The organism is Paenibacillus sp. LjRoot56 (genome assembly GCF_964253335.1).
Taxonomy (GTDB): domain Bacteria; phylum Bacillota; class Bacilli; order Paenibacillales; family NBRC-103111; genus Paenibacillus_E; species Paenibacillus_E allorhizoplanae.
In genome coordinates, this window is record NZ_CAXURV020000001.1 from 450514 (window position 1) to 508184 (window position 57671).

At 47.6% G+C, this 57671-nt stretch carries 45 protein-coding genes and 1 riboswitch (1 of these 46 running past the window's edge); of the genes, 31 read left to right on the plus strand and 14 right to left on the minus strand.

Features of this window, described 5'->3' with window-relative positions; genetic code table 11:
• The 20 genes from ACSQ8O_RS02080 to ACSQ8O_RS02175 all read left to right on the plus strand — a co-directional run.
• Positions 1 to 695, plus strand: the 3' portion of a protein-coding gene (locus ACSQ8O_RS02080; protein WP_436240270.1) for a GerAB/ArcD/ProY family transporter. It extends 406 nt beyond the left edge of the window; only the last 695 of its 1101 coding nucleotides appear in the window; its start codon lies beyond the left edge, outside the window; it ends in the stop codon at positions 693 to 695.
• Positions 679 to 1905 (plus strand): Ger(x)C family spore germination protein, encoded by a 1227-nt coding sequence (locus ACSQ8O_RS02085; RefSeq protein ID WP_436240271.1) that lies wholly within the window; start codon positions 679 to 681, stop codon positions 1903 to 1905. Before ACSQ8O_RS02080 ends, ACSQ8O_RS02085 begins: the two co-directional genes overlap by 17 nt.
• Before the next feature lie 211 nt (positions 1906 to 2116).
• The gene (locus ACSQ8O_RS02090; protein WP_235550613.1) at positions 2117 to 3049 is read left to right on the plus strand and encodes an ABC transporter permease; all 933 of its coding nucleotides are present in this window, start codon (positions 2117 to 2119) and stop codon (positions 3047 to 3049) included.
• Positions 3050 to 3067: 18 nt separating this feature from the next.
• Positions 3068 to 3949, plus strand: coding sequence for a carbohydrate ABC transporter permease (locus tag ACSQ8O_RS02095; protein WP_436240272.1), 882 nt, complete (start codon positions 3068 to 3070; stop codon positions 3947 to 3949).
• 167 nt (positions 3950 to 4116) lie between these two features.
• Positions 4117 to 5706 carry an extracellular solute-binding protein gene (locus ACSQ8O_RS02100; protein ID WP_436240274.1) on the plus strand — a complete coding sequence of 530 codons (1590 nt, stop codon included), beginning with the start codon at positions 4117 to 4119 and terminating at the stop codon, positions 5704 to 5706.
• Between the two features lie 88 nt (positions 5707 to 5794).
• On the plus strand, positions 5795 to 6832 hold the full coding sequence (locus ACSQ8O_RS02105; RefSeq protein ID WP_436240275.1) for a response regulator transcription factor: 1038 nt from the start codon (positions 5795 to 5797) through the stop codon (positions 6830 to 6832).
• On the plus strand, positions 6832 to 8685 hold the full coding sequence (locus ACSQ8O_RS02110) for a cache domain-containing sensor histidine kinase (protein ID WP_436240276.1): 1854 nt from the start codon (positions 6832 to 6834) through the stop codon (positions 8683 to 8685). The genes ACSQ8O_RS02105 and ACSQ8O_RS02110 overlap by 1 nt, the downstream gene beginning before the upstream one ends.
• A gap of 348 nt (positions 8686 to 9033) precedes the next feature.
• The gene (locus ACSQ8O_RS02115) at positions 9034 to 9801 is read left to right on the plus strand and encodes an SDR family NAD(P)-dependent oxidoreductase (RefSeq protein ID WP_436240277.1); all 768 of its coding nucleotides are present in this window, start codon (positions 9034 to 9036) and stop codon (positions 9799 to 9801) included.
• Positions 9798 to 11867, plus strand: coding sequence for a heparinase II/III domain-containing protein (locus ACSQ8O_RS02120; RefSeq protein WP_436240278.1), 2070 nt, complete (start codon positions 9798 to 9800; stop codon positions 11865 to 11867). The genes ACSQ8O_RS02115 and ACSQ8O_RS02120 overlap by 4 nt, the downstream gene beginning before the upstream one ends.
• A gap of 113 nt (positions 11868 to 11980) precedes the next feature.
• A complete protein-coding gene (locus ACSQ8O_RS02125) occupies positions 11981 to 14281 on the plus strand; it encodes a DUF4962 domain-containing protein (protein ID WP_436240279.1) in 2301 nt (766 codons plus the stop codon).
• A 232-nt stretch (positions 14282 to 14513) separates the two neighbouring features.
• Entirely contained in the window at positions 14514 to 15851 is a 1338-nt protein-coding gene (locus ACSQ8O_RS02130) for an extracellular solute-binding protein (RefSeq protein ID WP_436240280.1), read from the plus strand.
• 101 nt (positions 15852 to 15952) lie between these two features.
• Positions 15953 to 16843 carry a carbohydrate ABC transporter permease gene (locus ACSQ8O_RS02135; protein ID WP_436240281.1) on the plus strand — a complete coding sequence of 297 codons (891 nt, stop codon included), beginning with the start codon at positions 15953 to 15955 and terminating at the stop codon, positions 16841 to 16843.
• 16 nt (positions 16844 to 16859) lie between these two features.
• On the plus strand, positions 16860 to 17741 hold the full coding sequence (locus ACSQ8O_RS02140; protein WP_436240282.1) for a carbohydrate ABC transporter permease: 882 nt from the start codon (positions 16860 to 16862) through the stop codon (positions 17739 to 17741).
• A gap of 84 nt (positions 17742 to 17825) precedes the next feature.
• Entirely contained in the window at positions 17826 to 19664 is a 1839-nt protein-coding gene (locus ACSQ8O_RS02145; protein WP_436240283.1) for a sensor histidine kinase, read from the plus strand.
• Between the two features lie 9 nt (positions 19665 to 19673).
• Positions 19674 to 20870: a response regulator gene (locus tag ACSQ8O_RS02150; protein WP_236292575.1), complete on the plus strand. Its 1197-nt coding sequence runs from the start codon at positions 19674 to 19676 to the stop codon at positions 20868 to 20870.
• 158 nt (positions 20871 to 21028) lie between these two features.
• A complete protein-coding gene (locus tag ACSQ8O_RS02155) occupies positions 21029 to 21568 on the plus strand; it encodes a C40 family peptidase (RefSeq protein WP_436240284.1) in 540 nt (179 codons plus the stop codon).
• An 83-nt stretch (positions 21569 to 21651) separates the two neighbouring features.
• A complete protein-coding gene (locus ACSQ8O_RS02160; protein WP_436240285.1) occupies positions 21652 to 22050 on the plus strand; it encodes an HAD family hydrolase in 399 nt (132 codons plus the stop codon).
• 12 nt (positions 22051 to 22062) lie between these two features.
• Positions 22063 to 22281: a helix-turn-helix domain-containing protein gene (locus ACSQ8O_RS02165; RefSeq protein WP_236292573.1), complete on the plus strand. Its 219-nt coding sequence runs from the start codon at positions 22063 to 22065 to the stop codon at positions 22279 to 22281.
• Between the two features lie 169 nt (positions 22282 to 22450).
• Positions 22451 to 22651, plus strand: a complete 201-nt coding sequence (locus ACSQ8O_RS02170; RefSeq protein WP_028555213.1) for a cold-shock protein — start codon at positions 22451 to 22453, stop codon at positions 22649 to 22651.
• 185 nt (positions 22652 to 22836) lie between these two features.
• Positions 22837 to 25494, plus strand: coding sequence for an SLC13 family permease (locus ACSQ8O_RS02175; protein WP_436240286.1), 2658 nt, complete (start codon positions 22837 to 22839; stop codon positions 25492 to 25494).
• A 344-nt stretch (positions 25495 to 25838) separates the two neighbouring features.
• Here ACSQ8O_RS02175 and ACSQ8O_RS02180 read toward each other — a convergent pair whose 3' ends face one another.
• The 3 genes from ACSQ8O_RS02180 to ACSQ8O_RS02190 all read right to left on the minus strand — a co-directional run bounded on the left by ACSQ8O_RS02180 (position 25839) and on the right by ACSQ8O_RS02190 (position 31679).
• Positions 25839 to 27173, minus strand: coding sequence for a 5'-deoxyadenosine deaminase (locus ACSQ8O_RS02180; RefSeq protein ID WP_436240287.1), 1335 nt, complete (start codon positions 27171 to 27173; stop codon positions 25839 to 25841).
• A 74-nt stretch (positions 27174 to 27247) separates the two neighbouring features.
• Positions 27248 to 27347, minus strand: a riboswitch (purine riboswitch).
• A 126-nt stretch (positions 27348 to 27473) separates the two neighbouring features.
• Positions 27474 to 29546, minus strand: a complete 2073-nt coding sequence (locus ACSQ8O_RS02185) for a multicopper oxidase family protein (RefSeq protein ID WP_436240288.1) — start codon at positions 29544 to 29546, stop codon at positions 27474 to 27476.
• Positions 29547 to 29570: 24 nt separating this feature from the next.
• Positions 29571 to 31679: a multicopper oxidase family protein gene (locus tag ACSQ8O_RS02190; RefSeq protein ID WP_436240289.1), complete on the minus strand. Its 2109-nt coding sequence runs from the start codon at positions 31677 to 31679 to the stop codon at positions 29571 to 29573.
• 308 nt (positions 31680 to 31987) lie between these two features.
• Here ACSQ8O_RS02190 and ACSQ8O_RS02195 point away from each other — a divergent pair, with 308 nt between their 5' ends.
• The 4 genes from ACSQ8O_RS02195 to ACSQ8O_RS02210 all read left to right on the plus strand — a co-directional run bounded on the left by ACSQ8O_RS02195 (position 31988) and on the right by ACSQ8O_RS02210 (position 37095).
• Positions 31988 to 32188 carry a cold-shock protein gene (locus ACSQ8O_RS02195; RefSeq protein ID WP_056622333.1) on the plus strand — a complete coding sequence of 67 codons (201 nt, stop codon included), beginning with the start codon at positions 31988 to 31990 and terminating at the stop codon, positions 32186 to 32188.
• Positions 32189 to 32280: 92 nt separating this feature from the next.
• Positions 32281 to 32508, plus strand: a complete 228-nt coding sequence (locus tag ACSQ8O_RS02200) for a cold-shock protein (protein WP_056622331.1) — start codon at positions 32281 to 32283, stop codon at positions 32506 to 32508.
• Between the two features lie 127 nt (positions 32509 to 32635).
• Positions 32636 to 34066, plus strand: a complete 1431-nt coding sequence (locus ACSQ8O_RS02205) for a M23 family metallopeptidase (protein ID WP_436240290.1) — start codon at positions 32636 to 32638, stop codon at positions 34064 to 34066.
• Between the two features lie 698 nt (positions 34067 to 34764).
• On the plus strand, positions 34765 to 37095 hold the full coding sequence (locus tag ACSQ8O_RS02210; protein ID WP_436240291.1) for an ATP-dependent DNA helicase: 2331 nt from the start codon (positions 34765 to 34767) through the stop codon (positions 37093 to 37095).
• 69 nt (positions 37096 to 37164) lie between these two features.
• Here ACSQ8O_RS02210 and ACSQ8O_RS02215 read toward each other — a convergent pair whose 3' ends face one another.
• From ACSQ8O_RS02215 to ACSQ8O_RS02235, 5 genes are all read right to left on the minus strand, one after another.
• A complete protein-coding gene (locus ACSQ8O_RS02215; RefSeq protein ID WP_436240292.1) occupies positions 37165 to 38328 on the minus strand; it encodes an iron-containing alcohol dehydrogenase in 1164 nt (387 codons plus the stop codon).
• 207 nt (positions 38329 to 38535) lie between these two features.
• Positions 38536 to 40068, minus strand: a complete 1533-nt coding sequence (locus ACSQ8O_RS02220) for an extracellular solute-binding protein (RefSeq protein WP_436240293.1) — start codon at positions 40066 to 40068, stop codon at positions 38536 to 38538.
• Positions 40069 to 40138: 70 nt separating this feature from the next.
• Positions 40139 to 41017, minus strand: coding sequence for a carbohydrate ABC transporter permease (locus ACSQ8O_RS02225; protein WP_056622320.1), 879 nt, complete (start codon positions 41015 to 41017; stop codon positions 40139 to 40141).
• A 17-nt stretch (positions 41018 to 41034) separates the two neighbouring features.
• Positions 41035 to 41991, minus strand: coding sequence for an ABC transporter permease (locus ACSQ8O_RS02230; protein WP_436240294.1), 957 nt, complete (start codon positions 41989 to 41991; stop codon positions 41035 to 41037).
• Between the two features lie 245 nt (positions 41992 to 42236).
• Positions 42237 to 44462 carry a helix-turn-helix domain-containing protein gene (locus ACSQ8O_RS02235; RefSeq protein ID WP_436241925.1) on the minus strand — a complete coding sequence of 742 codons (2226 nt, stop codon included), beginning with the start codon at positions 44460 to 44462 and terminating at the stop codon, positions 42237 to 42239.
• A gap of 386 nt (positions 44463 to 44848) precedes the next feature.
• Between ACSQ8O_RS02235 and ACSQ8O_RS02240 the strand changes: the two genes are divergently transcribed.
• From ACSQ8O_RS02240 to ACSQ8O_RS02250, 3 genes are all read left to right on the plus strand, one after another.
• Positions 44849 to 45736 carry a GGDEF domain-containing protein gene (locus ACSQ8O_RS02240; protein ID WP_436240295.1) on the plus strand — a complete coding sequence of 296 codons (888 nt, stop codon included), beginning with the start codon at positions 44849 to 44851 and terminating at the stop codon, positions 45734 to 45736.
• A gap of 5 nt (positions 45737 to 45741) precedes the next feature.
• The gene (locus ACSQ8O_RS02245) at positions 45742 to 46137 is read left to right on the plus strand and encodes a VOC family protein (RefSeq protein WP_436240296.1); all 396 of its coding nucleotides are present in this window, start codon (positions 45742 to 45744) and stop codon (positions 46135 to 46137) included.
• Positions 46138 to 46572: 435 nt separating this feature from the next.
• Entirely contained in the window at positions 46573 to 48387 is a 1815-nt protein-coding gene (locus ACSQ8O_RS02250; RefSeq protein WP_436241926.1) for an ABC transporter ATP-binding protein, read from the plus strand.
• A gap of 60 nt (positions 48388 to 48447) precedes the next feature.
• Here the strand turns inward: ACSQ8O_RS02250 and ACSQ8O_RS02255 are convergent, their stop codons facing one another.
• On the minus strand, positions 48448 to 49059 hold the full coding sequence (locus ACSQ8O_RS02255; RefSeq protein ID WP_436240297.1) for an FMN-binding negative transcriptional regulator: 612 nt from the start codon (positions 49057 to 49059) through the stop codon (positions 48448 to 48450).
• A gap of 204 nt (positions 49060 to 49263) precedes the next feature.
• On the opposite strand from ACSQ8O_RS02255, the gene ACSQ8O_RS02260 reads away from it, so the two are divergent.
• Complete coding sequence (locus ACSQ8O_RS02260) at positions 49264 to 50241, plus strand: Gfo/Idh/MocA family protein (RefSeq protein ID WP_436240298.1); 978 nt, start codon at positions 49264 to 49266, stop codon at positions 50239 to 50241.
• Positions 50242 to 50307: 66 nt separating this feature from the next.
• Here ACSQ8O_RS02260 and ACSQ8O_RS02265 read toward each other — a convergent pair whose 3' ends face one another.
• A complete protein-coding gene (locus ACSQ8O_RS02265) occupies positions 50308 to 51795 on the minus strand; it encodes an MDR family MFS transporter (RefSeq protein ID WP_436240299.1) in 1488 nt (495 codons plus the stop codon).
• Positions 51796 to 51912: 117 nt separating this feature from the next.
• Here ACSQ8O_RS02265 and ACSQ8O_RS02270 point away from each other — a divergent pair, with 117 nt between their 5' ends.
• Entirely contained in the window at positions 51913 to 52452 is a 540-nt protein-coding gene (locus ACSQ8O_RS02270) for a PadR family transcriptional regulator (protein WP_056622311.1), read from the plus strand.
• A gap of 22 nt (positions 52453 to 52474) precedes the next feature.
• Here ACSQ8O_RS02270 and ACSQ8O_RS02275 read toward each other — a convergent pair whose 3' ends face one another.
• Positions 52475 to 52960, minus strand: a complete 486-nt coding sequence (locus tag ACSQ8O_RS02275; RefSeq protein ID WP_056622309.1) for a hypothetical protein — start codon at positions 52958 to 52960, stop codon at positions 52475 to 52477.
• 189 nt (positions 52961 to 53149) lie between these two features.
• On the opposite strand from ACSQ8O_RS02275, the gene ACSQ8O_RS02280 reads away from it, so the two are divergent.
• Positions 53150 to 53824 (plus strand): response regulator transcription factor, encoded by a 675-nt coding sequence (locus ACSQ8O_RS02280; RefSeq protein WP_436240300.1) that lies wholly within the window; start codon positions 53150 to 53152, stop codon positions 53822 to 53824.
• On the plus strand, positions 53821 to 54966 hold the full coding sequence (locus ACSQ8O_RS02285; RefSeq protein WP_436240301.1) for a HAMP domain-containing sensor histidine kinase: 1146 nt from the start codon (positions 53821 to 53823) through the stop codon (positions 54964 to 54966). Before ACSQ8O_RS02280 ends, ACSQ8O_RS02285 begins: the two co-directional genes overlap by 4 nt.
• A gap of 547 nt (positions 54967 to 55513) precedes the next feature.
• Here ACSQ8O_RS02285 and ACSQ8O_RS02290 read toward each other — a convergent pair.
• From ACSQ8O_RS02290 to ACSQ8O_RS02300, 3 genes are all read right to left on the minus strand, one after another.
• Positions 55514 to 55885 (minus strand): DUF2500 domain-containing protein, encoded by a 372-nt coding sequence (locus ACSQ8O_RS02290; RefSeq protein WP_436240302.1) that lies wholly within the window; start codon positions 55883 to 55885, stop codon positions 55514 to 55516.
• A 54-nt stretch (positions 55886 to 55939) separates the two neighbouring features.
• A complete protein-coding gene (locus ACSQ8O_RS02295; protein WP_436240303.1) occupies positions 55940 to 56383 on the minus strand; it encodes a GNAT family N-acetyltransferase in 444 nt (147 codons plus the stop codon).
• 177 nt (positions 56384 to 56560) lie between these two features.
• The gene (locus tag ACSQ8O_RS02300) at positions 56561 to 57637 is read right to left on the minus strand and encodes a M42 family metallopeptidase (protein WP_436240304.1); all 1077 of its coding nucleotides are present in this window, start codon (positions 57635 to 57637) and stop codon (positions 56561 to 56563) included.
• Positions 57638 to 57671 lie beyond the last annotated feature (34 nt).

Here is a 57671-nt window from a genome sequence, read left to right on the forward strand (position 1 = left end):
GAATGGCTTCCATTGCACGCTGGGGAGAAGTGGTTATGCCAGGTGTAGTTGTATTAATCATTATTATGTTTGGGTTATCTTTTCAAAAAGTGAGTATGGAACGCATACTGCCACTTTTGAATGCCTCCTTCATGGATGTGTTTAAGGGTTCTTTAGCCATTTGCAGTGTTTTCTCTGAAATTAGTGTGCTGCTATTTATTTATCCGCAAATCAAGAATAAAAACCATATGTTCAAGAAGCTGATCTGGTCCGTGATCATTGTTATGTTTATATTCGAAATTATCTTTATAGTGACCATAGGAACCTTTGGCAGTGCGTATACGCAGAGGCTTATGTTCCCGGTCGTCGAGTTAATCAAAGATATTGCGATCTTTGATTTTATTGAGCATTTGGAGAGTATCTTCTTGGCGCTATGGGTATTCATCAATGTGTCAAAGGGGGCATTATCGTTCTATGCCTGCTGTATCGGTACACGAGACTTGTTCGGAACGAAAGATTATAAGGAATTGATGCTGCCCATTTCTGTCATTATGTTTTATATCTCTCTACTACCCGACAATATTTACGTTTCAATTGTTAGTTTTGAAATCGCGAAAGGAGTTACCTTTTGTTGGTATGCCCTCATCCTTCTCGTGATTGTTTGGATAGCGGGTAAGTTGAAAGCAAGGAGAACCGCGAATGAACAGAATACTTAGAATGGTGCTATCGCTGGGTCTCCTGCTGAGCGTAACCACTGGCTGTTGGAATCGCCAAGAACCGGATAAAGTCGAATACGTCCTTGCCGCAGGCATTGATCTCAACGATAAAGGGCAAATCGTTCTTACCGTGCTTACACCTGTATTGGAGGCGCTAAAGCCTATGAGCGGTTTGAAAGGGGAGCAAAAGAAGACCTTGAGTGTCGTAGGAAATAGCACATTCGAGGCTGTACGATCTTATATAAAAATAACCGGCAAAAAGCTGTACTGGTCCCATTTGCAAATACTGCTCATTGGGGAATCCGCTGCAAAAACAGATGCGCGTTATTACTTTGACTTCTTCTCGTCGGATCCGGAGCTTCGGGGTACGGCTTATATTGCCACGGTAAAAGGACGAGCACTGGATATGCTGGAGTCAAGTCCAGACATTACCGCTTTATCATCGAATTATTTGAAAGAAATCATCAAAAACTCGGATTTGGAAGGGAAGGCATCTCAGGTGTATCTATCTGAGTTTGCGCGAAAACTTGCACAACCAACAGGCGCTCAGCCATTTAGTCCAATTCTACGTTTAATTAATCAAAACGAGTACGTTAAAACGATTGTTGGCGTGAAGCCTTATGAAGAGGGAGACACCCGTCAATCTATGTTATTTTATGCCTCTGGAACAGGCGTTTTTTCAGACGGAAAAATGGTAGGGACACTAAATGGGACGGAGACAAGGGGCTTTTTGTGGGTCATGGGGAAAATAAAATCGGCACTTGTCGTCGTGCCCTGCCCGGAGGAAACCGATTGTAACTTATCATTGGAATTATCAGGTGAAAAGGTTAGTAAACGAAGAGTGGACTATCAGGACGGTAAAGCCAAGATTAAACTTTCTATTGCTGTGGAGTTCAATATCGGAGATAAAGCGAGCACCAAGTTCAAAACAGATCCCCAAACGATCGCCTATGTCCAAGATCAATTTTCCAAAACGATACAAAACGAAGTGAAAATGGCTTTTCGGAAAGTAGCTGTTGACTACCATTCGGACATATTCGCTTTCGGCAACAGCCTTGAAGATCGAGATCCTAAACTATGGAAGCAAATTAAAGATCGATGGGAGAATGAGATATTACCAGAGGCCGAACTGGATATACAGGTCATTTCAAAGCTTCGCAGAACGTCAAGAACGCTCTATTCGCCTTGGGTGAAGGCTGATCATTCTTAAATAGATGTAAGTGAGGGGGACGTATGATGCACGTTATTAAGCATGATCGTCCTCTTTGCGTTATTCCCCAAAAACCTAAAAAAAACACAAGTGAGTGAAAAGCCATTCCATAGTTGAAAGCGCTGTATCAGGGTACGATAGACTTATAACATCGACGAAGATTAGTGAGGGGGGCCAGAGGATGGCGGTCAACGCACAAGCGGTAAAGCAAATGAGTGGACGTAAGCAGATGAGCAAAGGCAAGTCCTTGCTGCGAACGTTTTGGAAGTATAGGGCGCTATATCTAATATCGCTGCCGGGCATTATTTATTTTATTGTTTTCAAGTATGTACCGTTGCTAGGATCCGTTATTGCTTTTCAGGACTACAACATTTTCGACGGCTTCACAGGAAGCAAATGGGTAGGCCTTGAGCATTTTACCCGGATGTTTGCACACTATGATTTCCTTAATATTTTGAAAAACACGGTACTCATCGGTGTTTATGATTTGCTGCTAGGCTTTCCAGCGCCGATTATTCTCGCATTGCTCTTGAATGAACTGCGCATCGTGGTGTACAAACGTATTCTTCAAACGGTTGTGTACATGCCTCACTTCCTGTCCTGGGTTATCGTGAGCGGGATTGCGATCGGTATTCTATCCCCGTCTACAGGGGCAGTCAACCACTTCATTACTTGGTTAGGCTTTGAGCCTATTTATTTCATGGGTGAAGAATCGTGGATTCGTACCGTATTGATTTCCTCAGGTATCTGGCGGGATTCCGGGTATGGGACTATCATTTATCTAGCGGCACTAGCGGGGATTAATCCTGATCTATATGAAGCGTCTGAGGTAGATGGCGCCAATCGGTGGAGACAAACCATATCAATTACACTACCTTCCTTGTTGCCGACAATTATGATTTTGTTCCTCTTACACATTGGTAAATTCCTTGACTTTGGCTTCGAGCGTGTTTATGTATTCTTGAATCCGCTTAACAAAGAAAGTGGCGAAATTCTAGATACGTATATTTATGCGCAAGGTTTACAAGGTCAACAATTTAGTTATACGACAGCAATTGGACTCTTCAAAGCCGTTGTAGGCGTGATTTTTATTGTAACAGGTAATATTTTAAGCAAAAAAACAACGGGTGAAAGCTTGTACTAAGACGGAGGTGAACGCTATATGAATCGCAAGCCGACAGCCGGCTGGCAAGTGTTTAACGGCTTTAATATATTATTTCTATCACTCCTATCGTTAGCGATGCTCCTGCCGTTCTTAAACGTGCTGGCTCAATCGTTCAGTTCTTCGGAATCTATTGTGAATGGGAAGGTATTGTTCTGGCCCGTTCAGTTTACATCGATCAATTATCAATATGTATTTAGTGATGCGGCAATCTGGCGTTCCTTCGGAGTAACTGTGTATATTACTGTAGTGGGAACACTCATTAATCTGATTGCGACTGCCTCACTGGCATATCCAGTGTCGCGTCCAGAATATGCGGGTCGTAATGTAGTTGTTATTATGGTCCTGATTACGATGGTTTTCACAGCGCCGCTCATTCCTAACTTTATTTTGATGAAAAATCTACACCTGACGAACTCGCTCTGGGCTTTAATGATTCCAGGTGCGATCAGTGCCTTTAACTTCTTCATTATGCGTTCGTTTTTCATGCAAATTCCGAGTGAGTTGATTGACTCAGGACGAATCGACGGCTGTTCCGAGCTCAGAATGATTTGGAATATTGTTTTGCCGCTATCCAAACCGGTTATGGCTTCTCTAGGGATTTTCTACGCTGTCAGCCATTGGAATACGTTCCAGGCCGCATTGTACTACGTAAATAAGCCTGCACTATGGCCGCTTCAAGTAAAGCTCCGTCAACTGATTGTATCCGAGGACATCAGTATTGATCCGAACGCCTCCCAGTTCAGTGGACTTGCTCACATGGATCCAGAAGGCATCAAAATGGCGACGATCATTATCGCAACGCTTCCGATCATTATTATTTACCCGTTCTTACAACGTCATTTCGTTAAAGGTATGATGGTGGGATCGGTTAAATCCTAGTTGGTCGACAGATTTATACAAAAAAACCTACTTATTAACTCTTTTTACACAATTCTAAAAAAAAGACAATTCGAACTAAAGACAGTCCATAGTCGCTAATTGTAAACGCTTTTACAATGAGGGTATGAAAGGTTAGTTACTTAGTCGATATGAAAAGAGGGGTAGAAATGAAAAAATGGATTCCCACGACGATGGCTGTCGTATTAATGGCCAGTGTGATGGCTGCTTGTTCTTCTTCCAAGACTGAGGATAAACCGGGATCTAATGCTGGTGCGACTACAACTGCTAGTACAAAGCCAGCAGAGAAAACGAAGTTTTCGATCTCCTTGCGTACACTTGCTTTCGGACATGTTGAGAAATCGCCTGATATTAACCAAGACAAATGGGTGAAAAAGCTCGAAGAACTAACTAACTCCGATATGAATATCGTGCTTGTTCCACACAAAGAATATGAACAAAAAATGATCCAAATGTTTGCAACAAATGACATCCCTGATGTCGTACAAGGCAGCGGTGGTGTGAACGGGAAGGAAATGGCAGGTTCCGTAAAAGCCGGCGTATTCCAACCGCTTGATGAACTGCTGAAGAAGTATGGTCAGAATTTGTTGAAAAAAGTTCCGAAAGACGCTTGGGATAACGTAACGTACAACGGTAAAATCTATGCGATTCCCGAGTACTTGTCCAACCCATCCCGTCGTTCGATCTTTATCCGTAAAGATTTGTTAGACAAAGCAGGTTTAGGCGTTCCGAAAACAGTAGATGAGTACATGGCTGTTCTGCGTAAGTTCAAAGAAATGGGTGTTGAGAACCCATACATGGGCCGTGAGAACTTCAAGTATGCTGATTCCTTCTTCGGTGCTTATGATGTGTATCCGTACCTGTCGATGTTCGAGAAGTCTGGCGATCAAATCCTGCCGAAATTCTTTGATACAGAGAATATGACGAAAGCCCTGCAAACGTACAAAACGATGTTTGACGAAGGCTTGATCAACAAAGAATTCGCAACTATCAATGCGACTGTGTTCAAAAACACGATTCTTGCAGGTAAAGCAGGTATGTGGTCCATGAACGCTAATGAAATGCTGCAATGGGAGACACAACTGAAAGCAACAGTGCCAACGGGCGATATCGAAATTATCAGTTCCCCAACTGGACCTGACGGTAAAGGTGGTCACTACTTGTATGGACCAGCGCCGCGTGCTTACTTCATCAACAAAAATGTGAAAAATGCTGAGCAAATTATTAAGTTCTTCGACTGGATGATGTCCGATGAAGCTGAGAAATTCTTCACATTCGGTATCCAAGGCGACACGTATACAGAAGCTAATGGTAAAATCGACTACAAAGCACCAACAGATCCAGCTGCAGTCGATGAAGAGCGTTACCGTCAATCTTTCTTGTGGCTTGTCCAAGATACAACCTATAATAAGGGTACACTTAGCTTGACAGAAGATGGCAAGAAATTGATGAACGTGTATGACACGACATTGAAGAATGAAGGACGCGATGGTATCAACTTCGAGCCTCGTCTAGAATCTTTGATGAAAAACCCTGATATTTCACCGCTTTCCGACCAAGCGCCTCCAGTTATCCTTTCCCACATGGTGAAAATGGTTTATGGTAAAGAACCAATTTCCGACTGGCCGAAAGTATTGGAAGAGTGGAAATCCAAAGGTGGAAACGAAGTTATCAAGGAAGCAACAGAGAAATTTAATAGTAAAGATTCCGGTACGACTGTGTCGATGCCAAGAAAATAAGCTCAGTCTCTGAGCATGCCGCCTCCTCACGTGCCCAACGGTACGTGGGGAGCGTGCATTTCATCCCATTTTGAAAGGAGAGTTTCTCATGTACCGCATACTCATTGTCGATGACGAACCGATGATACGCAGAGGATTACAGAAGCTTGTGGAACAATCGGGGCTGCCCATTGAAAGCTTGCGAACGGCTGAGAATGGTGTTGTCGCAATGCAGCGGATCCAAGAGGAACGACCTGATTTCCTTTTTACTGATATTCGCATGCCGAAGATGGATGGTCTGGAGCTATGTGCGCAAATTGCCGAGATGGATGCCGACATTCAAGTGGTTGTGATCTCCGGCTATGGGGATTTCGAGTACGCTCAGAAGTGTGTATCTTACGGGGTCAAAGAATATTTGTTGAAACCTGTCAACATTAAGGGGTTTCAGCTCGTGTTAGAGAAGCTCATTCTGAATAAAAGCAAGGTCAGTTCAGAGTCTTTTGTCGCAGTCACGAAGCTAGAGAGCTGGGCTACTCGTTTGGAGCAAGCGGTGTGGATGCTGCAGCAAGAGGAGCTTGACCGAGATCTCGAGGAGATCCAAGCGGAGCTAGGCGCATATAAACTAAAACTCAATCGCATGAGCGATATTGTGCAGGAGATTTATACTCTTGTACACGGGCGGCTTATCGTTCGGGATGTGTACATGATTCAGGAAGAGCCCCAGATTTCTGCTTCGCTAAGCGAGGAAGATGTGTGGCTGTGGTTTACGTCCTCTGTGAAAGGGCTGTTGCAAGAGCTCAAGAGCAAGCGCAAAGGCAAGCAGAAGGACCCTGTTGAAGAAGCGAAACAGTATATGGAGAAGCATCTGGCGGAGGAAGTTTCCTTAGAAGAGGTAGCTGAATTCATTGGATTGAATCCCTCATACTTTAGCCAATTGTTTAAGCAAAACACGCAAGAAACCTTCGTTCAGTATCGAACACGTCGACGTATGGAGAAGGCGAAGAAGCTGCTGCAGCAGCCGCATTGGCGCATTACCGATATTTCCGGTGAGGTTGGGTATGCGGATCATCCGCATTTTACCAAAACGTTCAAAAAGTATGAAGGCTGTCTACCCTCGGAATACCGTCAGCGAATGGGGATCCGTTAATGAAGAGAAAGTCGCTTTCACGTCAAATTTATGCGTATTTTCTCATCGTTATTGTGCTCTCCTTGGTGTCTGTAGGAGCTTTTTCCTACTGGCAATCCTCGCGGGCGCTGGATGATCAAGTGAAGCAATATATGGAGCAGATGGTCGATAGTGCGAACTATCAAACGGATAGCTATTTACAGGCGTATGAGCTGCTCAGCAATGCCTTTTCGTCGAATTCGGACGTGCGAGCTTTCATGGAAATCAAGCCGGATGATGGTTATGAATACTATGTGTATTCGGAAAAAATCAAGGAATTCGCCCGAATTTCGGTCACTTCCGTCATTACCTTGTATAAGCAGCTAAACATGAGCTACGTTGTGGGTCAGCACGGTCGATCCGTTATTTATGAGAATCAGAACCTGCTGAATTTCGATCCTGTGCTTGTCCGTGAGAAGTACGACTACTTGATGAAATCAACGCCTGGTGACGGCAAAATTGCGCTGCTCAATATGAGTATCCGGCCTGTTGATGAAGGATCCGTTGTAACGATGGCACGCAAAGTGAGGGGCCCTTCGTATGGGGACGCCAACCGCGGAGTTGTCGCCATTGAAATCAAGCTAGATGAACTTGCGAAGACATGGGACCGTGTTAGCTTGGGGAAAGAGGGCTTTTTCTTCATTGTGGATGACGCTGGTAACTACATTTATCCACGTACGATGAGCGAACGCAAATCGCAGGATGAGTTAGCTTCGCAAGTGCTGACAAGTGGAAATCAAACGTTTTTGTCCAAATATAACGGAGAAGAACGTATGTTTGTATCGAGGAAATCGGGCTACTCCGATTGGAACCTTGTTGCCTCTATGCCCGTACAGGAGCTGCGTCGACCTGCCAACACGATTCGAACAACGACGATCATTGTAGGTCTGGTTACATTGGCTGCTGCACTTGTGCTTGCTTCTCGCTTTGGTCGCTCCATTATTAGACCGATTCGGGATCTCAAAGACAGTATGCGGGAGACGGAGAAAGGGAACTGGCAGTATATCGAGGACGCGGGGAGAACGGATGAGATGGGTGGACTCATTCACAGCTACAACCTGATGGTAACGCGTCTGTCGGATATGATCGAGCGTGTGTATGAGGCTGAGCTGGAGCAGCAGAAAAATGCGCTGGAGCTTGGCGAAACCAAGCTGGAGCGTCAGAGGGCTGAATTTCAGTCGCTGCAGCTGCAAATTAACCCGCACTTCTTATACAACACACTGGAAACGATCAACTGCTACGCCATTGTTCAGGATTCGGGAGAAATCACGGAGATGGTTGAGGCCATGGCTTTCATGCTTCGATACTCCGTTCAGACCAACCTAGAGGAAATCACGGTTGCGAATGAGCTGAATCATGTGCGGAACTATATGATTATTTTGCAGCATCGTACGGAGTGGGAATTCGAGATTGATGTAGCGATCCCGCCAAGCCTGCTGCTAGAAAAGATGGTCCGCCTGACGTTACAGCCGTTGATTGAAAATATTTTTCAACATGCTTTTCCAGATGGTGTGGAAGAGCGGCATACCATTCGTATCGATGCTCGCAAAGAGGGCGGTTTGTTCCAAGTTTTCATCGAGGACAACGGCACGGGCATGATGCCCGAAAGACTTGCTGAATTACGCAGGAAGCTGGAAGAGAACCGTTTGGCGGAGCCGGAAGAAGCGAGCACCGGGACCAAGCGCGGTGGTGGTATCGGTCTGATGAACGTCCATCGACGGATTCAAATGGTGTTCGGCGAAGCCTACGGGCTGTCCGTTGACAGCGAGTGGGGACGCGGCACCTGCGTCACGATGACGATGCCGGAGACAGCGCGGCCTCGGCTGCGCGGGTGAGTGGAGGGGCGCCAGGGAGCAAACCGAACCCTTCTCCCGTCTCTGCCTCACGGATTGCCCCTTCGCCCCCCGTACCCCGCCGCCTCGTCTAACGGACACAGGGGACGTTATTCGGTCTTTTAGCGGGATTCACATGCTCTAACGGACAACACGGACGTTATTCCCTTGTTAGGGGCACAATTTTGCCTCCAAAACAGTAAATAGCGTCTCTCTCGTCCGTTATACGAGGAAATTGTCTATTTTATTAGAAATAGCGCCGCTCGTGTCCATTACAATTACAGGTAGTTACGCTGCAATAAGCGGCGATTCAAATAAAATATAGATTTACATCCATGGGAGGATACCACAATGAACATCAACTTAACGGGGAAAATAGCACTTGTAACAGGATCGAATGCAGGAATTGGACGCGCGATTGCACTAGCGTTGGCTAGCAACGGTGCTAAAGTTGGCGTGAACTGCTTGAATAATGTGACACAAGGACAGGAAGTTGTAGCTGAAATCCAAGCATTAGGTGGGGAAGCGGTACTTGTACAAGCAGATGTAACGAATGTGGAGCAAATCGACAGACTAGTGAGCGAAGTTGAGCAAGCGTTGGGTGGAACAATCGATATTCTAGTGAATAACGCGGGTCACCTTGTACAACGCGTTCCGAATGTAGATATGTCCGAAGAGATGTACGATCGCATCATGGATGTTAACTTGAAAAGCACGGTATTCGTATCCAAACGTGTCCTTGCAGGTATGAAAGAAAAAGGCTACGGCCGAATCATCAATATGACTTCTGTAGCTGCACATAATGGTGGCGGACCAGGTGGAAGCGTGTATGCGGCAAGTAAAGCAGCAGTGCTTACTTTCTCTAAAGGTTTGGCCAAAGAAGTTGCGGCAAGTGGTATCACAGTGAACAACGTTTCACCGGGTTTCATCGGCAATACGATGTTCCACGCGACATTCACAACGGATGCTGCGCGCCAAGCAACAATCAATGGCATTCCACTGCAACGTGAAGGAACGCCAGATGATGTAGCTGGCGCAGTTCTTTACCTGGCTTCCAATTTAGCTGCTTATGTAACAGGTGAAACGATTGAAATCAACGGCGGGATGATGATGCGATGAGTACCGCGATCCCTTTGGCCGCTAAAGTAGAGACATTGACGTGGGCGGGTCAAACTGCTCACAAACTTAAAGAAGAAATCGACAGGCTGCAGCAAGCAGGCAGCCTAGTCGTTCCTAAAGAACCTGGTGGTTGGTGGCACCAGTATGTTTGTCCACACCATCATACCGAACTGATGTTCGATGAAAGCCGTGTAGATGCTTCAGAATTTATCTGCCCACACGGTTGTGCAATTACAGGTGATGCTTACCGTGGTGCGTGGCTTGTGTTTAAGCACCAATCCTTGGCACGCGTGGCGTTGCAGTCGGCCGCTGTTTATGCAGCGCTTGGTGACGTTTCCTATGCACAGATTAGTAAACGTTTGCTTGTCGAGTATGCGGAGCAATTCCCGCACTACCCGGTACATCCGGAAGCACAGAGCTGGATGCTAAAGGGACGAGCCTTCCACCAAGCACTGACGGAGGCGATTTGGTCCACTACGCTGATACGAGCCTATTTACTGCTTCGCGATGGAGGCATTACCTTTGACGCGAAGGAACAAGTGGCAATCGACGTGTTCTTAGGTTTGTTGGCGGGAAGTATGGAGGAGTACCGGCATATTTTGATCCATGAGCGAAACAATGCGGAGAACAACTATACCGCTTGGCTGAATGCGTCCTTATCTTGTGTGTACGCGGCTCGTGGCGAGCAAGCGCTACTTGAAGCGCTTATTGAAGGCCAAGGCGGCTTCATTCACCATCTTTCCATCGGCGTGAAAGCCGATCAATTCGAATTCGAAGGAAGCACGTATTACCATGTATTCGTGCTTCGTGCCTATCTCATCGCTGCCGAAATGGCGCAGCGCTTCGGCATTGACCTCTACGCCACGACTGGCGCAGAGGGGCAGTCAATGCGCGGCATGCTCGAAGCGTTGGCCGACTTGGCCGACGACCAGGGCGCTTTGCCGGCCCTGCATGACGGGCCGCTGGAGCGGGGCCCTTACGCCCGCGAAATCGCCGAGATCGCGGAGCAGGGGCTCGCGATCTACGACATCGCCGGCCTCGCGCCGGTGCTGCGCGAAGCGTACCGGCAGCTAGGCGCTGCCGGAAACGAGCAGCTCGAGGCGCTGCTCTACGGCGGAGGCGCTGACCGCGCCGCTACCTCAGAGCCGCGAGGATCGCGGCTCTGGCCGGACGCTGGCTTCATCATCGGCCGCATCGCGGGGAACCCGCTGTCGTTCCTCGCCGATTTCGGCGAGCACGGCGGTTCCCACGGCCACTACGACAAGCTGCATCTGACGTTGATGCACCAAGATCAAACCCTAACACCCGATCTGGGGATGGTGCCTTACGGCTCGTCCATGCGCAGATCGTGGTTTGCAGAGACAGCCAGCCACAACACCGTTTCGCTGGCAGGTCAATCGCAAGCGCCGCATGAAGGGCGCCTGAAGCACTATGAATCGACAGCGACTTCCGTTTACGCTTGGCTGCAATCAACGGAAGGCTACGAAGGCTGTACGATGAATCGACATCTTTTGCTTACGGAGGATTGGATGTTGGACTGGTTCCAAGTTGAGCTTTCTGGCGATCAACCGCAAGCGATTGAATGGTGGATGCACCCTGTTGTAGCGGTAGAAGCTTTGCAACAACCACTTAACCCAGAGGCTAGTTATCAACTGCTTGTCGCTGAGAAAGTAGGGGACGTTACGACGCTCAAGGAGCAGCAACTGCCGATTATTAGCCGGTTCGTACCGACTGAAGGGGTTGCCAGCAATGAAGCGGGTGAACTGCAAGCTTCTTACAACCTCACGAACTCAGACGCTGTCATCTTCCACTCCGCACTAGTTCAACCAGGAGATGAGATTGTGGCTGTTCAGACACCAGGCGATGCCGTGGATCCTAGTCGTTCACTTACAGCGATGCTTCACCGCCGTATGGACCGCAAGGCGGATTTCATTCATGTCTATCGCGCAGGCAGTCCAGTTCAGCTTTCACAAATAACGGATAATGAAATCAGTATAACCGTTGCTAATGTTCCTAATGATGTTGTCCGTGTTAAAGTGACAGATAAAGGATTACAAATTCTGTGATTTGTCATTCGGTCTTTTGTTCGAAAGAATGTCATTTTCATAATTAATCAAGCCTCACCTACTTCCGTAACACTCATAAGCCTTACAGAACCAAGCCTGGAGGGGAACAATCCATGTCATTATCGCCACTTTACGAACCGCAGAGCGGTGTATTAACTGTACAATACGAGCCGAACGAAAAGACGGTGTTGCTGGAAAACCCGCCTCGCTTCACGTGGATTCCTGCACAGCTAGAGCACGATCGTTATGTGCTGCAGATTGCACAATCAGAGTCTTTCGAACCTGCCGAAACACAGACGGTCCAACCAATTCCCTATAACTTGTATACACCTGATGCTGCGCTCAACGCAGGCACATACTACTGGCGCTATGCATTGCTCGAAGAAAATGGCGAACAAACGGCATGGAGCTGCATTCGCCGTTTCGAAGTACCAGCGGATTTGCCGGAAACACCTCTGCCAAGCAGAGCCACGCGATACGCAGAGGTTTCTGCTCAGCATCCGAGATTGTGGCTGCAAGCTTCGGAGGTAGAAGCCTTCCGCGCCGAGCTGACGACGGATCCTAGCTATTGCGAATTTGATGTTTTCTTCGAGAAGTCTGTTAAACCTTGGATTGAACGAGATCTGATTGCGGAGCCCCTTCATTACCCAGGAAATAAGCGAGTTGCTAATCTGTGGCGTCAGATGTATATGGATACACAAGAAGCCTTGTATGCGGTACGTCATTTGGCCGTAGCAGGCAAGCTTCTCAACAATGCCACACTATTAGATCGAGCCAAAACCTGGCTGCTTCACATCAGTTCTTGGGACATTAGAGGGACTACGAGCCGCGATTATAACGATGAGGCTTCTTTCCGAATGGCTGGCGCCATCGCCTGGGGCTATGACTGGCTCTATGATCAACTATCTGAGGATGAACGAAAGCATATTCGCCACGTTCTGCTCGAACGTACACGCCAAATCGCGCAACATGTTATGGAGCATTCCAAAATTCATCACGTACCGTTCGACAGTCACGCCGTGCGCTCGTTATCCAGTGTGCTTGTGCCTTGCTGCATTGTTCTTTTGCAGGAGGAGCCAGAGGTTCAAGAATGGTTAGACTATACACTTGAATATTATGCATGTCTCTACTCGCCGTGGGGCGGGCCGGATGGGGGCTGGGCCGAAGGTCCGATGTATTGGACGACGGGGATGGCTTTTGTTACGGAAGCGATGAATTTGCTGAAGAAATATACAGGCATTAACTTTTATAAGCGACCATTTTTCGCAAAAACAGGTGATTTCCCGCTATATACGTTCAGCCCTGATACCTTGCGTGCAAGCTTTGGCGATCAATCCACATTGGGGGATCCAGTTAGCTTGAAAACAGGCTTCAACATTCGTCAATTTGCAGGTGTGACAGGAAGCGGTTTGTATCAATGGTATTACGAACGGGTTCGCGAGACCGATACAGATTCAGAAATGAAGTTTTACAACTATGGTTGGTGGGACTTCCGATTTGATGAAATGGTCTATCGTCACGACTATCCGCAGGTTGAAGCCATCGCACCTACCGATGCGAATATTCAGTCGGTCAAATGGTTCCGTGACATTGACTGGGTCGCCTTTCATTCCAATATGGCGGATCCGGAGCGTCATATTATGCTCCTCACGAAGAGCAGTAAATACGGATCTGTCAGCCATAGTCATGGCGATCAGAATGGCTTCTTACTGCATGCTTACGGCGAGCCGCTGGCCATTGAGAGCGGCTACTACGTAGCGTTCAGCTCCACGATGCATATGAATTGGCGCAGACAGACACGCTCGACGAACAATATTTTGATCGACGGTCTGGGTCAATATGCGGAGAAGAATAAAGTACTCAATATGGCGGCCAATGGGTTCGTCGAGATTGCCGAGCAGCGTAAAGGCTACGGTTATTCTCGCGCTAACGCAACCGCGGCATACCAAGAATATGTGCCATACCTGGAACGGTATGTGCGGGAACTTTACTTCTTCGGCACTTATGTTGTGGTTGTTGACCATATCGATCTGGCACAGGCTGGTACCGTAGATTGGCTGTTCCAAACCCTATATGAGATGAAGCTGAATGGACAGACCTTCAAGGTTCAAGGCCGTAAGGCCGACATGGACGGTCGTTTCGTCTACTGCTCCTCAGGTGAGCTAGAGCTTACACAGCATCAGAGCTTCACCGACATCGATCAATCGGAGATCGAAGGTTTGCCGCCGCACTATCATTTGAAGGCAACGACGCAATCTTCCCGTAGCCATCGTATTGCAACGTTGCTTGTACCAATCAAGCATGGTGAACCGAAATACGTATCGTATTTCATGGACGATCAAGGGTTTGACGTTCATATCTACTTCACCGAAGACGGCATCACGAACCGCGTAGAAGTGCCAAAGGCCTACTAAAATATCCTATTTAACTAAGCGATTCCAAGTCAGCGAGAGCTGCCGAGGGGTCGCTTTTTTGCTTACTGAATATCGGTAAACTCATAAAAAATCCCCTGAACGGGAAAGGTATGTGAGCAGATAAATCTATAGAAATCAAACATGATACCTAAAGTTCACGCATTGTAAGGGGTGCCAATTACACGGCATAATAAGGACATAAAGACATTCACTCAAACGAGGGGGATTTACATTGGTGAAAAAGTATAAATCACTACAAGTCATTGCGGCAAGCTTGCTAGCCATTAGTTTAACAGCGTGTGGTTCAGGTGGAGATAGCAAAAGCACAGCTTCACCAGCAGCAGGAGCATCGACAGCGCCATCCACGGATAAAAATATTACGATCACGTTCCAAAACATATATCCGGATCCGACTGATCCGAAAAATGGTATGTTGAAGAAAATCGTTAACGACTACCAAACGAAAAACCCAAACATCAAAATCGAGCTTGATTCCTTGAACACGGATCAACAAAAGCTTAAGTTGAAAACGCAAGCAGCTTCCAAAGAAGTTCCTGACATCACTGTCGTGAACCCAGCTGCTCAAATGCAACCATTCGTTGATGCAGGTCTATTCGCGCCTTTGAATGACATGGTTGAGCAAAACGGACTGAAAGCAACTTTCCAAGAAGGTATCCTTAACTGGTACAGCTTCAAAAACAATATCTACGCATTGCCAGACGGCAACAACATCGGTGTAGTTTACTACAACAAAGACTTGTTCAAACAAGCTGGCGTTGAAGTACCGAAAACATTCGAAGAAATGGTTGCAGCTGTAAAAACACTTAAAGGCAAAGGCATTCAGCCAATGGCTATCGGTGAAAAAGATTCTTGGACGGGTTCCTTCTTGTTCATGAACATCTTGCTTCGTACGAACGGCGGTCCAGGATTCTTGCAAGCCGTTGTTGATGGTAAGAAAACATTCGCTGATCCAGCATTCACGGATGCAGTTAGCTCTTTTGAAGACTTGATCCAAGCAGGTGCTTTCCAAGAAGGCGCAACATCCTTTGACTATAACGCTGGTGAGAACTTGTTTAAAACAGGTAAAGCAGCTATGTACTACATGGGTAGCTGGGCAACTGGCGGTATCGAAACTTCTTCCGTTAACGGTAAAGTTGGCGTATTCCAATTCCCAACTGTTAAAGGTAAAGGTAACCCAGATGAGTTCATGTTGGCACCAGGGTCCGCGTTCGCTATATCCGCTAACAGCAAGCATTTGAAAGAAACCAAAGATTTCTTGAACTACTTCATGTTGAACTTCCCTAAAGAAGCTTTCGCAGTTAAAGGCGCTGTAGGTATCGCACAAAAAGTTGACGGCGACTTCAAAGCGGCTGGTTACTCCGATATGGCAATGGACGTTCTTGGCCTGTTCAAGAAAGTTAAAGGCGGCGACCTAGCGTTCGATAACACAATGAACCCAGGTACAGCACAAGGTCACTTAACAAGCATTCAAAACCTCTTCGTACAAAAAGTAGATCCTGCTGCTGTAGCGAAAGAGCACCAAACAGCATATGACTCTAATAAAAAATAAATGCTAACGTAGTAACCCCATCGGGAATTTGCCTAGAGTGCCTTAAGAGGTACTAAGGTAAGTTCCCCATGGGTATATCCCCATGAAGGAGGCGAAGCTAAGTGAATGTGTTAAGAGTCTCCAAGTGGACGATTGCCATGTTTGTACTGCCCTGTTTAATTATCTATGTTGGTCTTGTGTTTGTACCTATTCTCGTATCTATGTATAGTGGATTGCTGGAATGGAACGGGATTGGCGCATCGAAATTCATTGGACTTGAGAACTTCCGTACTATGCTTTTCCATGATCCAGTCTTTTGGCCATCCGTAAAACGTACGCTTATGTTTGCTGTTTTTTCTATGATTGAAATCCCAATTGCTTTGGGTGTAGCTATCTTGCTTAATCGTTTTATCAAAAAACCGAACTTCCTAGTTTCTGCTTACTTTTTACCTGTTATTTTATCTGTCGTTATTGTGGGTCAATTGTGGAAAACCATCTATAATCCCGCGTCTATGGGCGGTATGCTCAATCAAGTATTGGATTTGCTAAATTTACATAGCTGGACGAGATCGTGGTTAACCGATCCGAAAATAGCCATGTATTCCCTTTATTTTGTAGCACTATGGCAGTACTTGGGATATCACACACTGATTCAGTTTACTGGTATTCAGAACATCCCGGCTGACATTTATGAAGCTGCACGTCTTGATGGAGCAGAAGGCCTCAAAGCCGACTGGTATATCACTTTCCCTATGAATATTCCGATTTTCAAAATATCGATTGTCCTTGCGTTTATTGGTTCCTTACAAGCGTTTGATATGATTATGGTTATGACAGGCGGCGGTCCGGCCCATGCCACAGATGTGATTTCAACCCTGATGTACAACAATTCATTCCTTTCCTTGAAATATGGATACGGTAGTGCGATTGCTGCCTTCTTGGTTGTGGTATGTCTAGCAGCAACTGTTATTATTAACACGATCTTCAACAAACTAGAGAGAAAATTCACTTAGGAAGGGAAGTGTCACCATGCTAAACGCCAGGGAAGCAGCTTCGGCTAAACCTGCCATCATACGGAGACGCAAAAGCTTCTCTATCCTGAAGGTTATTGTCATCATCTTTTTGTCAGCACTCGTGGTCACTCAAGTGTACCCCTTGCTATGGTTATTCATCTATTCATTAAAAACCAATGAGGAAATTCTCTCAGGTAGGTTTTTCGCTTTACCGGAAGTATTACAATGGAAGAACTTTTCCAGTGCGATTGAAGCGGGACACTACTTCCAATATTTAAAGAACAGCTTATTCGTTACCCTAATTACCATGGTGTGCGTGCTATTCTTAAGCTCATTGACGGCCTTTGCGATTACGCGGTTCAAATGGAAATACGGTCAATTGGTCATGGTGATCTTCCTTATTGGGATGATGGTTCCGATGCAAGCTACGTTATTGCCGCTCATGATCATTTTCAAAAATATGCATATCTTGAATACGCATCTTTCCATTATTCTGCCGTACATTGCGTTTCAGACGCCGGTTGCCGTCTTTATCCTAAGCGGCTTCATGAAATCCATTCCGGCTGAGATTGAGGAATCGGCGGTTGTGGATGGCGCAGGGATTTTCAAAATTTTCACCGGAATTATACTTCCGATTTCCGTTCCACCGATGATGACGGTGTGTATTCTAACCTTCATTAATATCTGGAACGAGTACATTCTCGCGGCGACATTCATTTCGTCCGAGCGACTCAAGACGCTTCCTTTCGGAGTAAACAGCTTCGTGAGTCAATATTCCGTTAACTATGGAGCCATCGGCGCTTTCCTCGTACTCGGTGCGTTGCCGGTTATTCTCGTGTACTTCTTATTAGCGGATAAAATTACAAAAGGTATGGTAGCGGGAGCGGTGAAGGGTTAACTTCACCCCTCTCTTTTTTTCATTATTAGATGGAGCTGTGGTAAAATAGCGAATACCGCGTAACGAAAGGGGATGAGAAATCACGTGACACGAGGCTTTAATTCCATTCATAACCGGCTATTCTTACTATTTACGACCTCTATGCTAGTCCTCGTGGTGTTAGTCAGCGTCTTATATTATCAGAGGACGACACAAATCATACATAGCAAAATCAGCGATTTAGCACAGAAAAATATTTCACAAACCGTAGGTTTATTTGATTTGCTGTTACAAGGTTACGATAGTGTTACGAAATCATTGAATAGTAATTATGAAATGCTTCGCTTAATACAAGACCGAGATACGAATCCCGATCTGGCAGCGAGTATATTCAATGAGCGAACGATAACGAATATTTTGGGAGCCATTTATTACTCGCGTGATGATATCATCGGTATTCATGTGATTACGAATGCAGGCAAAAACTATAACTATGAGCGCGGCTTCGACAGTGTAATCAATACCAATTATTCTTCTGCGACCTGGTATCAGAAGCTGCAGGATTCTTCAGGTGAGATGGTTTGGTTAGGGCTGGTGGAAGGATCGGTTATTAATCAGTTTCAGCGAGCACCGCTCTTCGTATTTGGCAGGAAGCTGTATGATCTTACAGACCACCGTGTAATCGGTGTTATGTTGATCGAAACAAATCCACAACCAATCTTAGCCGCACTCTCGAACGTGACGATCAGCCCGAACAGTCGGGTATATATCGTAGATCGAGAAAATCATATGATTGCGACGACGGCCGAAGACAAGAAAACCGTTCCATCGTTCAGCGGCCTTCCTCGCCCTGTTGAGAATGAAATCATTATTGATGATCGTACCGATCAGTTAATTGTTGCAGCGAAAGCGAAAATGTCGGACTGGACCGTATTCGGTTTAACCCCAAAAGGGGATATTAATGCTGAAGTTGTCAAAACGAGAGAATACTTATACGTCGTTGTCGTGGTCCTTATTATTTTATCTACCGCGTTGGCCAGTTTGATTTCGCGAAATATTGCTTCCCCGTTAAAGCTGTTGATTCGTGAGATGAAACAAGTAGAGATGGGGAATTTCAAAGGCTCGGTGACAGTTAGATCTTTCGAGGAAATTAACTCACTCGTCTCCTCCTTTAATCGCATGGTGAATCGGATGGACGAGTTGATTGAACGGATAACACTGGCTTCTATGAGTGAGAAGAATGCTGAACTCCAGGCCCTGCAGTCACAGGTAAACCCTCATTTCCTTTATAACACCTTGGATATGATTTATTGGATGCTAGATGAGCGAGAGAATGATCGACTAGGCAGAGTCATTCTAGCCTTGTCTCACATGTTTAGATACAGCAGTGATTGGCAAGAGGCTTCGAAGACGACACTCCAGCAAGAGCTGGATCAAATGCGTCATTATATGACGATTATTGAGAATCGCTTAGAGGGAAGAGTACGAACAGAGATCGATATTAATCCGGAGTGGATGGATGTTGTTTTGCCCAAAATGACCTTGCAGCCCATTATCGAAAATGCGGTGAAGTATGGTCTGGAGCCTTTGCGAGAGCCAGGCGTGCTTCGCGTATTCGCCCAAGTGCAAGAGCAGGAATTGCATATTGTGATCTCTGATAATGGTGTAGGGATTGAGGAAGAGCTTCTTCGTCAGATGCAGGACAGACTGATCGAGGATGCGCTCATGATAGGTGATCCGTATACGTATAAAGCGGGCAATACGATAGGTGACTTGGCTCCCATTGAGGGCAGCAAAACAACACGAAGAGGGATTGGTCTTACCAATGTTCATCGACGTATTGTCTTACTGTTTGGAGAGGCTTATGGACTTCGGATACAAAGTAAACAAGAGGTAGGAACTACGGTTATCATTGCGATGCCGCTTCCTCGTAAGGGGGTATAACAGACCATCATGGATATTCTTATTGTCGATGACGAAACCATTATTCTGCAAGGCATTCAGCGCACGCTTCAGAATCGCTTTCCTGAGCACACGATCCACTTAGCCTCGAATGCAGAGCAAGCCATCAGTATCCTTCGCAGTCAGACGATTCATATTGTGCTAACGGACATTCTGATGCCGGGGATGACAGGGCTTGAGCTCATGAATATGTCACGCAGTCGCCATCCCCATGTGAAGTGGGTCGTAATTTCGGCTTATTCGGAGTTTTCTTATGCACAAGAAGCTGTACGCCTTGGTGCCAAGGACTATTTGCTGAAACCGATTGGCAAAGAAGTGTTGAGCGAAATGATTAGGAAGCTGAGCGAGGAGATCGCCCATGATACCGAACTGATCGAGGAAGCAGAGCTGCTCAAGACGAATCGCAAATATCTGCAAGAAGCTGTGTTCCAGCGCTGGGTGCAAGGTTTGGATACGGGGCGGATTGATATGGGGCCATTCGTGGAGCAGCATCCTTATTTCTATTTGATTATGGTCAAAATGGAGACAGATAAGGCCGTTTTCTTGGAAAATTTCATTATCGAGAACGTCTTGTTGGAGCTGATCGAACGCTATGGCAAGGGTTTCGTGACGGTTCACGACAGCAAAAGCTTGCTCGGACTTGTGACCCCTCCCGAGGGAACGAGTATCGCACAGCTCATTGAGGAGCTTCGCAGCCATCTTATTAAATATTTGAAGGTCCCGTTCCAGATCATGTCAACGGAACGGATCGAGCAGTTCCAATCCGTACCCGCGGAGGTACAGCGGATGCGGCAAGCGTCCACGACACAGGTCTATGAGCATCACGCCAGCGGCAGTGATCGTTCTGTCGAAGTGGCTTTGCAATACATGCGCACGCACTATCAAGACGACCTTTCACTTGAGAAAGTGGCTTCGATCGTGTATTTGAACCCTGTTTACTTTAGCCAGTTGTTTAAACAGAAGACGGGGCAAGGGTTCAAGGATTTCGTGATTAACTTGCGGCTGGAGCAGGCGAAGCAGCTGCTGCAGAATCCAAAGATGAAGCTGGCGGACGTTGCTGAACGCATCGGTTATCAAGATATGAGGCATTTCTCTCAAGTGTTTAAGAAGAAATATGGTGTGACCCCGTCAGAGTTTCGGCAGGAACATACTGGCGATAAAGCGGATTCATTGGTGTCAAGAGATTGAGTCTCATCGAATTCTCATGGAATTCTCAGAATAGTGTCTACGATTAGGCGTGACGCGACTTTCCTCCTTTTTTGTTAAATATTAGGTTATTTGGCATGTGCTATGGTAGTAGCAGGTCCAACTAACTTAGATTTTCATATCAAAGGAGGAAATCAATCATGATTTTTGTGAAGAAGAACCGCCTTACTCATTCTGTTCTAGGTTTAAGTCTGTCCATGTTAGTCGCAGGAACTGCGTTGCTAAGCCCGCAAGCGGCCTCTGCTGCTACTACAACGACGAATTCAACCGTAGCTGCCGCGACAGCGACAGCCATGAGCACGTCCCGTGCAGACCGCATTGTGCGTACAGCGAAGTCGTACATCGGAGATGTGACTTACCGATATGGTACTAGAAATACTAGCCGTCTAATCCTGGACTGCTCTGCCTATACGCAACTTGTTTTTAGCAAAAATGGTATCAAGCTTCCATGGGGCTCCCAAGCGCAAGCGAAGCTAGGAACTCGGGTCTCCAAGAAGACAAGCCTAAGCAAGGGCGACCTCGTCATGTTCAGTACATCGACACCAGGCCGGATTAATCATGTAGGTATCTATATCGGTAATGGGCAGTTTATCAGTAATACAGCAAGCTCAGGTGTCGTTATACGTTCCATGACCTCAGGCTATTGGAAAGACCGTTTTATTATGGGGCGCCATTTATAATAAACATCCGACATATTGACCACAACTCCCTTCGGGTGGTATATAGTAGAAAACTATAACCATGTTAAGGGAGATTAGATACAATGACATTAAAGCTAGCTTTCGAAGCTGTGAAGAAGTTCCATGAAACGTTCGAGCACCCAGTGGGCGCATCACCACAGCGCCTATCTGCTCAGCGTAAAGCCGCGCGTCTGGCATGGATGCAAGAAGAGCTCAATGAGTTTGAAGAAGCAGCTACGCTAGAAGATGAAGTAGATGCGATGATTGATGAATTGTATTTTGTACTAGGGACACTTGTTGAAATGGGAGTAGAGCCTGGACCGATTTTTGATATTGTTCAGCATGCGAATATGTCCAAGGTTTGGCCCGATGGGAAGGTTCATAAGAATGAAATGGGCAAAACCATCAAGCCGCCGGACTGGGAAGACCCATTCGACAAAATTAGAACTGAAATTCAAAAACAAAAAAATAAAGAAAGTTGAGGTGAGGCGAGCATGGCCTTCCACAAACGGCTCAAAGAGCTGAGGCAACAGCAAAATCTCACATTACGTAAGCTCGGCGAGAAAGCGGGGATCAGTTATTCCATCCTAAATTCTATCGAAAATGGTCGAATCATCCCGTCGAAAGATGTCGCATTAGCACTAGCTATAGCACTTAAAATTGACGATAGGGAAGCGTTCGTTGCTTTAGCAATAAATCCCTCTCAGGTATAATTGCAATACCTAATATAGTGTGGTACAGTATTAATAGTCTTAAAGGGAAAACCTGAATTGCGTATTGCAAAGGGTTATCATTTAAGTAAATGAAACCTTTTCCAATGTGTAATTTTTTTGTTCGAAACAAGAAAAAAGACATGTTAATAAAACTTTGGAGGTATTACCCATGGCAGTAGGAACAGTTAAATGGTTTAACGCAGAAAAAGGATTTGGATTTATCGAAGTTGAAGGTGGAAACGATGTATTCGTACATTTCTCCGCAATCACTGGCGAAGGTTTCAAATCTTTGGATGAAGGCCAACGCGTTGAGTTCAACGTAGTTCAAGGCAACCGCGGACCACAAGCTGAGAACGTTGTAAAACTGTAAGCTTCAGCTTGCACATATAGCATTCTCTAGAAAGACCCTTAACTTCGTTAAGGGTCTTTCTTTTTTGCGTTTGGGAGGCTGCCAGCAATTTGTGTAGACAAATTTGTCGTACCAAGCGTACAGTATTCTTGGAGTTAATAGCTTAGAGAATAGTCATAGCATCGTGCAAGGAGAGTAGATCATTCGTGGCGATTAAAGAAATGGAGATGTTTAAGGACTTCTCTAACATAGAGTTAGCCAAGCTTCTGGGCAAATTAGACAAGGTGAAAGGGCAAGCGGGAGATATGCTGTTCGAGCAAGGTGATCCTGGTGATAGCATGTATCTGATCGAGAGCGGCAGAGTCGAGCTGTTCTCTCAGAAGCAAGATGGTACACGCCAGTCGCTCGCAAGCTTACAGGATGGGGATACGCTCGGGGAAATGGCACTGTTAACGAACGAGCCCAGATCGGCAACGGCCATCATAGCTGCAGAAAGCGTTCTCTACTATATTGATCGAGAGACCTTCGATCGGTTAGTGATCGAGCAACCGCAGATTTCTTCCTATTTCATTCGGCTGCTTTCGCAACGGTTGGTATCAACCAATGGTCGGTTACAAGCCTCCAAGGAAGCGAAAGCGCAATGGGTACTGCATGAGGTGGAGTTACTACCGGCGTTGTTGCGGGATTTCCTTTTCGCGTGTGCTTGCTTGCCAAGTGTGCGCGATGGTCTGCTTAAGCATCTCTTTGGTATGGCCATAGAAGAAGCTAATCAGGCTTACGCTGCTCTAGGACGGTTCGTCCAGCAGGACGTGGAGCGGGATTCCGTTCACATGCGGCCCGAAATCGCTCGTGTCCTGCTCGACATTCTGCCACAGCGATATGGTGAGCGTCAGCAGCAGCTGTGGGTGGATCAGGCTTTGGATTACTATCGGACCGAAGGTGATTGGGCGTCGATGGTTGAGGTCTATGCTGCGCGCAATGAATGGGAGCTGGCGCTGGATGTGGCGGCTATTGCCGCGGGTGAATTGGCGGAGCCCGGGCACGTAAAGGCAGCAGAAGCTGCCCTGGCTGAGTCTGAGCGGCAGCAACAGGTGATCAGCCAAGCGCTTCGGCGTTGCCCGGACGAGCTGCTCGTCGAGCGCTACGCGGTCTTGTGGGCTTATGTCCGCTACTGCGTGGAACACGCGCCTGAAGCGGGCTTGGCCATCGTAGAGGCGGCGCTGGATCAGCGAGGTGCCGCTTATTCGGCGCAGCAGCTCACCACCGTCTACGAGTGGGGTGCTGATCTGTGCCGCAAGCTGGGGCGCAACCAGCTTGCGCTGGAATATTTGCAGCTCGCGGAATCAACCGCGCTGTCGGGATCGGGGTCGACCAAGCGCAGCGGTGACCAAAGCTTCGGTCTGGCCAAGCAGATGCTGGCCAGAAGCAAGAGCGAGCGCCTCGCCGCAGGCGCGGGGCGGCTCGGTGACCGCAGCCGCTGGCTAGGCCTAGCGGCTGTCATCCTGGCCGTGGCCTCCGTGCTCGGCTTCCACATCGCCGAACCCGTCGCGGGGCTGTCCCGCCACGGCATGGACTTCATCGGGATCGGCTTAGCCGCCGTGATCCTCTGGATCGTGAACATCATGCCCGACTACATCGTAGCCTTGGGCATGGCCATGCTCTGGGTGCTCGGCGGACTCGTCGAGCCGGAGGTAGCCTTGTCGGGCTTCGCCTCGCCGACATGGCTGTACATGATCTTCATCATGGCGATGAGCGCCGTGATTACGAAGTCGGGCTTCTTATACCGCTTCTCCCTTCATGCCCTTAAGCGCTTCCCCGCGAACTATCGCGGGCAGCTGTGGGGCATCGTGGCTGGAGGTATCATGCTTAACCCCATGATCCCTTCCTCCTCAGCGAAGGTATCACTCGGGGGGCCGATTGCCCAAACACTGTCCGAATCCATGGGCTTCGGAGCGCGCAGTCACGGCGCAGCGGGCTTAGGTCTTACCGCTATGCTCTTCTACGGCTTCACAGCGCCGTTCGTGCTCACAGGCTCGTACACGAACGTACTGGCCTTCGGATTGGTCACCAGCGCTTCGCCTGTGAACTGGATTCAATGGTTTATCTATGCCTTGCCGGCATTTATTATATTTAGCAGCGTGCTGCTCGCCATCATCTTCATCATGTTCCGCAAAACAGCGTCGGCCAAGCCGATTGCTGCGGATGTTCTGGATCAACAGCTGAGACTGCTGGGCCCCCTAACGCGGGAAGAGCGCATTGCTGTCATCACCGTCCTAAGCTGTATCATTATGCTGGTACTGCAGCCGCTCCATGGCATCGACAGCGCTTGGATTATGCTGATCGGTTTTGCCGTACTCGTCATCAGCGGCGTGTTGGACCGCAAAACCATTTCAACCGGCATCGATTGGACATTTCTGCTGTTTCTTGGCGTAGCCTTCAGCTTCTCGGCAGCCGCCAACGAGCTTGGACTTGTCGAAGCCTTGTCATCATTCCTAGGCCAGCATATGGGCGTTTTCGTAACGTCGCCGTTCTTCTTCTTGGCCGCGGTTATCGTGCTCTCGTTCATCGTTACGTTGATCGTCCGGGACGATCCCGCTGTTATTTTACTGGTCACGGCACTCCTGCCGCTGGCCGATCAAGCGGGTGTGCATCCATGGATCCTCGTATTCGTGGTACTATTATCAACAGACCCATTCTTTTTCGCTTATCAATCGCCGACGTATTTGACGGCTTACTATAGTTCCGAAGGGAAAGCGTTTAGCCATCGACAAGGCCAGAAGGTTGCATTTGCATACGGATTAGCCGTGTTGCTGCTTGCACTTCTGTGTGTGCCTTATTGGAAGTGGTTGGGGTTGATTCATTAGGCATCAAATTTAACTGTAAAACATGTAGGTATTTTCTTGTAAAACTAGCTGAAAGGCGAGTTAGATGGAAAACCTCCATCTAATTTCACGTGAATTGCTTCTTTTTCCGAAATCTGCCGAAATTAACTGTATATTATCCATTTACTTCCTATTTGTAGGTGATTTCGAGATAAATAACTGTATATTCTACTTGTATTGCTGGGACGGAAGGGCAAATTTGTAGTGGTTGGGGTACTTTTGTTTTGTGTGTTGAAAAAGCGGTCAGCCTGCAAAAATGAAATACCCCCAACAATCCTACGCAAATAGGAGGATTTGTTGGGGGTATTTGAGCTGCGCGATAAAAACTAGCGCAGATTCGCTCTCTTCAACAACCGTTGAATCGAACGGTTCGCTTCAGGCAGGACGATGTCCTTATCAACCGTCCGCAGGATGCGGTTTTCCATGACGATCCGACCATTGATAATGGTCGTTTCGACGTCAGCACGCGTCGCCGAGTAGACGATGCGTGAAATCGGATCCACGTCGTAGGACGGATACGTGTGGAAGTTGTTGAGATCGAGGATCGCGAGGTCGGCTTTCTTGCCGACTTCTAAAGAGCCGATCTCATCAGCCATGCCCACGGCGCGAGCGCCTCCGATGGTCGCCATGCGGAACACCGTCTGCGCGTTCATTGCCGTCGGTCCGTGCACGGGCTTTTGGATGAGCGCAGCGAGCCGCATCTCGTTGAACATATCGAGATTGTTGTTGCACGGCGCACCATCTGCCCCTAGGCTAACCGAGATGTCCAGCTTGAGCATCTCAGGCGTCTCGGCGATCCCTGAAGCCAGCTTCAGGTTGGAGCCAGGGCAGTGGCTGACATGCACGCCTCGCTCGTGGATGATGCGTTTCTCTTGCTCATCGAGCCAGATGCAGTGTGCCAAGATCAATCGCTCATTCGCTAAGCCGAGATGATCGAGGTAAACAACGTTGCGCATGCCCGTTTCCGCTTGCACGATCTCGATTTCTCCGAGATTTTCAGAAGCATGCGTGTGGACTTTCACGTTGTACTGTTCGGACAAATTGCGAACCTCGCGCAGCAGCTCTTCCGTGCAGGAGATAACAAAACGCGGTGAGAACGCGTACTGGATACGACCATCGTCGTGCCCGTTCCATTTTTCCAGTAAATCAACGCTTTGTTGCAGCGATTCCGTTGTATTCTCTTGCAAAGCGAAAGGAACTTCGTCCCCTTTGTCCATCATCACTTTGCCCGACAATGCCCGAATGCCGCTCTCAGCAATGGCCTGAAAAGCAAAATCCGTATGGTGCACGGTCTCCATATCCACGATTGTTGTGGTGCCGCTTTGAATCAGTTCACCAATGCCGAGCATCGCTGAATAGTAAATCGACTCCTCATCATGGGAGGCTTCAAGTGGCCAAATTCGCTTTTTTAACCAATCCATAAGTTCGAGATCGTCCCCTTTACCACGGAACAACGTCTGGCATAGGTGAATGTGCGTCTGAATGAAGCCTGGAATGATCGTGCGATTCTTGGCGTTGATGACTTTATCTGCATGTGTAGGGTTCAAATCGGGCCCGATCGCGGTAATGCGATCATTTTCGATTAGAATATCCCCCGTTATGATGTCGCCGCTCCGATTCATGGTCACGATCTGAGCATCTTTAATTAAAATCGTTGTCATCGATCAAAACCTCCTACTCCCCTAATATATGAAAATGTAGGCACAAAAAAACTAGCCATGAAAAATATGCCTGTTCCTCAGTGCACATTTTTCGTAGCTAGAAATTTACGGTTTCTAAGTAGAGACCCTTAATCCAATTATTAAGGTTATACGAAAGAGGTCATATGCAATTTGTCGTGCCTTCCTCTTTTAGAGTAAACTGCCAATGTATATTTTGTCAACTGTGTGTGAGTTAATGTAACATGCCCTCCCTCTTTTTTGAAAAAACGGCTTCCAATCTTGTCGAAATGGTGAATGCCGTCACTCTGGATGGTTCGATGTTGCCTTTCCTACGGAATATGGCGTTGTAATCCCCTCATACATCAAATGCATAGTCATTCCGGCCATTGCATGCTGCAAATTGTGGCAATGGTCCATCCACAGGCCTGGATTATCCGCGACAAAAGCAATCTCGTACGTCTCCCCTGCGGCAACGTTCAATGTATCCACCCACCAGGGACTTCCGGTTGAAGGCTGCCCGTTACGGCTCAGCACCAACATGTGGTGTCCGTGCAAATGCATGGGATGACTTGCGCTGCTATGATTCACGATCGTCGTTTTCACTTTGTCGCCTTCCTCCACCATCAACATGGGTGTATCAGGAAAAAGTTTTCCGTTGATCGTAAACGAATAGGCGAATCTTCCGTCGAATAAGCCCAATCGTTTATCTAAAATAAGCTGGAATTCACGATCATAATGTCCTGTGAACGCGGCAACAGCTTTGGCAGCGGGGCTGCCATACGTTAGCGGATCCCAGATATCTCCTCGCTGACTCATCGCTTCGCTGAAATCCCCATCTCTACCGTCTGGACTCATTACCAAGGCAGCGTGGCTCCCTCCTCTTTTCTCGGACTGTGGACCTAGAAGTACTTGTCCTTCTGGCATCGTAAACGTCACGTCATAACGCCCGCCAGCAGCGAGGAGCAGATCTTTCCCTACTAGGTCTGTGGGCCCGTTAAGGTCTGTTCCATCGATGGCGGCCACTTGAAATGTTGTCCCTATCAATTTGAATATCAGGGGAGAATTATCTGTATTCAGTAGCCGTAAGCGAACCGGCGTACCCGTTGCAATCTGCCGGATTTCCCGCGTATCGGAAGTTCCGAAGGAGATCGTGTTCGATGTGCCATCCACAGTCGTATAGGTGTGTGCAACAATCGGGATATCTAGTTCATTAGGCTTAATTGTAGTCGAAGCCGCAATGGGCTCAACAAGTAACGATCCGAACAATCCTTTACCAGCCTCTACATACGATTGTTGGTGCGAATGGTACCAATACGTGCCAGCGTCACTGGCAATGAATCGGTACACATGGGTTTGGCCTGGCATGACGGCATTTTGTGTCACACCAGCCACGCCATCTTCTGCATTGGGGACGTCAAGACCGTGCCAATGCAGCGTTACGCCATCGGCGATATCGTCATTCACCAACGTGACTTCTACCAATTGACCTTGCTTCACGTGCAGCTCTGGACCTGGCAGTTGGCCGTTAAACGTCCAAGCTTCCACCTGCTTGCCAGAGCTAAGCGCCACCGTTTTCTTGCTGGCCGTGAGCGTAAACCGCTGATCCGGCATCCTCTCGCGGGGACCCGTCAGCGTCGCCACGCTCGTTCCGCCCACGCCGTAGTCCACGACCCCCGCCGCCATGTTCATTTCGGCGGGCAAACGGCTGATCTGGCTAGCTGCGCTCAGCCAGATCACTAACCCCGCCGCCGCCGCTAGGACACCGGCGGCGGCGCGCACTACCCGCACCCCGAACCGTGGCTTCGTCCACGTGGGGCTGCGCATGGCCTGGTATCGGCGGTGCAGCCGATACCCCTGCACGGAAGTGACGGCTGCGGCAAGCAGCGCTGGCACGACAATCATCTTCACCGGCAGCGGAACCGCGGTGAAGAAGGTGTAAAAGAACACGGTCATCGCGCTCAGCATGACCGCTTGCACCGGCAGCGCCACCGCGATATGCGCGGCGCTCACCCGCATTTCCGCAGGTAGGTCTTCGCCCTGCGGCCCACCCTCTGTCCGTGCTAATCGCCACAGCCTCGGCACGGACCACACCAGCGTCGCCAGCGCTGGAGCGACGAACAACCCCAGCTCCAGCCCCAGCTTTACCTGCATGGCTGGCCAACCTGTCGGCCATGAGCTGAGTATGATCGTGGCTTTAACCAGTGCAAGTATCTCACCTAGCAGAATGAGGGTGAGTAGCCCCCAAGACCTGCGGCGAAGCTGCTTTTTCCTCGAACTATAGGACAAACGGCTGCTCCAATAGGCTGCGATGGACCACAAAAAAAGAAGGCCGAGGGAACTAAATCCCGCGGTGCCAAATAGATCTTCTGTCATGTGTATAGTTCCCCCGTTCAATCATTATTCCGGATGATTCTGTGTACCACTTCCAACCGAAAATGGCGTTGTAACGCCTTCATACATCAAATGCATCGACATTCCCGCGGCAGCGTGCACAAGGTTATGGCAGTGATCCATCCATAGTCCAGGATTATTCGCAACGAAAGCGACCTCATATGTTTCGCCTGGCTGAACATCTAGCGTATCCGACCACCAAGGACTCCCGATGGAAGGCTTACCATTGCGTGAAAGGACCAGCACATGATGACCATGCAAATGCATCGGATGCTCGACATTTCCACGATTAATGAACGTCGTTTTAACCAGATCCCCTTCCTTCACCATGAACATCGGCGCATCTGGGAACACTTTTCCATTCAACGTATAAAGGAAATCGAAATTTCTGTTATAGAAACCTAGTTTATTATCTAAAATCAGTGTGAAATCTCGATCAAATTTGCTATCCGCATCAAAAGGTGTGGCCTTCGGACTGCCATACGAAAGCGGATCGAAAGCTACGGTTTGCGGCAGCTCAGGAACGTTCCCTTGGCCATCAGCTGACAGGAAAATTCCTCCTTTTTTATTCGTTCCCACACTTAAATATACAGGATGATCCGGCATAACAAATGTAAGATCAAATCGCCCGCCAGTTGGCACAATGACACGTGTATTGGTCAAGAGATCCGGCTTATTCAAATCTGTCCCATCGATAGCAGCCACTTCAAAAGGAGTACCCACTAGTGTATAGGTTTGATTGACCCAATCATCTGTGTTGATGAGTCGCATCCGGACAGGCGTCCCAGGAGCAACTGCTTGACGATCTAGTTCATCATTTGCGCCAATAGCGAACGTATTCTTCCAACGATGGGTCATAACCGTGATATCTTTGAACGGAATTGTAAATGTTGTTGTATCTGCAACCTCTTTCGGTTCCACAATCAACGCTCCGAAAAGCCCCATACTCACTGCTTTTTGTGAATCCTGATGGGAATGGTACCAGAAGCTGCCCACCTGTTCGGCGCGGAAACGGTACGTGTAAGTTTCACCGGGCATTACCGCATTTTGCGTAGCCCCAGCGACGCCGTCTTCGGCATTAGGTACATCTAAACCGTGCCAATGGGCGGTAACACCAACATCAATATCTTCGTTCGTTAGCGTGACTTCAATGAGTTCGCCTTCTTTCATACGAAGCTCAGGTCCAGGGATTTGACCGTTATAGGTCCAAGCATCCACCGTTTTGCCAGAGCTGAGTGTGACGGTTTTTTTCTGCGCTACGAGTGTAAAATGACGATCCGGCGTGCCTTCTTTCGGGCCCGTTAGGTCGGCCACTGATACCATGCCTGCCATATTGGACATAGCGGTCATGTCATGACCAGCATGCTCGCTTACCGCTCCGCCGCCGTAATCATGCGTTCCGCTGGCCATGTCGATCTCGGCTGGCAGTACGCTTTTGTCCATGGCGAATGTAATTAAATAAAAGCCGATACCAGCGGTCACGATGAGAACGCCCATCATGGCACCAAAGCGCGCCAATAGGCGAGGTGCTTGATAGTTAGGTGCTTTACGTACCTGCTTGGCACGCAGATCATGTCTCAACCAAAGTCCAGCGGCTAAGACAATAAACACTGCGAGCGGAATAGTGACTTCTAACCAGTGGAAAGGAACTGGAGGTACAAATGAGAAATAGAGTAACGTTACTGCGCTAAGCGCGGTTAATTGGTAAGGAAATATAAGGCCAGGGCTAGCGGCTCTTTGGAACAAAGCAGGCTCAATTGTGGAGCCACTCTCGGTTAAGCTTATCTTGGTTAGAGAGCGAAGCTTCAACAGCTTAGGAACAGCCACGAACCATATGCTCAAAAGCGGAACAACGACTAGCGGTGCTTGCAGGAAGATGCGGTCCTTCCAAAAAATTGGGTCCATGTTCATCTGCAGCCAGACGATGGCAGCTGCAATTGCTCCCGCAGGAAGGATTGGAAACCATGCCCAGAAAAGCAGCTTGCGTGTTTTGCGTTGCAGCTTCTCTAAGCTGCCGCTGTACAATAATCGGGACGCTTTGACGCCTCCGATCCACGTGAAAATGACGAATAAAACACTTGCTGCTAATATCGTTTGAATACTTGCGTTATACACGATTAAAACCCTCCTAGACTCGATACCACAAGTATAGTCCCCCTGCCCTGCGCATCAAACCGTCTGGAGACCAAGGGGCAACCTAGACTAAAGTTGGGGAGCCCTTTTTTTATTTTTATACTTGTAAAGTCTGGAAATAGTTTGCGTTTTCATGAGTGGTGTGTTATGATAAATCCAATCGACAAATAGAACCTGAATTCACATATTGTAAAGGGTTTTCATTTTTGTTAGTGAACCTTATACAATGTGTGAATTTTTTCTCTTTGAAGAATAAAAAACATGTTAATAATTTTTGGAGGTATTTCACAATGGCTACTGGTACAGTAAAATGGTTTAACGCAGAAAAAGGTTTCGGTTTCATCGAAGTTGAAGGCGGCAACGATGTATTCGTTCACTTCTCCGCAATCCAAGGTGAAGGTTTCAAAACTTTGGACGAAGGTCAATCCGTTGAATTCAGCGTAGTTCAAGGTAACCGCGGACCACAAGCAGAAAACGTTGTAAAACTGTAATATAATTAAAAAGACTGCCTTTACTTAAGTAATGGCAGTCTTTTTCAATTTAAAGCTAGCTGACGCTTAGTACACTCTAAGGAGGTTTATCCATGTATTCCAGAAAAAAGTCGCTTGAAGAGATGCCTCTAGAAAATGTGACGGTATGGTCTTGTGAAAATGAAGGCTGTAAAGGCTGGATGCGAGATAATTTTGCATTCGATCACGTGCCGACATGTCATTTATGTCAGTCCACAATGGTTCGAAGTGTCAAGTTACTTCCATTAGTTAATAACACGAATAGTGATCAGAAAACGCTCAAAAAGGGCGTACAAATATAGCGTTATAGAACCCGAAGACATAACTGTCTTCGGGTTTTTTGTGTTACCATAAGAAGGTGAAATCAGAGGACGAAGTCGTCTTAATAACTAGACAACCTGTCGTCATTCAAGGGAGGTAGGAACGTCTGTGAGACCAAGAACAAGGCGTCAATGGCCACTGTTGGTTGGCGCTTGCATCCTAGCTGCTGGTGTGGTCATTTTCGTGGGAGACTCACCATTTGGAACATCGACCTCTTCGAATAAGGAGGTACCAGATATCGTAGTCTCAACACCTGTACCGACCCCAACTCCTCGCGAAGCCTTGGAGTTTCGGATGCTTGATTTCGACCGAGGCTGGGTGAAATACGTGGATGGGATGGCTCAAACTTCGGATGGCGGCGCGCATTGGCAGGAAGTCACTAGTACGGAAGCCCTGCAGACAGATGGGGGAGCGCCTACGGATGGATTGGAAGCGATCACAAAGCTGCTGAGCTTGGAGAGCGGGACTAGGAGTGCGGCGGAAGGCGTATCAGAAGTTTCAGCTACGACGTCCTCAGGAAGCCTGAGCGTGGATATTGTTACGCTGAACGGGACGATGTTTGATGTGAAGCAGTCACAGTTCGTGACGCCGAAGATTGGTTGGGCTCTATTACCAAGCACAACGAATAGTAAAAGCCCACTCGTGCTCACCGTGGATGGTGGACAGAGTTGGATAGATGGTATGACTGAGGACGCGAAAGCAGTCATTCAAGGGGTGAAAGCCCATTTGACACAGCTTAAAGCGGAGGCCTTGCTCTATAAAGATGAAGCGGGCGCCAAAGCAGTCATGGGCGCTAACTGGAAGCTTATACCGGAGCAGGCATCGCCGGGGGACATCGTGCTTGTGCGTCATAAGGAGCCAGGCAGTATTGCTTGGCAGGGCAAAACCTACACACTTCAACCTTATGAAGCGGGATATTTCACGTATTTGCCAATCTCGATGAGTGTGAAGGCAGGCACATATCCGATTGGTGATCAGACGCTGACCATCAAGACGAAGAAGTTCGAGACGCAGTATTTGAAGGTTACTGAGCAAATGGAAAGCATGAAACAGGATACGACGCGTATCAACGCCGATCAGAAGAAGATCGATCTGGCGCGCAGCAAGTCGGAGCCGAGTTTTTTGTTCAGCGGGCCGTTCGTGAAGCCGATCGAGGGGATTTTGACCACGCCGTATGGGTACACCCGTTATGTGAACGGGAAATACGACAGCGCGCATATGGCCCTTGATCTGGCCGCCAAAGAAGGCACGCCGATCAAGGCTACGAACGATGGCGTTGTCGCGCTAGCGGAACTCCTGTATTTGACCGGCAATTCCATCTATATTGACCATGGGATGGGGCTGTTCTCGCAGTACGCGCATCTCTCCGAGCTGCGAGTTAAGCCTGGCGACCGCGTCAAGCAGGGCGACATTATCGGGCTTGTCGGCACAACGGGGTTCTCCACTGGGCCGCATCTGCATTTTACCTTCTGGGCGCATAATATTCAGGCCAATCCGGACTTGTTTTTTAATACAACCCCGTTTCAGTGGGTGAAATGATCGTGAAGTGAGACGGTAACAAGACTAATCACCCCTTCTACGTATGAGTTAGGCTCGGCGTAGAGGGGGTTTTTGGCGTGGGGTTTGTGCATCGCCATCTACTAACGCGTCTGTCACCCCCACCACACGTCACCTTACTTATTCATTTACCACACTCACCACATATCACCCTTACTTATTCATCTACCACACTCACCACGCGTCACGCTTTCCTTATTCATCTACCTCACCCACCATACGTTACTCATTACGTACCCATCTACTTCACTCACCACATGCTCTCTTTACTCTTTCTTCTACTTCACCCACCACACGCCAGCCATCTCACACTCATTCACCTTCTGCCCTACCACACGCAACTAAATGGAAAAACTACATCTAATTTCCCTGTATTCCTTCGAATTTCACGTTTAGATGGAAAATATGTAGTTAATTCGGATGTTATTGATCATTTTCTTTAATATGCTCAAATTTAGATGGATATTTTCCAGCTAGTTAGCTGAATCGTGCTAAAGAGATGAAATTAGCTGTACTAAATCCAGTTATTTTGCGCGGAGGATAGGGAAGGGAGTCAGAGAAGGAGCCTATAAAGGGGGGAACTAGCAAAAGTAGTGAAGTCACATGACAGGGGTTTAGTAGTGTTTCACCGATGCACATGGTATAATAAGGAACAAATGTTCTAAAAATGGAGACGTGGCATGCTACCTGTTGTTCAGATATCAGTTCGTTCGCTTGTGGAATATGTGTTTAGCAGTGGTAGTATTGATACGGGATTTCGGTCGAGTAAGTCATTAAGTGATGGTACAAAGGCACATCAAAGACTGCAAAAGCAATATGGAGAATCCGATCAACGTGAAGTGTATGTATCTGCGGAGATTGCGTATGAGGGGCTTTTATTTGTTATAGATGGGCGTTGTGATGGGCTGCTAACTGGGACTGATGACGGCGGTGTATTAACGGTAGATGAAATCAAATCTACTTCCGGAGATATTGCGCTGATTGAAGAGAATTCGTACCCTGTGCACTGGGCACAGGCGATGTGTTATGCCTACATGATTGCTCATGATCGAGAGCTAGACCAGATGCGAGTTCAGATGACGTATACACAGGTAGATACGGAGGAAACGCGGCATTTTGTGAGGGAAGCTGCTTACGAAGAACTAGAGCGGTTTGTGCATGAGGTGATTCAGAGCTACTATCCGTACGCACAAGTGAAATATGACCATGAGTTGCGCAGAAATCTGAGCATCAAGGAGCTGCAGTTCCCTTTTCCACAGTATCGTGAAGGGCAGCGCAAGCTGGTGGGGGCGGTGTACAAAACTATCCAGGATGGGCACAAGCTATTCGCTAAGGCACCGACAGGCATTGGAAAGACGATGTCGACGCTTTTTCCGTCAGTGAAAGCGATGGGGGAGGGCGTGTTGCAACGGTTTTTTTATTTGACGGCGAAGACGATCACACGCACGGCGGCAGAGGAAGCTTTTTACCTGTTGCAGGACAAGGGCTTGCAGCTACAGGTGGTTACGCTAACCGCGAAGGAGAAAGTGTGTTTGAAGGACGAGGTTAAGTGTACACCGGCACACTGTGAGTTTGCGGACGGCTACTATGATCGGGTGAATGAGGCGGTGCTGGATCTGCTGAGGCAAGAAACGGTGATGACGCGTTCGGTGATTGAGACGTATGCGCGGAAGCATCGCGTGTGTCCATTCGAGTTCTCATTGGATGTGGCCTATGCGGAGGATGCGGTGATTTGTGATTACAATTATATCTTTGACCCGCGTGTGAATTTGAAAAGGCTGTTTGAGGAGCAGAAGCGCAAAACAACGCTCCTTATTGATGAAGCGCATAATCTGGTAGATCGAGCACGGGAGATGTACGCCAGTGAGTTGCATAAATCGGTCTACCTTACGCTGCAGCGGGAGTTCAAAGGTGTGAGTAAAGAGCTGCATGACGCGGCTAAAGCTGTAAATGCCTATTTCATAGCGCTCCGTAAGCAGGTGGGCGATCGTGAGATGATGGTGGAGTCTGGGCTGCCGGAATCGTTATTGGTGCATGTGGAAGCATTTATAGCGATAGCGGAAAAGGAATTAGCGAGATCGGCCGGTGGTACTTCAACGAGTGCGGTACTTTTGGATGCGTATTTTGGTGCGCAAAATTTCATGCGCATTTCGAAGTTGTATGACGAGCGGTATGTGACGCTCGCTGTGAATGACCGGAACGAGGTCAGCGTGAAGCTCGTGTGTTTAGATCCATCTCATCTATTGCGGATGATGGGGAAGGGGTATCGGGCGCATGTGTTTTTCTCGGCGACACTGTCACCTTTGTCCTATTTCATGGACATGTTAGGGGCAGGAGAAGACGATTACTCTGTGACGGTGCCGTCGCCTTTTGAGAAAGAGCAGCTGGAAGTTTTCGTGCAGCCGCTCTCCACCCGTTACCAGGATCGGGAACTCAGTCGTACGCAGATTGCTCGTTCGATCTATGAGCTAGTTATGGGACGAGCGGGGAATTATTTGGTGTTTTTCCCTTCGTATGCATATATGAGCAGTGTGTATGAGGCTTTTACGGATCTTGTCGGTGAGGCGGCGGATACGTCGCACCTCAACATACTCGTTCAGCAGGTCAAAATGACGGAGGAAGAGCGAGAGCACTTTCTATCAGCGTTTCAGGCGGGAGCGGAGATGACGTTAGTGGGGTTTGCGGTGATGGGCGGTATCTTCTCCGAGGGCATTGATCTTGTTGGCGACCGTTTAACGGGCGTCGTTGTTGTGGGTGTTGGCTTGCCACAGCTAGGACCTGAGCGCAATCTGATCAAGGATTACATGGAGCGTACGGGCAAAAACGGCTACGACTATGCCTATGTCTATCCCGGCATGAACAAAGTACAGCAGGCTGGCGGACGGTTAATTCGCTCCGAAACGGATCACGGCGTGCTGCTGCTGATTGACGATCGCTACCTACAGCCGCGTTATCAGCGTCTGCTGCCGGAAGAATGGCGCGACTATAAGGTGCTGCCTGTGCAGCGTTAGGATCTGGACGTAAAAAGCCGCTCCCAAGGTTGATACCTTGGAGAGCGGCTTGTTTATGTGCGCTATGTCTTATAGCGACATCTGATAAATTTTCACGACATCTGCGCGAGTCAGTTTCTGGAAGTTACCGAAATCGCCGTAAATCATGGCTTTATCGGCCATGAGCTCGATGCTGGATTCGTCGATGTTGTAATCAGCCAATCGGCTAGGTGCGCCGATACTGGTGAAGAACGCACGCAATGCCGCGATACCTTCCTCGGCAATTTGCTTATCGGATTTGCCTGCGGCATCGATGCCGAAGACCCGCTGCGCGAACTGCTTGAAGCGTCCCACGTTGGCATCGAGGTTGTGAGTCATCCAGTTCGGGAAGAGAATGGCCAAACCGCCGCCGTGCGGGATATCATGGACAGCGGAAACCGCATGCTCCAGATTGTGCGTCGCCCAATCCCCGCGGATGCCCATGCTTAGCGTGCCATTCAGCGCCATAGTACCGCTGTACAGAATGGTTGCGCGGTGCTCCAGGTTGTTCAGATCCGCTAGCAGAAGAGGAGCCGTGTCGATAACCGTACGCAGAATCGTTTCGCAGAACCCATCCTGCACAGGAGAGTTCGTGCCATGATGGAAGTATTGCTCAAACACGTGAGACATAATATCGACCATGCCGTATACGGTTTGATTTTCAGGCAAGGATGTCGTATGAGCGGGGTCAAGGATAGAGAATTTCGGGAATGAGTATGGACTTCCCCAGCCAAGTTTATCTTGAGTTTCCCAATTTGTAATAACAGAACCGGAGTTCATTTCGGACCCAGTCGCAGCGATTGTCAGCACGGTTGCTAACGGAAGTGCGCCTGTTGCTGCTGCTTTGCGGGTTGCGATATCCCAGAAATCGCCATCGAACTTGGCGCCAACGGCAATGGCTTTCGCGCAATCGATCACACTGCCGCCGCCTACTGCAAGGATGAGATCGATATTGTTGCTACGGCACAGGGCTACGCCACGGTGGACAGTCGTTAATCTCGGATTAGGCTCAACGCCGCTAAGTTCTACGATGGTTGCCTCGAGACCGTGCAAGAGGTTAACGACTTTGTCATAGATACCATTGGCTTTGATGCTGCCTCCGCCATAGACAAGCAAAATATTTTTCCCATACTTCGGTACTTCGGTCGTTAGTTTGTCTAATTGTCCCTGACCGAAATGTAGGGTAGTTGGATTATGGAATGTGAAATTATTCATGATCATACCTCCTCGAACATAACTAGGGAATGATTCCCCTCTTACTATTGTATAGTAACCATCTGACAAATACAAAACTAGCGAGAGGTGTGACCATACTGTACCCGAACCATGTCTGTACCGGAATACATACGGATCGCTGAACTGTCAGATCGACTCTCTCCTTCAAAGAAAAGAGAGGCAAAATTTGCCTCTCCTGTTCTGAACTTATTTACCGTTCTTGGCGTATTGCGCACTGAATTCTTCGATGACTTTGTCGCCGCCTGCTTTTCTCCATTGCTCAATCGCTTGCTTCCAACCTGATTCATCCAGCTTGCCTAGGATAAATTTCGTGCGAGCATCGTCAATGATCGGCTTCAATTCCGTGCCTTTCGTTGTTTGAGTTTCGGACACGAGCGGGTTCGTCGGATTGTTAACCGCAATCGTTTCGTTTTCTTTGATCATTTTGCCGTACTTCTCCATCAGAGGTGTCTCTTTACCTGTTGTTTTGGCTGTATATTTGGCGATCTGTAATTGGAGGTAGCTGGAGCCTACTTCGGTGTCTTGCAGCTTTTGATCAATAAATACCGGCTTGCCGTCTTCGGTCTTATAATGCTTGCCTTCAATTCCCCAGCCTAGCAAATCCAGCATCTTCTGATCGGATAGCTTGTCGTAGAAGCCAAGGATTTGTTTCAATTCAGCCTCTGTTTTCACACTTGATTTCGGGAACATGAACACGCTATTATAGCCTACCCCGCCAGGCAGTCTTTCGCCTTTAGGCCCAGTGATTCTACTCACAACGTCCACATCAGAGCCAGGGAAAGACTTGGCAAGCGTTGCTTGATAGCCTGCGCCGTCAATCATATTCGAGATCACAGCTCCAGCCTTGCCTTGGTTAATATCATCCTTCTTCTGTTGGTTGTTCAGCACAGGGAAGTCTTGTTTAATCAACTTTTCATCGTACAACTTTTTATAAAATTTCATAGCCTCAAAATACTCCGGCGCTAAGAAATCCGGGCTTAATTTGCCGTCTTTCACTTCCCAGCTGTTCGGTGCGCCCATAATCGAAGCTACGACACCAAACCCATCCATGGTTTTCTCTTCGGTCAAGCCGACGGTATCTGCTTTGCCGTTCTTATCGGGGTCGTTTAATGTGAACGCTTTAAATACATTGTACAAATCATCTATGGTTTTCGGTGCACTAAGCCCGACATTTTTTAACCAGTCGCTGCGGAAAATAACACCGTACGTCGCCAAATCGCGTGCCCGATACAAGCCGTATATTTTGCCGTCAACTTTAATGTTGTCGAAGACAGAAGGGTTCATTTTCGATAGATTCGGATAGTCCTTCAAATAAGGACCGACTTCCCAGAATACACCCGCACGTACAGCGCTCAAAATATTGGAATCCTTATTGTTCTGTACAAGCAGCGCCTTTGGCAGCTCACCGGAAGCAATCGTAACATTCACCTTTTCCTTGTAGGAGGAGTTGGGGACCCAGGAGATATCCAATTTGGTATTCGTGTAGGCTTCGATCTGCTTCTGTACTTCGCTGTCCGCTTTCGGCGGCTCGGCATACATGAGTGTCATGACACTCAGTTTCAGCGGCTCTTTGTTGGCAGGTGAACTGGCAGCGCTTGTACTCGTGCCTCCTGTTGCAGGACTTGCGTCGTTTCCACAGCCAGTAAGCAGTGCAGCAGCGCCTACCATCATACCCATCGTTGCAATTCCGGCTTTTCTCATTCCTGCATGTGTTCTCATGTGGTATTGCCTCCCCATATTCTTATTGTATATGAATGCATCCCAATCACAATAGCTCTCGGGAGCCTTTTCAACCTTTCACAGAGCCGAGCATAACACCTTTGGCAAAATGCTTTTGCAGAAAGGGATACACGATCAAAATAGGCACCGTGGAAATGACAATGACCGCCATCTTAATGATTTGGGACGGAGGTGCGATGTAGTTCTGATCGAACTGCGTAGAGTCACCGATTCCGCCTTGTGAAAGGATGACGATCTGCCTTAGCCAGACCTGGATGGGCCACATTTTGGAATCGTTGATATACATAATGGCATTGAAAAAGGTGTTCCAGTGTCCAACGGAATAGAATAAGGCGAAAGTAGCCAGAACCGGTGCTGATAAGGGTAAAACGATGCGAAAGAGCAGTCCTACATCACTGCAGCCGTCAATCTTCGCCGCTTCCTCCAGTCCTTCAGGCAGTTGTCTAAAAAAGCTAACGACGACGATCAAATTGAATGCGCTGATCGCATTCGGGATGAGTAGGGACCAGTAGCTATTGAGCATCCCAAGCGATTTGACAACCAGAAATGTGGGTAGAATACCGCCGTGGAACAGCATGGTGAATACGATCATCATCATGAAGAGCTTTCTGCCGGCAAAATCCTGTCTGGATAGCGGATAGGCAAGCAGCGTGGTGAATAACAGATTAATGAACGTCCCGACAACCGTGATCCCGATGGTAACGAATAAGCTGTTAACGATGATGTGTGTGGAGAAAATATAGCGATACCCTTCCAATGAGAAAGAGGTTGGGAAAAGGATGAAGCCGCGTTTGAGCACCTCTGCCGGCTCTGCGAACGAGACGGACACAATGTAGATGAACGGAAGTAAGGTAATTAAGGCGAATACGGTTAAAAAGGTATAATTGAAGCCGTCAAAGATGCGGCTGCCTAAGCTCTTATTGATCATTTTGCACAATTCCCTCCTTAATACAGACCGCTTTCGCCCATTTTTTTGGCCATTCGGTTAGCACCAACGACCAACACCAGTCCGATAATGGATTTAAATAAGCCGACTGCTGTGCTATAGCTGAATTGCCCCTGCTGAATACCGACATTGTAGACATACGTATCAAATACCTCGCCTACGTCGCGGTTCATGGCGTTCAGCATGAGGAAGATTTGTTCAAAGCCTGTATCTAGGAATGAACCCAGTCGTAAAATAAACAGGATCACGATGACACTTCGTATGGCTGGAAGCGTGATGTGCCACAACTGCCGAAAACGGCCAGCCCCATCGATTTTCGCTGCTTCATATAATTGGGGGTCAACACCTGCTAATGCGGCGAGAAAGATGATGGTTCCCCAACCAGTTTCTTTCCAAATGACCTGCGAAATGATCATCGTTCGGAACCACTCACTAGAAATTAGGAATTCGATTTTGGGAAGTCCGATGGAGGCCAGCACATCATTTACAATGCCGCCTTCTGTCGTGAAGAAGATGTAGGAAATACCTACGACTACGACCCACGATACAAAATGAGGAATATAAACAATCGTTTGGATCGTTCGTTTAAAGACTTCTCGGCGAATTTCGTTTAATAACAAGGCCAAGATAATGGGAAGCGGGAAGAAGAATACCAAATTATAGACAGCCATAATAATCGTGTTCTTAAATAACAGGGCGAAGGAGGCATCGAAAAAGAAGCGCTCGAAATGCTTTAGACCCACCCATTTGCTATGAAGCATCCCTAGTGCTGGTTGATAATCCTGAAAAGCAATTAACAGCCCCCACATTGGAAAGTAGCGAAAAATAATGAAGTAGAGCATACCGGGTAACGCCATCAGATAAAGCCATTTGTTTTTCAACAGACGGTTTAACCTGAGGCGTGCCTTGCTCTTAGCAACCGCATCTGATCTTAACGGTTTGGAAGTCAGTTCCACGAGTCATCGTCCTCCTTGATTGTTGTGACAGCGTTAGCATATCGAAGCCCAGAATTGCCTTCAATAATCAGCAGCGCTCCATATGCAAGATGATGCGAAAACAAGTGCAATTCCATGTTTTATAATCATTAGAGGCATCTGTCATAATCATTTGAAATTGATCCCATGCTGCACCACAACACAAAAAAACCTGGCGAGTGGCCAGGTTCTTATCTACTTATATAGGGATGCGTATGAAGGAATAATTACTGCGAAGTCTTTTTGAGCTCTCTGTACTGACCAGGTGTCATGCCTTCCAGCTTTCGAAAGTTGCGGATGAAGTTTTGCGCATTCGTGTATTGCAAGCGTTCAGCAATTTCTGTGATTTTCATTTCCGTTCCACTGAGCCAGCTGATCGCCATGTCATGGCGGTAGCTTGCTAGATAATCACTGAAGTTCATCCCTGTTTCTTTCCGGAACATGCGGCGAATATAATGTGTGCTGTAATTCATCCGCAAGGCACACTGATCAAGTGTCAGGTCGCTGTCATAATACGCATGGACCAAATCCATGACCGAGCGGGAAATACTTTTGCCAGACGATTCATGACGCTTGCGGACTAGCTCCATCATCGGATGAATGATGTGTGATTTGAACCATCCTTCAATTTCTTGCGGCGTTTTGAGGTTGAACAGCTGCTCATATTCATTACGTCGATCATGGGAGAAGAGCTCCCCGGTATCCCCCATGTCATATACAATACGAGCTAGATCGGTCAACAGCATCGCGAAGGAGATGCGATACAGGTTAGGATCGGTTTCCACGCGGAGCACCTCTTGAATGAACTGCTGGAGCAACTCGCCAGCCTTGTCCTTTTCCAAAAAGGCAATCGCCTGCGTTAGTTCGGAAACGAGATGATGCGGATAATAATGACGGGACGCTTGCTGCGGCTTCAGGTCATCTAGATGAAGAATGGCTTTCTCCCCGAGACGAATCCGATATTGCAGCGCTTCTTTGGCTTCAAGAAACGCTTGCGGCGTTTCATCTATGGCTTCATACGGACGACTGATCCCGACGCTGACTTTAAGCTCCAGGAAATCGGCTGCCGCCTTCTGCACAGACTCGGCAAATTCACTTAACTGACTAAGCAAATCCCGATGATTGTCCATTTCACTGCCCACCAGCGTCACCTGATAGTTACCAATCGGCATGGCGTGAATGCGGTGGGGATGCGGGATGAGCTCTGAGGCGATATTGTTGATCGCAAACAAGAGTAAGTCCTGCTCACCGGGCTTGTAGCGCGTGTGCTCCAAGGTATCAATCTGCAAAACCATGACGGCATAGCGCCGCCAAACGGGAATATGAAACTGACTTGCTTTTTCCTGCAGCTCTCCGCGATGCATCTCACCTTGAAACAGTTTTAACATGAAATAATCAACAAGCTGGCCGAACTGGCTCTTCATTTGACCTTCCAGCTGTTCCTTGGATTGATGCAGGGATGCGAATTGAGTCCCAACCCACTGTAATTCATCCTTAACGACCGTTCCGCCGTTAGCTGGCTTGCTGTGACGCATTGTAAATTCTACTAAGCTGCGTATAGGAACTGACATCCGTTTGGAACCCCAATAGGCTAGCAGTGCTGTAAAAAGAAGCAGAAGTAGACAAGCTGTTAATGTAGCCCAGCCGATCGAGGCAGATTCCCTTTTCGCTTCTTCCAAAGGAATAATGGATACATAGGTCCAGTTGTTATATCTGGATTGATTATAGATCACACTATAGTCTTTGCCTTGCAGTGTACTGTTGAAATAGCCCTGCATACTGCCTGTATTCAGCAATTCCTGTGACCAAGACTCGGAGCGAACGCTTTGCCCCGCCTTATTAGGATTACTATCGATGATGACATTCATTTTATCATCTAGAATCATGGTCTCGCGCGTCGAAAAACCGCCGGTCAACAACTTAGCCAGCTCTGAATTGGACACATGGACGGACAAATAGCCCTTTTGTTCCGATCCTGTAGATGGAATGCTCTTGACTAGCTTAATACCAGAGAAGGTTGGTCCGACATCCGGCACCCAACGTGAGTTATAAGCGGCGTTCACATTGCTGGTTTCCTTGGTCTTATCCGTCCCAAAGTAGAAGCCACCGTCTTTGATATACCAGGCATTCTGAAGACTGTGCAATTCAACGGTTTTAACGCCTAGCTCGTAGGTTTGTACACCCAACAGTCCTTTGACGAGCAAATCAATGTCCTGAAAATCTTCAATTGCCAGTCGCTTCGCCACCGAATTTACAACTAACGGTGTTTCCGCGTAGCGCCCGGATACTTGATCAATGACTTTAAGAATCTGTTCGACGCGGTTTTGGGACTGTTGCAAAATGAAAACGTTTGCTTCATTCACTTTAGTTTGGACCTTCGAGGTCGATTGGAAGAAAGAGTAGATACCAAGTGATAGTAAGGGAATCGTACTGACCAATGTCGTGAATATCATCAATTTTATGAAAAAAGAGTATCGCGGGAGCATAGCTTCCTCCGTACGTTAATATAATGCCTCCCATTGTAACATATCCAGGGAGTATTCAGGAAATACTTTTAGGATAAAATTACCATTTAATCTCAAAGTGGACGAATAGCGAAGGAGCCCATAAGAAGGACATAGAAACAATTTATAGAATCAATAAGTAGAATGTCATGTGGTAGGGATGTGATTGCAGCATGGTGAAAATAAGAAAGTCTGACCATATCTTAGAAATTGCATATAATTGTGTACGTTGGTTCCTTCTTGTTACTACATCTTATGTGTATTTAAACTATTACTATAGCGCCTCGCAGAGTCTATCTCTTTTTTGGAGCATGCTGGCAGTCGCTATTCTCTATATGGCAACTACGGAAGTGGCCCTGCATGTTACTCCTATCGCTTCAGGCTTTTATCGCACAGTGACGCGATTGGGTGTTGTTATGGATTACTTCTCTTTTATCGCCATTATCGCACTTACAGATGGCACACATAGCCCACTTCTCCCAATAGCCTACTTGGTTATTCTTCATGCTTCGTTATACTGGAGTTTCCGTGGATCGATGGTGGCGACGGGGATGATTATCATCGGATATTGCTTCATAGTTAATCTGGTGGATGGAGGATTTCGGATAGACGACTTGCCCCGACACTTTTTTAATTTTGCCTTTCTGCTTATGTTTAGTTTCATTGGGGGCATCCTTGTAGCAAGGGAGCGAAAGCATTTTGTCGAGAAAGGCATTTTTGAAAATTTAGCGAAACAGGATTACTTAACTGGACTATATAACCATCGAAGCTTTCAAGAACACATGCGAGAAGTTATCTCAAGTAAACAACCGATTACGCTGCTGATGGGAGATATTGACTATTTTAAGCAGATTAATGATCGTTATGGTCACCAAGCGGGAGATACGGTGTTGAGGGAGATCGGCAGCCTATTGGAGACGTCCATCCCAAGTACACACGGTCGTGCCTTTCGCTATGGTGGTGAGGAGTTTGCGATTATTTTTTATACAGATTCTCAGGATAGGGCGACGGAGCTTTATCATTTATTTTTGGATAAGCTGCGAGCCAAAGTATTTGAGCATGGCAAAGACGCGTTTCAAGTTACGATGAGCTTCGGTGCCGCACTCCGTGATCGGGGACAAGGTAAGTCGGAGTTGGTCGCCGCGGCGGATAAGTTACTATATGAAGCGAAGACACATGGCAAAAATCAATTGCTATGGGCTCGTACAGAAGGGATGAAGTGATAGCGATGGCAACCTTATCTCCTTATATTTACAGTGCCGATGCGAGAAAGCAGGCTGACTTTTATGTGAGCGTGTTTGACGGTGAAATCACCAACATTCAATCGTATGGCGATCTGCCTGGGATGGAAGAGTCGAAGAGACACTTGATTATGCATTTGGAATTGCAGGCGCTGGGCTTGCGATTTTTCATGGCTGATGCAGGGATAGAAGCCAATGATCGAGGCACTGGCATGGATTTAGCACTCACCTTTAAGGATGAGCAGGAGGCACGTACGATTTATGATGGTTTAGCAATTGATGGCGATGTTATTATGCCGTTTGAACGCATGTTTTGGGGCACGATGCTGGGTCGTGTGCGAGATCGTTACGGAGTCATGTGGCAGGTAGCCACAGAATCCTAAATAGAACAAAGAGAGCTCCCTTGTGAGAAGCCGTATGGCTTTCGTGAGGGAGTTTTTTTCCTATGCAATTCTAACGGACACGATTGCCGCTATTTCGAGAGAATCACACAGATTCCTTGTTTAACGGACACAGGCACCGCTATTTACGTGTTGGAGGCAATATTGCACCCCAATTAGGAGAATAACGGCTGTGTTGTCCGTTAGAACATGCGAATCAAGCCCAATGATCGATTAGCGTCATCTGTGTCCGTTAGACGGGGGCGAGGGGTGAATTGGGGGAGAATTCGCCCTCCAGAGCTGCTTTTTCCGCCCGAGGACCGATTCGAACCTGTTTATATTCTGTTTAAAATAGGGGAGTATGATCATATCCATTGGTAAATACAACGTACACACGGAATCACATCCGAACGGGTAAAGGAGTAGAGATAGGTGGCTATGACGAAGAGTGAACAACCGAAACAAAAAAGCAACTGGCGGGGCTTCCTCCGCTTAATGATGAGTGCGAATCCACCTAAGCTTTTATTAAGTATTGCGCTGGGGTTAAGTGTGATTGCCACACTGGTGTCGTTGGTGATCCCGCTATTCACGAAAAATGTGGTTGATAACTTCTCGATCTCATCCCTAAATTGGTGGCAAATTAGCGGGATGGCTCTTGCGTTCATCGCATCAGCTGTAGCTTCTGGTGTAGCTACGTATCTTCTTAACTATTCAGGTCAGCGCGTAGTGGCAGGTATTCGAGATCGCTTGTGGAAAAAGCTGCTTGTGCTGCCAGTCAGGTACTATGACAACAATCAAACAGGAGATACCATCTCTCGGATGACGAACGATACCGCAATTATTAAAGGACTTATCGCGGAGCATACCGCGGGCTTTATTACAGGCAGCATTTCCATTATCGGGTCTATTATTGTGCTCTTATATATGGATTGGAAAATGACACTTATCATGTTCAGTATATTCCCGATTGCTTTTCTTATCCTTTTTCCATTAGGTATGCAAATGTACAAAATTTCTAAAGGCATGCAAGCCGAAACGGCTAATTTCACGTCTGTGTTGAATCGCGTTTTATCTGAAATTCGGTTGGTGAAGGCTGCTAATGCAGAGCCTGTGGAATACAAGGAAGGCAGTGCAGGGATCCAGACGTTGTTCAAATTTGGGCTAAAAGAAGGCAAAATTCAAGCATTGATGTCGCCGCTGATTATGTTTGTCATGCTGATGATGTTCGTCGTTCTATTCGGTTATGGCGGCACACGTGTAGCGTCTGGTGCGATATCTGCGGGGCAGTTAGTGGCCTTCATGCTGTATTTATTCCAAATAGTGATGCCGATAACGCAGATTACACAATTTTTCACGCAAACGCAGAAAGCGATGGGCGCAACGGATACCATTCTTAAGGTGCTGGATCATGAAGAGGAGGATCCGCATGCAGGTTTACAAGTCAAAGATGCTTCCCAATCCCTGCATTTCGAAAACGTATCGTTTGGATATAAAGAGGGCGAATCAGTTCTCAAGGATGTGAGTTTTACAATGGAATCGGGTAAGGTTACCGCGATTGTAGGACCGAGCGGAAGCGGGAAGACGACGATGTTCTCGTTGCTGGAGCGTTTTTATTCGCAGCAAGAAGGTAACATCTCGCTAGGCCAAGAAAAGATTGGTCAGTACTCGCTTGTCTCCTGGCGCAGCCAGATCGGCTATGTATCGCAGGAAAGTCCGCTCATTGCGGGGACGATACGGGATAATATTTGTTATGGCTTGCAGCACGAAGTGACGGAAGAGGCGCTGAAGCGGGCTTCCGAGATGGCCTATGCGGATGGCTTCATTGAAGAACTTCCGCAGAAGTATGACACGGAAGTCGGAGAGCGCGGGATTAAGTTGTCAGGTGGACAACGCCAACGGATTGCTATTGCCAGAGCGCTGCTGCGCGACCCGAAGATTCTCATGTTGGACGAAGCCACATCGAGTTTAGACAGCAAGTCAGAGGTCGTCGTTCAGCAAGCCCTGCAGAATTTGATGCAAGGACGTACAACGCTAGTCATTGCCCATCGGTTATCCACGGTCGTGGACGCAGATCAGATCGTGTTCCTCGACAAAGGTGTCGTCACTGGCCGCGGCACGCATCAAGAGCTCATCGAATCGCATGAGATGTATCGCGAATTTGCAACGCAGCAGTTGCAGATACAAGAACAGCTGATTGCGGAGCATTCCCCGCTGACGCCTGAATTGCTGCCGACCGAGCAGCTCCATTCTTAAATGCAAAAGCCTCTACACCCACTAGTTGACGGGCGTGGAGGCTTTTGTTCATTCACGGTGTCAGGAGCCGCATAGGTTTCCTTTCATAAGCGCGGCAATTTGCTGCTCCTGATCTCCCTTAAGCTCCAATTCTCTAATAATGCGCTCTTGGCGCTCGACTGGCTGATTCTGGCTGAGCTTGGCCTTGCCTTCGATGCTGGAAATCGAGAGCCGGAAGGCTTGAATCCCTTTGCTCAACCCCGCAATAAAGTGAGGATCAACGCTGTCTAAATCATACCGGCTGTCTGCCCCTTCATACTTGCTTGTTAGCTGCCGTAAGACGCGTAAAACTTCTTGATCGTCGTGAATGAGCTCGACCTTGCCATACACATGAACGGCCGTATAATTCCACGTTGGGACAGCGGCAGGCGTTCCATACCAGGAAGGCGAGATATAGCAGTGGGGACCTTGGAAAATCACCAAAATCTCCTGCCCCTCGATATCCATCCACTGTGGATTAGAACGAGCGAAATGCCCATATAGGCACTGCTCTTCTGAACTCAACATCAAGGGGATATGCGTCGCGAAGGGGCGCTCCTGATGATGGGAAACGACCGTAGCGAAGCTATGTGCTTTGATGAGGTCATACATCTCCGACAGCACTTCTATTTTAAAATGGGAGGGTGTATACATGGCTGCACCTGCTTTGTCTTAGCATTTTAGCAATAGTATAGCAGTCGATATGGTACATAAAAAGTGCCAATTAGTTCGGTTTTGAATAGACCACTTTGGACGATCTTGCCTATAGGTTCATGTTGCTTATGAATGCTGTACAGGAGGTCACAACCTTGATGTCGAATACCTAACCAACTACGCAATTCAAGAGGAGGCAATAGAATGGAAAAGGTTCGTTGGGGAATTATCGGCTGCGGTGACGTGACGGAGGTCAAAAGCGGTCCAGCCCTGCAGAAGGCAGAAGGCTCGGAACTGGTCGCTGTTATGCGCCGCAATGGGGCACTAGCAGAGGATTATGCGATGCGGCATGGTGTGGCAAAATGGTACGATGACGCCGCGGCGTTAGTCAACGATCCAGATGTAAATGCGGTCTACGTTGCAACGCCGCCAGGATTCCATCATGCCTATACCTTACTCGCTGCCAAAGCAGGAAAGCCTGTCTACGTGGAGAAGCCGATGGCTAGGAATCACGCAGAGTGTCAAGAAATGATCTCCGCTTGTGAAGAAGCCGGCGTACCTTTGTTTGTGGCGTATTATCGCAGAGGGCTCCCTAAATTCGTGGAAATCAAGCGTCTGATTGATAGTGGAGTGATAGGTGAGGTCCGCTTCGTACAATCAACGTACCTGCAACCGATGAGAGATTATGAAGAAGGATTAGAACCGTGGCGTATTCAGCCTGAACTGTCAGGTGGCGGTCTATTTGTGGACTTGGCAAGCCATGCATTAGATATCCTTGATTATTTGTTGGGGCCGATCGGAGAGGTCAAAGGCTTCGCAAGCAATCAAACCGGCAAGCAAAAGGTCGAAGATATCGTGACAACGAGCTACGCATTTGAATCTGGTGTGATGGGTACAGGGGTATGGAGCTTCAATGCCTTCACACGCCTAGATTTGAATGAGATTGTGGGTAGCCTTGGCAAACTATCTTTCTCTACGTTCAGTGGTGATCTGCGCATTGAAACTGCTGACGGTGAGGTTCAAGAACTGACGATTCCCAACCCTCCACATGTTCAACAACCACTGATCCAGACCGTGGTGGACGATCTTCGAGGCATTGGTCAGAGCCCCAGCACAGGCGTTACAGCGGCACGTACCAATCGTGTGATGGACGAGCTGTTGCGCGATTTCTACCGCGCTTGAGAATAAACGAAAACCCCAGCCTAATGTGAATGTCATCACATCGGACTGGGGTTCTTTATTCATGCATTAGGCTTTCGGGCTCGGCGTTGCTACAATAGGAGCAGGTGCCGACGCTGAAGGATTGTCGGGTGCTAAGGAGCGCTTGTTAAGGAACAAGCTGAGCGGTAGCGCGACCAGCACAATAAATGTTGCAAGCAAGTATACGTCATTGACACTCATCGTGAAGGCGTGAGTACCAATTTGCACTTTGTCCGTCATCCCGCCGGTAGCAAGATCCTTGCTATGTGTTGCGGTTTGGGACGATAAAACGGAAGTGAATAGGGCGATCGCGAAGGACCCGAATACGTTACGAACCCAGTTATTAATAGATGTGGCATGGCCAGAAAGAGTTCTCGGAATTTGCTCCATCCCTGCATTACTTGCAGGCATCGTAGCGAAGGCAATCCCGACGTTTCGAACGATCATCCAGAACACAATATAGCCGCGTGATACGTCTGTACTTAACCAACTGAGCGTGAGCGTACCAATAGCGATTAACGAAATACCGATAAAAATTAGAATACGAGGCCCGACACTGCTATACAGCTTGCCTACGATTGGCATACAAAGTGCCATCACGAGGGAGGCAGGTAATAGAATTAAACCTGTATCCAATGGAGTTACGTGCTGAATGTTTTGCAAGAAAATCGGTGTTAGGAAAGTACCTGAGTACAAGCTTATCGTAACAATACTGGAAATAATGAGAGATAGCGTATATCTCGAGTTTTTCAATACTCGGATGTTTAATAATGGGGAGTCAGCTTTAAGTTCTCTCCAAATGAATAGCAGAAGGACTAGGAACCCTGTTGCAAATAGACCGATAACACGGCCTGATGACCATCCCCAAGCATGGCCTTGCGAGAACCCAACGAGCAACGCAAGACTGCTGACAACAACAGTAAGTAAGCCGATTAAATCGAATCTTTTTGGAACAGAAAGACGGTAGTAAGGGATTAATTTGAAAACGAGAATAATAGCAACAACGCCGACAGGTACGTTCATAAGGAACAACCAGTGCCAGCTCCAATTTTGCAATAACCAACCGCTCAATGTAGGCCCGATTGCTGGCGCCATCATAGCAGACAAGGACCAAAGTGAAATTGCGATCGGTTGCTTGTCACGCGGGATAACTTGATACACAATCGTCATGGTAGCCGGCATAATCAGACCGCTGAAAGCCCCTTGAATAATACGGAAAGCAATCAATGATGAAGCGTCCCATGCTAAAGCGCATAGGAGTGAAAATACGGTAAAACCAATCAACGCAATGGCGTATAATCGTTTGTAGCTGAATTTCTCCCCGAAATAGCCTGTAATCGGAGCGATTGTACCACTTGCGAGCATGAAACCAGTAATCGTCCATTGGATTTTGCTCAAATCTGTATGGAAATGATCACTAAGAATCGGTATCGCGATATTAATCGTACTCATACTTAGAATCGAAACGAACGATCCGAAGAAGATAGCGATCATAATTGGCCAGAAGCGCACTTGCTGTAACTCATCCTTACTCAAAATAATGCCTCCACTCTATCATTGATCTTAAAGATAGTATTCTCTATAATTTTGAATGAAAATCATCATACTACCGAACTGTTTATATGTCAATAATGACATAAAGGAGGAGCGCTATTGAATACCCTTTCATATGGATTATTAAGCCTTTTAACCAAAAACTCCCGCTCGGGGTATGAGCTTATGCAGCATATTCAGCCTTTTTGGTCAGCCAAACATAGCCAGATCTACCCACTCTTAGCACAATTAGAGCAAAAGGGGCACGTCGCCTTCGTACATGTTCCTCAATCGGATAAGCCGGATAAGAAAGTCTACTCCATCACGGAGCAAGGGAAGGATGCTTTACGGGGCTGGATTGCTGAGCCAACGGATGAACCCGTGACGAGAGATGAGCTTTCCCTTAAGGTGTACTGCATTGGTTTAGTGGATAAAGAGCAGGCGAGGAAGATGCTCGCAGTACGCGAAGTATATTATAAGAAGAAAAAAGAGCGATTCAACCTCCTGATGGATAAGATCCAACAAGGAAGTGAGAAACCGCTCGATCAATTAGAAATTGGTGATGATGCATTCGGCATGTATGTATTGGTACATAAAGCCACAATGAAGGTAGATACGGATTTGTACTGGTGTGAGTGGATGAAGGAGAAACTGAAGTGATTCGAAGTATTTTTAAGTGATCCTAACTGCCGATTTCCTGAATGACCGTTTGGATTTTCTGCAGACGAATGTATTCGGACTTCTCTAATTGCGGTCGGAAATAAGCGTACAGATAGGCCGCATCCTCGAACGTCAATGCGGGATAGCAGACAACCTCTTGCACTACGAGTGGATTATCCATGATAACCTGCCATTCTCCGGCTCTCTCTGCTTGAGGGATATTCGCGAAAATGTGTTTCTTGGCAGCTATGGTACTTTCGAGCTCAGGCCAAATCTTCTCCCAAGATGGACTGAAATCAACGGGTTCAGGGAAAAGTCGCTTCGCTTTCGCAACCGAATGTTCCACGGTATCCATTTCTGTGTCACCCGCGGCTTTGATCGCATCCGTGAGACTGTCGAGTAATCGCCTGAAACCTGCGAATCCTTCCGAGAGTACCTCGCGCCTAAATAGGGCTTCCGCTTCCGCGGTAGTCAGCTTGTTGAAATCCGCCAATGTGTTATTTGTCATACAGGCCACACCCCCCAAAACTGTTCCTTTTCCCAAATTTATCATAAAACATTTTCCAAATAAAGCCCTTTCATTTTTTTAAATAGGCTTTGGTTTAAATTCAGTTTATATTGCTCCTTTATGCTAATTTCTATCATATCCACAGTCTATATGCAGACAATAACATCAAGAAGTGAGGATGAATGAATCATGGCACCCATTATGATCGTAGATGATGATCCGTATATTCGTGAGCTTGTCCGCGTGTTCATGATGAACGAGGGCTTCGATGTCGTTGAGGCCGAAGATGGCGTCGAAGCGCTCAAGAAGCTGCAAACCGTCCAAGTCGATATGGTTATTCTCGATGTGATGATGCCGAACATGGACGGATGGAAGCTGTGCGAGGAGCTTAGAGAGCATTATGATTTGCCGATACTCATGCTAACGGCCAAAGGAGAAACGGCACAGAAGGTCAAGGGCTTCGAGCTTGGTGCAGACGATTACCTCACCAAGCCCTTCGAGCCGCTTGAGTTGGCGATGCGAGTGAGAGCGCTGCTGAAGCGCTACAAAATCGCTTCCTCGCAAACGATTCAGGCTGGCGATTTAAGTATGAATCGCAAAACCTATGAAATCACCGTTGGCGCAGAGAGCATCACGCTGCCGCTTAAGGAATTCGAGCTGCTCTACAAGCTCGCGAGCTATCCTGGCAAAACCTTCTCGCGCGATCAATTGATCGAGCAGATTTGGGGATTTGACTACGAAGGAAATGAACGTACGGTTGATGTGCATATAAATCGACTGCGTGAGCGATTTCCTGAGGAGCGGCACGCTTTTCGCATCGCTACAATTCGAGGTTTGGGCTATCGGCTGGAGGTGCTGAAATGAATCATCGGCACAGAGTAGAGAGAAGAGAGCGGAGAGAACGACAGAAGAAGCGGAGAATGAGCCAGAATAATAAGCAGTCCATTCTCCAGCGAATAGGCGGCTTCTTTTTTGGCTTAGGGATATTTATCCTTATTATCGTGTATTGGTTAGCTGCCTTCTATGGCACGGAGTATCTCTACGAGCATCTGGGGAAACGCCCTGCGGAAGTCATCGTGCAATTGATCAACTGCATCGGAGGCATGTTCTTCTGGGGGATTACTATGGCCATTCTTGGTCAATTTATGCGGAAGCATCAGTTGATTTTCTTCCAAAGTTTGAATCAAGCGATCCGCAGCATGTCGAGAGGGGATTTCAATGTGTTGGTAGATAATAACCCGCGGAATGGGCCTTTCGTGGAGTTAGCGGAGTCCATCAATCAAATGGCGACTGATCTCGGGCAATTAGAGAAAATGAGGCAGGAGTTTATTTCGAACGTCTCACATGAGATCCAGTCGCCATTAACGTCCATTAGCGGATTCTCCCGCGCACTGCAGAATGATCAGCTGTCGCCGGAGGAGCGTAAGCATTATTTGACAATTATTGAAACGGAAAGTGTACGCTTATCCAAGCTCAGCGAAAACTTGCTGAAACTGACTTCCTTGGAGTCGCAGCATCATCCTTTTGAACCGAAGAGCTATCGTTTGGATAAACAGCTGCGCAATCATATCCTCGCTTGTGAGCCGCAGTGGGTAGATAAAGATATAGAAATGGACATCGAACTGGATCCTGTAACCGCCGAGGCCGATGAGGATTTGCTCAGTCAAGTATGGACGAATCTTATCCACAACGCAGTGAAATTTGTACCTGTTGGCGGAACGATTCGTGTTCGAGTGGTCAGTAACGGAGATGAGGCTGTAACGCGGATTTCGAATAATGGGCCTAGCATTCCGGAAGAGGATCAGACGCATATTTTTGAACGATTTTACAAAGCAGATAAATCTAGAAATCGCATGGCAGGCGGCAATGGGCTGGGTTTGTCGATCGCGAAGAAAATCGTGGAGATGCATCACGGATCGATCACAGTGGAGAGCGGGATGGAAGAACTAACGTCCTTCATCGTCCGATTACCGATTGTTCAGAAGGCTCAGCTACCCAACATATAACATGTGAACGCAAATAGAGGCCCCCGCTTATCTATGATAACCGGAGGTCTCTATGAGTCATTTTGCCTATTCAATTGTTCTTCCACACACTCCGTTCCCCGAAAATTCGTAAGTCAGTTGCTGCAATCGATACGTTCGCCTCAAAGTTAAAGTGTCCTTTCCTCTTAGTTAATTGCCCATTTAATCAACCATACGACAAGTCCCTCACTTCTGTTCCTTTCCTAGAATGATGACCTGCCTGATCTGATTTCCCGCATGCTGGATGAACGAGTGGGACGTTCCTGCACTCGGTTCTTGTCGTTTAGAACGCAAGTGAGTAGCATGCTTCGCTAACGTGGCCCAATGGACTATCCCCTCTCCTAGAAGTTAATAAAAAGGCTCTTCGTTGATTCTGCACCGTATGGTGCGGGTTGTCCTCCCTGTCTGCCTTGAATTAATAATAGCCCATTATTAAAATATTGTAAATATTCAGATTATTCAAATATCTGCCTGAATATGCCTATTTTTTTGTTTTTTCTTCTAAATGCTTACGTATTCGTGGAATTGCTCACATTGCTTTCTTGCGTTCGAATTCTTTGAAACGAGTGCCTTGAAAAGTTAAATTCCCTACGTCCCCCTCGACCATATGGCCAAACTTCTGCCTGCCTATCCACAGTTCCATTCTGCTCCGGTCTTCAAACTCAAAAGTAACAAAGTAAGAGGTATTCGAATCTAAATTACTGGTGTTTCCCGAGAGTTGTATCCGTTTGGCAACAACCTTACAGAATCGATCTTGAATGGGTGCATTGTTATTGGATGTCCAGACCGAAAGGGATTTGATAATAATGAATAGAAAGATGCCAACCACGAGAATAAGGATGAGGATGAAGAGGATAAGGACAAGCGTACTTAAAGCTCCTTCATTTAACCCAGCTAGCACAAGTAAGCACTCCTTCGCAGTATTGATAGAATAGGTGAATCGACTTTCTCCTAGCTAGAGGAAACGTTTGACAAAACGATAGCCGGTTTCATGAAAGCCGATGGGCGGTCGTGCGCTTCGGGACATGTCAGTGGATTCTTCATCAGTCAACCACATCATGCCAGAGCAGTTATGATCACTTGCCAGCTGTTCGGCATAGCTTCTCAATTGCGCCAATGGTGCTTGGTTACTATCGGGATCTTGCTTATAGGAAATAACCGAAATTTCACTAAATGTTACATCGCGTGCGGCATGATCTCTGCGGATACGAAAGCTTAATGTACCGAGAATCCGATTCTTTTCTTCATAGACATATAGCAATTCGTCTGGGTTGCCGCGCATGTTATGTAGCCTGTTTTCAATATGTAAAGGGGAAATCAGTTTGCCAGTCAGATGAGAAACGAGTGAACTAATTGCTGACGTATCCTGGGGTGTTGCTTCACGAATGCATGTAGTCATGGGTATCCTTCTTTCTAATAACAAGTTATATTGCTAATTGTACCATATATTGGAACATTAGTTCTATATTTATGAAAAAAATGTCAATTTTTTACGTTTAAGAACAATGTTAAATGAAATGCCAAAAAAGCGCAGCAAGAATTCATCTTGATACGCTTTTTTGGTTATAAACAACGCTTAGGCTTGTGAAAGAATGGTGTTTAATGTTGTGCGATCGCTGGCTTGCACTAACTTGATCAGCAATTCCTTGGCCGCGGCGTAATCATCCACGTGAAGAATCGACGCAGATGTATGAATGTAGCGCGCACATACCCCGATCACAGCGGATGGAATCCCGCTGCCTTGTACGTGCACCTGTCCGGCATCCGTTCCGCCTTGCGAGATGAAGTACTGATAGGGGATCTTATGCGTTTCCGCCATATCCAGAATGAACTCGACCATCCCACGGTGGGTAATCATCGTGGGATCGAAGATCCGCAGCAGCGCCCCGCGCCCTAGCTGCCCGAAAGCTTGGCGGTCGCCGGTCATATCCCCGGCGGCACTAGCATCGAGCGCGTAGAACAAGTCCGGCTGAATCATATTCGCAGCCGTTCTTCCACCGCGCACGCCGACCTCTTCCTGTACGGTGGCTCCCGCGTACAGGACGTTCGGGAGCTTCGGCCCGCCGTGAAGCTCCTTCAAGAGCTCAATCGCGAGGCCGACGCCGTAGCGATTATCCCAAGCTTTGGCCATAATCCGCTTCGAATTGGCCATGGGCGTGAACGGGCAGATCGGCACGATCTGCTGCCCGAGCTTGATGCCGATGGCGATGGCATCGGCCTTGTCTTCCGCGCCGATGTCAATGTACATCGTCTTAATGTCTGCGGGCTTGCTGCGCGCAGCCTCGTCCAGCAAGTGCACGGGAACGGAGCCGATCACACCGATGATCGGTCCGTTCGCCGTCATAATCTGCACGCGCTGCGCGGGCAGGACTTGACTGAACCAGCCGCCGAGCGGCTGGAACTTGACCGTGCCGTGCTCGGTGATGCCGGTGACGAGGAAGCCTACCTCGTCGAAGTGGCCGGCAACCATGATGCGCGGTCCTGACTCGTCGCCGCGCACAACCCCGAAGAGGCTGCCGAGCGCGTCCTGCACGAACTCATCGGTATATTTGGCTAACTCGCCGCGTACAAATGCACGGATATCTCGCTCAAAGCCAGGCGCAGCTTGCATTTCGGTTAACGTTTTAAAAAGTGCTAAAGTTTCAGTGTTCATTAGGTAACCTCACTCAATTTGTATGGACTGTTGG

Excerpts from the sequence above, each read along its gene's own strand:
- ACSQ8O_RS02240 (WP_436240295.1), top strand. The coding sequence starts at position 44,849 with ATGGCAACTACGGAAGTGGCCCTGCATGTTACTCCTATCGCTTCAGGC.
- ACSQ8O_RS02115 (WP_436240277.1), top strand. The coding sequence starts at position 9,034 with ATGAACATCAACTTAACGGGGAAAATAGCACTTGTAACAGGATCGAAT.
- ACSQ8O_RS02260 (WP_436240298.1), top strand. The coding sequence starts at position 49,264 with ATGGAAAAGGTTCGTTGGGGAATTATCGGCTGCGGTGACGTGACGGAG.
- ACSQ8O_RS02220 (WP_436240293.1), bottom strand. The coding sequence starts at position 40,068 with ATGAGAACACATGCAGGAATGAGAAAAGCCGGAATTGCAACGATGGGT.
- ACSQ8O_RS02210 (WP_436240291.1), top strand. The coding sequence starts at position 34,765 with ATGCTACCTGTTGTTCAGATATCAGTTCGTTCGCTTGTGGAATATGTG.
- ACSQ8O_RS02245 (WP_436240296.1), top strand. The coding sequence starts at position 45,742 with ATGGCAACCTTATCTCCTTATATTTACAGTGCCGATGCGAGAAAGCAG.
- ACSQ8O_RS02255 (WP_436240297.1), bottom strand. The coding sequence starts at position 49,059 with ATGTATACACCCTCCCATTTTAAAATAGAAGTGCTGTCGGAGATGTAT.
- ACSQ8O_RS02105 (WP_436240275.1), top strand. The coding sequence starts at position 5,795 with ATGTACCGCATACTCATTGTCGATGACGAACCGATGATACGCAGAGGA.
- ACSQ8O_RS02250 (WP_436241926.1), top strand. The coding sequence starts at position 46,573 with ATGACGAAGAGTGAACAACCGAAACAAAAAAGCAACTGGCGGGGCTTC.
- ACSQ8O_RS02215 (WP_436240292.1), bottom strand. The coding sequence starts at position 38,328 with ATGAATAATTTCACATTCCATAATCCAACTACCCTACATTTCGGTCAG.
- ACSQ8O_RS02235 (WP_436241925.1), bottom strand. The coding sequence starts at position 44,462 with ATGATATTCACGACATTGGTCAGTACGATTCCCTTACTATCACTTGGT.
- ACSQ8O_RS02200 (WP_056622331.1), top strand. The coding sequence starts at position 32,281 with ATGTATTCCAGAAAAAAGTCGCTTGAAGAGATGCCTCTAGAAAATGTG.
- ACSQ8O_RS02090 (WP_235550613.1), top strand. The coding sequence starts at position 2,117 with ATGAGTGGACGTAAGCAGATGAGCAAAGGCAAGTCCTTGCTGCGAACG.
- ACSQ8O_RS02085 (WP_436240271.1), top strand. The coding sequence starts at position 679 with ATGAACAGAATACTTAGAATGGTGCTATCGCTGGGTCTCCTGCTGAGC.
- ACSQ8O_RS02120 (WP_436240278.1), top strand. The coding sequence starts at position 9,798 with ATGAGTACCGCGATCCCTTTGGCCGCTAAAGTAGAGACATTGACGTGG.
- ACSQ8O_RS02140 (WP_436240282.1), top strand. The coding sequence starts at position 16,860 with ATGCTAAACGCCAGGGAAGCAGCTTCGGCTAAACCTGCCATCATACGG.
- ACSQ8O_RS02280 (WP_436240300.1), top strand. The coding sequence starts at position 53,150 with ATGGCACCCATTATGATCGTAGATGATGATCCGTATATTCGTGAGCTT.
- ACSQ8O_RS02285 (WP_436240301.1), top strand. The coding sequence starts at position 53,821 with ATGAATCATCGGCACAGAGTAGAGAGAAGAGAGCGGAGAGAACGACAG.
- ACSQ8O_RS02125 (WP_436240279.1), top strand. The coding sequence starts at position 11,981 with ATGTCATTATCGCCACTTTACGAACCGCAGAGCGGTGTATTAACTGTA.
- ACSQ8O_RS02295 (WP_436240303.1), bottom strand. The coding sequence starts at position 56,383 with ATGACTACATGCATTCGTGAAGCAACACCCCAGGATACGTCAGCAATT.
- ACSQ8O_RS02100 (WP_436240274.1), top strand. The coding sequence starts at position 4,117 with ATGAAAAAATGGATTCCCACGACGATGGCTGTCGTATTAATGGCCAGT.
- ACSQ8O_RS02110 (WP_436240276.1), top strand. The coding sequence starts at position 6,832 with ATGAAGAGAAAGTCGCTTTCACGTCAAATTTATGCGTATTTTCTCATC.
- ACSQ8O_RS02150 (WP_236292575.1), top strand. The coding sequence starts at position 19,674 with ATGGATATTCTTATTGTCGATGACGAAACCATTATTCTGCAAGGCATT.
- ACSQ8O_RS02165 (WP_236292573.1), top strand. The coding sequence starts at position 22,063 with ATGGCCTTCCACAAACGGCTCAAAGAGCTGAGGCAACAGCAAAATCTC.
- ACSQ8O_RS02195 (WP_056622333.1), top strand. The coding sequence starts at position 31,988 with ATGGCTACTGGTACAGTAAAATGGTTTAACGCAGAAAAAGGTTTCGGT.
- ACSQ8O_RS02180 (WP_436240287.1), bottom strand. The coding sequence starts at position 27,173 with ATGACAACGATTTTAATTAAAGATGCTCAGATCGTGACCATGAATCGG.
- ACSQ8O_RS02185 (WP_436240288.1), bottom strand. The coding sequence starts at position 29,546 with ATGACAGAAGATCTATTTGGCACCGCGGGATTTAGTTCCCTCGGCCTT.
- ACSQ8O_RS02160 (WP_436240285.1), top strand. The coding sequence starts at position 21,652 with ATGACATTAAAGCTAGCTTTCGAAGCTGTGAAGAAGTTCCATGAAACG.
- ACSQ8O_RS02275 (WP_056622309.1), bottom strand. The coding sequence starts at position 52,960 with ATGACAAATAACACATTGGCGGATTTCAACAAGCTGACTACCGCGGAA.
- ACSQ8O_RS02170 (WP_028555213.1), top strand. The coding sequence starts at position 22,451 with ATGGCAGTAGGAACAGTTAAATGGTTTAACGCAGAAAAAGGATTTGGA.
- ACSQ8O_RS02155 (WP_436240284.1), top strand. The coding sequence starts at position 21,029 with ATGATTTTTGTGAAGAAGAACCGCCTTACTCATTCTGTTCTAGGTTTA.
- ACSQ8O_RS02225 (WP_056622320.1), bottom strand. The coding sequence starts at position 41,017 with ATGATCAATAAGAGCTTAGGCAGCCGCATCTTTGACGGCTTCAATTAT.
- ACSQ8O_RS02300 (WP_436240304.1), bottom strand. The coding sequence starts at position 57,637 with ATGAACACTGAAACTTTAGCACTTTTTAAAACGTTAACCGAAATGCAA.
- ACSQ8O_RS02095 (WP_436240272.1), top strand. The coding sequence starts at position 3,068 with ATGAATCGCAAGCCGACAGCCGGCTGGCAAGTGTTTAACGGCTTTAAT.